The organism is Moraxella lacunata (genome assembly GCF_900453205.1).
In the GTDB taxonomy this organism is placed as follows: Bacteria; Pseudomonadota; Gammaproteobacteria; order Pseudomonadales; family Moraxellaceae; genus Moraxella; species Moraxella lacunata_B.
This window is the reverse complement of the sequence record NZ_UGQU01000002.1, coordinates 172,850-230,520: the sequence shown is the minus strand read 5'-3', so window position 1 is coordinate 230,520 and position 57,671 is coordinate 172,850. Positions and strand designations below refer to the sequence as shown.

Sequence of the window (57,671 nt, the reverse complement as noted above, 5' to 3'; positions counted from 1 at the left end):
GTATTGCTCTACAAGGCGTGGTCATCGTTGCCATTTTGGCGTACCTATTTTGGGGCGTGATGATTTTTTGGTAAATCACACTTTTATAAGACATTGATAGGAAAAATAGTATGGCATTAGCACCAGAAAAACCGATTGAAAATATCCCCACGCTAAACTTTGATGCGGTCATCGTTGGCGGTGGCGGTTCAGGTATGAGAGCGTCTTTACAGCTCGTTGAAGGCGGTATGAAAGTTGCCGTTTTGACCAAAGTATTCCCAACCCGTAGCCACACTGTTGCCGCCCAAGGGGGTATCGGTGCGTCTTTGGGCAACATGAGTCCTGACAACTGGCATTTTCACTTTTATGACACCGTTAAAGGCTCTGACTGGCTGGGCGACCAAGACGCCATTGAATATATGTGCCGTGAAGCCCCAAAAGTCGTGTACGAACTAGAACACATGGGTATGCCGTTTGACCGTAACGCAGACGGCACGATTTATCAGCGTCCGTTTGGTGGACACTCTGCCGAATACGGAGCAAAACCTGTTCCCCGTGCGTGTGCGGCAGCCGACCGTACAGGACACGCTCTTTTGCACACCCTTTACCAAAAGAACCTAGAAAAAGGCACGCAGTTTTTTGTGGAGTGGATTGCCCTTGACCTTATCAAGGATGCTGACGGCAACATCAATGGCGTGATTGCCCTTGACCAAGAAACAGGCAATATCTCAGTATTCCAAGCCCAAACAACCGTACTGGCAACAGGCGGTGCAGGGCGTATTTTCCGTGCGTCAACCAACGCCTACATCAACACAGGGGACGGCTTGGGCATGGCGGTGCGTGCAGGCATTCCTTTGCAAGACATGGAATTTTGGCAATTTCACCCCACAGGCGTGGCAGGAGCGGGTGTGCTTTTGACCGAAGGCTGTCGTGGTGAAGGTGCGATTTTGCGTAACAAGCATGGCGAGCCGTTCATGGAGCGTTATGCACCGACACTAAAAGACTTAGCCCCCCGTGATTTCGTCTCTCGTTCTATGGACCAAGAAATCAAAGAAGGTCGTGGCTGTGGCCCTAATGGCGACTACATTTTGATGGACATGACGCATTTGGGGTTAGACACCTTGATGAAGCGTTTGCCGTCTGTGTTTGAGATTAGCCATAACTTTGCTAACGTGGACATCGCCAAAGAAGCCGTGCCTGTCGTGCCTACCATTCACTACATGATGGGCGGTATCCCAACCAACATTCACGGTCAAGTAACCGTGCCTGTGCTAGACGGTCATGTGGACGAACAAGGTCTATATACCGAAGGTCGTGTGGTCAAAGGCTTGTACGCCATTGGCGAATGTGCGTGCGTGTCAGTACACGGTGCAAACCGTCTAGGCACGAACTCACTGCTTGACTTGGTGGTGTTTGGTCGTGCGGCAGGTCAGCATATCCTAGACGAATTTGCCAAATCAGACCGCAGTTATAAGCCACTTGACCCACGAGTGCTAGACTTTACTCAGTCTCGTCTTGATAAGCTACAAAACTCTACCGAAGGCTACAACGCCCAAGAAGTTGCCGATGAAATTCGTAACATCATGCAGTCTCACGCTGGCGTGTTCCGTACGCAAGCACTCATGGACGAAGGCGTAGAAAAAATCATGGCACTGGCTCCAAAAGTTGCCCAAATCCACCTAAAAGACAAATCAGCCGTCTTTAACACCGCTCGTATTGAGGCGTTGGAAGTTGCGAACCTTTACGAAGTGGCAAAAGCGACCATGCTATCAGCGTCTTTGCGTCATGAATGCCGTGGGGCTCACAGCGTGCTGGATTATGAAAAGCCAGAAGATGACAGCTATGCCCCACTAGGACGTAACGACCATGAGTGGATGAAGCACACGCTTTGGTACTCTGAGGGCAACCGTGTGGTGTATAAGCCTGTACGCAAAAAGCCTTTGACTGTGGACTACTGTGAGCCACGAGTGCGTACGTTCTAATTTTGACAAATTATCTAAGTTGGGTGTAAAAGCCCAACTTATACAGATGAATTGGCAAAATGTATCATTTCAAATTTAAATTAGGTCTTTTTTAACAAAAACAGTTAAAAATCCCAAATTCCCAATGGAGAAACCCATGAGTCGAGGCAAACGCATTGTAGAGATTTATCGCTACGACCCAGACAAAGACAAAGCCCCCTATATGCAAAGCTACGAGATTGAGCTGTTGGACTCAGACCGTATGCTACTAGACGTGCTACTACGCCTAAAAAAACAGGACGAAACCTTGACATTCCGCCGTTCATGCCGTGAGGGTATCTGTGGCTCGGACGGTATGAACATCAACGGCAAAAACGGCTTGGCGTGTCTTATCAACATGAACACCTTGCCTGAGAAAATCATCGTTCGCCCCCTACCAGGTTTGCCAGTCATCAAGGACTTGGTGGTGGACATGAACCAATTCTACGCCCAGTACGAAAAAGTTCACCCATTCCTAATCAACTCACAACCTGCTCCGCCAAAAGAGCGTTTGCAGTCGCCAGAAGACCGTGAGAAGATGAATGGCTTGTATGAGTGTATCTTGTGTGCGTGCTGTTCTACGTCTTGTCCGTCATTTTGGTGGAACCCAGACAAGTTCTTGGGGCCGTCAGCTCTACTCAACGGCTACCGCTTTATCATTGACAGCCGTGATACCGACACCCAAGCCCGTCTGGCTCGCCTAGATGACCCATTTAGCTTGTTCCGTTGCCGTGGTATCATGAACTGCGTATCTGTCTGCCCTAAGGGTCTAAACCCTACTAAGGCTATCGGTCATATCCGTAATATGCTACTTGATGCGGCAGGCTAACCGCTTGCCTTATCAAAGCCCTGCCGTTTGGTGGGGTTTTTTTTGTTTGTGTAAATAAATATAGTCAATATTTATTTATACTTAATCAACTTAAAAATAGATATATAAACTATCTGTAAGCCATAGGGGTAAATTGCAATTTACTCCCGTAAAGCGATTGAATTTTACAATTTTGATTGTGGATAGCTTTATGGTAAATGAAAATTTGGCTCAGTATATTTTTAGACCGCCGCCATTTATAATTTGGATTTTTATTATGATTAAAATTTTAAAATGGTTAATTAAAAATTTTAAAATGAAGTTGAATTGGTATAAATAGGCGGTTTTTGTTAAAAATTAAGGTCTGTTCACATTTTTAAAACCATTGCAACTTGTCATCTTGGGCTAAATGGCGTAAACTATACAAGATAAATTTATTTTTTGCAAAATCGGACATTTTGACTGGTTTTTTATGAAATAATTTAAAAAATCAATCAAAAATTATCATTTACCAAGAGTGGCAAATTATGACAAAAAGTAGCAAAGACACGGTGGCTTACCAAAGCACCGAATTGACAGCGGACGGTGCAGCGTACATTGAAGCCTTGTACGAAGAGTATTTGGCGGATAAGGCAAACGTGAGCGAAGATTGGCAAAAGTATTTTGCTGATTATGAGCAAGCAGGCGATGCTCCACACAACGCCATTAAAGAGCAGTTCTTGCTTCTAGCTCGCAACCAAACCAACGCTCGCCCCGTGGTGTCAGCACCCAGCACAGGCGGTCAGGGCAACCCAAAACACATGGCGGTGCAACAGCTTATCAGTGCCTATCGCCGTCGTGGACACCGTAAAGCCAAGATTGACCCATTGGGATTGCAAAAGCGTGATGGCATTGAGGATTTGACCTTGGCTTATCATGGCTTGTCTGAGGCTGACCTTGACACGGTATTTTCTACCAGTCTGATGAGCATTGGCAAGTCTGAAGCGACCTTGCGTGAGATTATTGAGACTTGTGAGCGTATCTATTGCGGTAGCATTGGCTACGAATACATGCACGTCTTTACCGCCACTGAGAAAAAGTGGATTGAAAATTATATTGAGTCTAACGAAGGTTATATTCAATTTAGCAAAGACAAAAAACTTGAAATCCTTGACCGTTTGACCGCCGCCGAAGGCTTAGAAAAATACCTAGCTCGTAAATATACAGGCGTTAAGCGTTTTGGTCTAGAAGGGGGCGAGAGCTTCATTCCTGCCGTGCATGAGATGATTCAGCGTGTGGGAACCTATGGCGCCAAAGAAGTGGTGATTGGTATGGCTCACCGTGGTCGCTTGAATCTACTTGTCAATATCATGGGTAAAAATCCGTCTGTGTTGTTTGATGAATTTGACGGTAAAGTTCAGCCAACAGTTGGTTCGGGCGATGTGAAATACCACAATGGATTTAGCTCAAACGTGGTTACCAAGGGCGGTGAGATGCACCTTGCCTTGGCATTTAACCCGTCTCACTTAGAAATCGTCTCTCCTGTTATGCTAGGCTCGGTGCGTGCTCGTCAAGCCCGCCGTAGTGAGGCTTATGGCTATGATATTGACAACAGCACGGTACTACCTATCGTGGTACACGGCGATGCGGCGTTTGCAGGTCAAGGCGTCAACCAAGAGACTTTTCAGATGTCGCAAACCCGTGCCTACAAAACAGGCGGTACGGTGCATATCGTCATCAACAACCAAGTAGGCTTTACCACGTCTCGCCCTGATGATGCTCGCTCAACTGAGTACTGCACGGACGTTGCCAAAATGGTACATGCCCCTGTCCTGCACGTCAATGGCGATGACCCAGAGGCGGTGGTGTTCGCAAGCCAGCTTGTGCTAGATTATCGCACCGAATTCGGTCGTGATGTCGTGCTTGACATTGTCTGCTATCGCCGTAACGGACACAACGAATCAGACGAGCCGTCAGCGACTCAGCCACTCATGTATCAAGTCATCAAAAAATTGCCAACCACTCGCACCCAATACGCCCAAAAATTGGTTAGCGAGGGCGTGCTAACTGCCGAGCAGGCAAATGAGATTGATGATGCCTATCGTATCGCCCTAGACAATGGCGAGGACGTGGCTCACGGACTTGCCAAAGAGCCTGATACCAGCTTGTTTGTGGATTGGTCGCCTTATGTGGGTCATGGCTTAACCGATGATGTCAAAACTGGCGTACCTGTTGAAAAACTAAAATCCTACGCACAAGCCATGGCAAAAGTGCCAGAAGGTTTTGAATTACAACGTCAAGTTGCCAAAGTGTTAGAACAACGCCTTGCCATGCAAACAGGGCAAGAACCCCTAAACTGGGGTGCTGCCGAAACATTGGCATACGCATCGCTTGTGGACGAAGGTTCGCTTGTGCGTATCACAGGCGAGGACGTGGGTCGTGGGACATTCTCACACCGTCATAGCGAGCTGTACAGCCAAAAAGATGCCAGTCTATATATCCCATTACAGCACATTCGTGAGGGGCAAGCTCGTTTTGCTACCTACAACTCACTGCTATCAGAAGAAGCAGTGCTTGCCTTTGAATATGGCTATTCTACCACCGTGCCAAATGCTCTGATTGTGTGGGAAGCTCAGTTTGGCGACTTTGCTAACGGAGCTCAGGTGGTGATTGACCAATTTATCTGCTCTGGCGAAACCAAATGGCAACGTCTATCAGGTTTGACCATGCTATTGCCACACGGCTTTGAGGGTCAAGGCCCTGAGCATTCATCAGCTCGTTTGGAGCGTTTCTTACAGCTATGTGCTGAGGACAATATGCAGGTCATCACCCCAACGACTCCTGCTCAGATTTTCCACGCTCTACGCCGTCAAGTGGTACAAAAAGCTCGTAAGCCACTCATCGTCATGTCGCCCAAGTCGCTACTTCGTCATCCGCTTGCCACGTCTCAGCTTGATGAATTGGCAACTGGTAAATTTGAAAGTGTGCTGCCTGAGATTGACAAGCTAGACAATGATAAAGTGGTGCGTTTGGTACTTTGTGGTGGTAAAGTTTATTACGACCTATTGGAAACCCGCCGTAAACTTGGTATCACGGATGTGGCAATTGTGCGTATTGAACAGCTTTATCCATTGCCAGAAGAGCGTATCTTGGCGGAGCTTGCTAAGTATCCAAACCTAGAACAAGTGATGTGGACGCAAGAAGAGCCACTTAACCAAGGTGCGTGGTACTACCTATTGCCAGAGCTACACCGCTTGACAGAAGGTAAAGCCAAACTGCTACCTGCGTCAGGTCGTCCTGCGGCGGCAGCCCCTGCGACAGGTTCGCCAAAAATCCACAACGCCCAACAAAAAGCCTTGATTGCACAGGCGTTGAACGTGAGCGTGGAACAGTTGTAATTTGACAGCACACAGGGCGACTTGTGTGCTTATTTCTATTTTTAATTTTTAAATTTAAGTAAACTTGGAGTTTATCATGGCTGAAATCAAAGCCCCAGTATTCCCAGAATCGGTACAAGACGGCACAATCGTAGAATGGCACGTTGCCGAAGGTGACCAAGTTGCCCGCGACCAACTGCTTGCCGAGATTGAAACTGACAAAGTTGTGTTAGAAGTTGTTGCCCCTGATGACGGCGTAATCACCAGCATCACCAAAGGCGTGGACAGCACCGTATTGTCTGCCGAAGTGATTGCTACTTTTGAAGCAGGTGCAACCGCCACACCAAAAGCAGAATTACCAAAAGAAGAAGCTGACAAAGGCACCACCATTGACCCAGCCAGCGTTGCCGCTCCTGTACAGCCAAAAGCCGAAGCCGAAGGCGACTTTAAAGACCAAAGCCCTGCCGTGCGTAAAGCCGCCAAAGAAACAGGCGTAAATCCAGCAGACGTACAAGGCTCAGGTCGTGGCGGTCGTGTTACCAAATCAGACATGATTAACCCAACATTGAAAGCTGACAACGGTCAAGTTATCGCTACTGCCATCGGTCAACGTATTGAAAAACGTGAGCCAATGACTCGTCTGCGTAAGCGTATCGCTGAGCGTCTACTATCTGCCACCCAAGAAACCGCCATGCTTACTACTTTCAATGAAGTAAACATGAAGCCACTCATGGACTTGCGTGCCAAATACAAAGACCAATTTGAAAAACGTCATGGCGTAAAATTGGGCTTTATGTCGCTATTTGTAAAAGCAGCTACCGAAGCGTTGAAGCGTTTCCCTGCGGTCAATGCCTCTATTGACGGCGATGACATTGTATATCATGGCTACTATGATGTGGGCGTGGCGGTGTCAAGCGACCGTGGTTTGGTTGTGCCTGTCCTTCGTGATACCGACAGCATGGGTCTTGCCGACATTGAAGGCGGTATTCGTGATTATGCCATTAAAGCCCGTGAAGGCAAATTGTCTATTGACGAGATGACGGGCGGTACGTTCACCATTACTAACGGTGGTGTGTTCGGTTCTCTTCTATCTACCCCAATCATCAATCCACCACAAACCGCTATTCTAGGTATGCACGCTATCAATGAGCGTCCTATGGCGGTCAATGGTCAAGTGGTTATCCTACCAATGATGTATCTGGCTCTGTCTTATGACCACCGTTTGATTGACGGTAAAGATGCGGTACAATTCTTGGTAACGATTAAAGAGCTTATCGAAGACCCAGCACGTCTATTGCTAGACTTGTAATTTGTCAAAAAATGCCTGCTCAAAGGGTGGGCATTTTATTTTTAAAATAAGAGAGAATAATGATGAAAAATTCATATGATTTAGTGGTTATCGGTGGCGGGCCTGGTGGCTATGAAGCTGCCATTCGTGCCGCCCAACTTGGGTTTAGCACCGCTTGTATTGAAAAACGCATTCACAAAGGCGAACCTGCTCTTGGCGGTACTTGCCTAAACGTGGGCTGTATCCCGTCAAAAGCCTTGCTTGACAGCTCACACCGCTACGAAGCAACTCGCCATGAACTTGCCGAACACGGCATTACCACAGGCGATGTGGCGATTGATGTATCAAAAATGCTAGAACGCAAAGACAGCATTGTCAAAGGCTTGACCGCAGGCGTGGCAGGTCTACTAAAAGGCAATGGCGTGGACTGGCTACAAGGCGTGGGTACTTTGCTTGACGGTAAATCAGCCGAAAAACAAGTCAAATTTACCGCTCATGACGGTGCCGAGACCACGATTACTGCCAAATATGTGATTTTGGCGGCAGGTTCTGTGCCAATTGAAATCCCTGTTGCCAAAACTGACGGCGAATTTATCGTGGATAGCACGGGTGCTTTAGAATTTAAAGAAGCCCCAAAACGTCTTGGCGTTATCGGTGCTGGCGTGATTGGCTTGGAGCTTGGCTCTGTATGGCGTCGCTTGGGTTCGGAAGTGGTTGTGTACGAAGCCATGCCAGAATTTTTGGCAGTTGCCGATAAAGACATTGCTAAAGAAGCGGGTAAACTGCTTAAAAAACAAGGTCTCGACATTCGTGTGGATACCAAAGTTACCAACGCTGAGGTGGTTAATGGTGAAGTGGTAGTTACTACCGATGTTAAAGGCGAAACCAAAACCGAAACCTTTGACAAACTTATCGTCTGCGTGGGTCGCCGTGCGTATAGCGAAGGCTTATTGGCTGACGGCTGTGGTATTGAGCTTACCGAGCGTGGGCTTGTGGCGGTAGATGACCAATGCAAAACCAACCTAGATGGCGTATATGCCATTGGCGACTTGGTGCGTGGCCCGATGCTTGCTCACAAAGCGATGGAAGAAGGCATGATGGCGGTAGAATGCATTCATGGCGAAAAAGCCCAAGTAAACTACGATACTATCATCAGCGTGATTTATACGCACCCTGAGATTGCGTGGGTAGGCTTGACCGAAGAGCAAGCAAAAGCCAAAGGGCATGAAGTTAAAACAGGCTCATTCAACCTATCCGCCAACGGTCGTGCCTTAGCACAGGGCGAAGGTGTGGGTGTGATTAAAGTCGTGGCTGATGCTAAGACTGACCGCTTGCTAGGCTTACACATGGTGGGCGTGGGTGCTGGCGACATCGTACATCAAGGCATGATTGCCCTTGAATTTGTGTCTAGCGTAGAAGACCTACAACTCATGACATTCGCTCACCCAACCGTATCAGAGGCGGTGCATGAGGCGGTACTGTCGGCAGATGGTCGAGCCATTCATGCGATTCAGCGTAAGAAGCGTTGATTAGTGTAAGAGATTAATAAACATCTGTTGAAAAACAGGTGTTTATTTGTTATTATAGAAATATTTTACTTGTTTAATTATTGGGTTTCTTATGAGCAAGGTTTTGATTGTTGGTCATCAGTATTCTAATTATCAAAAATTAGAAGAAATATTAAATTTTTGTGGAATGGCAAAGGCATTGCCTTCCAAAGCTTACAGTATGACACCACAAGACATTAATATCAAAATTGGTAGTGTTGCCATATCAGCGCCACAAGAAGCGTTATCAACTCGACAACAGAGATCAGCCGCTAGTAGACTCTCAAAAAACCAAAAAACCCTTGTAGTTCGTCATGCTCAATCAGAAAGTTCTTATGTTCAAAAAAAGCCTAAAAAAATATGGGATAGTCTAGCTTTTGACTTGATTATGGCAAATGATGAACAGTCATTATGGGGCTGGGCAGACTCTAATGCTATTAGCCTGTTAGAGTATTGGGCTAATTTCGACGAAGACATGGTTTTTGTCTTAACTTATGATAAGCCCGATGTTATTTTAAAGCACCTGCTTAATGACGTTGAAGTCCAGCAGTTGGAACAATCAGTTATCGATGAAAAAACAAAAGATTGGTTTGAGTATAATCAAGCTTTAATTAACTTTTATCAAAAAAATAAGAATCGCTGTCTGCTTGTTAATGGTGAACAGGTATTGGATTCGGCAAAAGATTATGTTCATTCTGTTGCTAAAATTACTCAAATTGAATTTTCTTCAGGTAGTGAAGAATTGCCCACGTTGCAAGATGATGTTTCACTAGCAGATTCTCTGACATTAGATTTCTTGATTCGTGAAGTGCTTGCTTCTAGTGATGATATACATCAAATGTTTAATAGACTTCAAAACTTGGCAGATATACCACTTGTTAGTCGGGCTCAGATTGGTAGTACGTTAGATTTACTCAAAGAGACAGCGAGCAAGCAAAAAAAATTACTACAAATGGATGCTGAGCAAGAAATTCAGAGCAAGTTAATGGTTAACCGGCAAGAAAACTCACTGATGATTGAGCAATTGCACCAAACACAAGCAGAGCTTGAAAAATATTATCTTGAGAATAAAAAGTCATCAGATTTGCTACGTCAAGAACAAGAGAAGGTTAAGAGTTTAGAAAAACAGTTGACTAATAAACAAGAGTTATTAAATGCGAATCAGTTTTCACTGCAAATCAAACAAGAGAATGATTTATTAATTAAACAGCTTCATCAGACCCAAGAAGAGCTTGAAAGATATTATCTTGAGAATCAGAGATTAAAATCTCAAAAGCAAGAACCTGCCAAACCTGTATATTATGGAGCGGCAGATAGGGTAAAAGAAGATTTGCCTTATCGTCTTGGGGCGACTATGGTCAGTCACTCAAAATCTGCCAAAGATTTGGCGGTATTGCCATTAGCGTTGGCAAAAGAGTATCGTGAGTTTCAAAAACACAAACCCTCTGATGAGCTGCCAGCGATAGAAGACTATCAAGATGCTCACGAGGCGGAGAAAGTAAAAAAACATCTATCCTATCGACTGGGTAAAACGCTGGTGGAGGGGTTGAAGTCTCCTAAAAGTGCCATTGATTTGCCTGTAAGGTTGGGCAAAGAGATTGTTGGGTTTAACAAAAAATAAAGGGGGTATGCAATGTCAAAAGTATTTTTGGTAACAGGCGGAGCAGGCTTTATTGGCTCTGCTGTTGTTCGTCATCTGATTGACGATACCGATTATCAAGTGGTGAATGTGGATAAATTGACCTATGCAGGCAATTTGATGTCTTTAAAATCGGTGGAAAGTAATAACCGCTACCATTTTGAGCAAGCAGATATTTGTGATAAAAATAAAATTACGGAAATTTTTACCAAATACCAGCCAGATGTGGTAATGCACTTGGCAGCAGAGAGTCACGTTGACCGCTCTATCAATGGTCCTAATGAATTTATACAAACCAACATTGTTGGCACTTATGCTTTACTGGAAGTGGCTCGTGCCTATTGGTCTGATTTAAGTGATGATAAAAAATCCGTTTTTCGTTTTCATCACATTTCAACTGATGAAGTGTATGGCGATTTGCACGGTACAGACGATTTGTTTACCGAAACCACGCCTTATGCACCCAGCTCGCCTTATTCAGCCAGTAAGGCAAGCTCTGACCACTTGGTAAGGGCGTGGCTTCGTACTTTTGGATTGCCAACAATTGTGACTAACTGCTCTAACAATTATGGTCCTTACCATTTTCCTGAAAAACTCATTCCTTTAATGATTTTGAATGCTTTGTCAGGAAAACCGTTGCCTGTGTATGGCGATGGCAAGCAAATTCGTGATTGGTTGTTTGTAGAAGATCATGCTCGTGCATTGGTGCAGGTGGCAACCAAGGGTAAGATTGGTGAAACTTACAATATTGGTGGGCATAATGAAAAACAGAACATTGAGGTGGTTAAAACTTTGTGCGTATTGTTGGAGGAGTTATCGCCCAACAAACCTGCTGGCATAGCAAATTATGCTGATTTGATTACTTATGTAACCGACCGACCTGGACACGATGTAAGGTACGCCATTGATGCTGGTAAGATTGAGCGAGAGCTTGGCTGGAAACCACAAGAAACCTTTGAGTCTGGGCTTAGAAAAACCGTTCAATGGTACTTGGACAATCAAGATTGGTGGCAAGCAATTCTGGACGGTAGTTACCGCACCTACCAAACGCAATAAGGTGGCACAAATGAAAAAGATTGTGGTGTTGGCTCCCACAGGTCAAGTCGGTTTTGAGCTGGTGCGAGCCTTGTCGCCAATTGGCGAGGTTGTAGCGATTGGTAGAAAAGAAGTAGATTTTTCAAATTTGGACGAATTGTCGGAACGACTTTTGGCAATCAAGCCAGATGTGATTGTCAATGCCGCTGCCTACACGGCTGTTGATAAAGCAGAGTCTGAGCCAGAACAGGCCTTTTTAATCAATGAAAAATTGCCATTAACATTGGCAACAATCGTCCATAAACAAAATGCTCTTTTGGTTCATTATTCTAGTGATTATGTCTATAAAGGCGATGGCGAGAAGTTTTGGCAAGAAGATGACCCTGTTGCCCCCTTGTCGGTATATGGTCAGTCCAAATTGGCGGGGGATAATGCCATTATAGAAAATTGTCAGAACTATCTGATTTTTCGCACCAGTTGGGTGTATGCGGCACGGGGACATAACTTTATGAAAACAATGATAAAGTTGGCTCAAAGTAAAGAAAGTCTTAGTGTTGTCAATGACCAGATTGGTTCGCCAACCCCAGCCAGATTGATTGCTGATGTCAGTGCGATTGCCATTGTTAAAATGTTGGCAAGTCAGAATAAAGCAAAATTGAGCGGCGTATATCATCTAGCACCACAAGGTACAACCAGTTGGTATGGGTATGCAGACGAGATTTTTAGGGTGGCAAGAAATGCAGGCGTGGATTTGGCATTAAAAGATGAAAACTTTCACGGCATTCCAACCGAGAGCTATCCAACACCTGCCAAACGCCCCAAAAACTCTCGTTTAAATGTGAGCAAGTTGGAACAAACTTTTGACTTGACAATGCCAACTTGGCAAAATCAGTTACAGCTAACTTTTGATGAGTGGTATTTTTATCAATTTTAATTTTGTGGAGCAATGATGAGAAAAGGTATTGTATTGGCAGGTGGTTCGGGTACCCGTCTTTACCCAATTACGATGGGTGTATCCAAGCAGCTATTACCCATTTATGATAAGCCGATGATTTATTATCCGATTTCGGTATTGATGTTGGCAGGCATTAAAGAAATTTTGATTATTTCTACCCCTGACGATTTGCCAAGTTACCAAAAATTGCTTGGTGCAGGCGAGCAGTTTGGTGTAAAATTTTCCTATGTGGTACAACCGTCCCCAGATGGTTTGGCACAGGCATTTATTTTGGGCGAAGAATTTATCGGTCAAGATTCGGTGTGTTTGGTGCTGGGCGATAATATTTTTCACGGCAACAGTTTCTCAGAGCTTTTAAAAAATGCCAGTCAGCAAGAATCTGGGGCAACCGTGTTTGGTTACTTGGTACAAGACCCAGAACGCTTTGGTGTGGTAGAATTTGACGAACAGGGCAAGGCAATTTCTCTAGAAGAAAAGCCAAGCAAGCCAAAATCCAATTATGCGGTAACGGGTCTGTATTTTTATGACAATCGTGTTGTAGAAATTGCCAAAAATGTTAAGCCGTCTGACAGAGGCGAGCTTGAAATTACTTCAGTTAATAATGCCTATCTTGATATGGGTGAACTTAGTGTGGAACGGCTGGGGCGTGGCTTTGCGTGGCTAGATACTGGTACGCACGATTCGCTGCTAGAAGCCAGCAGCTATGTGCAAACTGTTGAGCATCGTCAAGGATTAAAAGTGGCGTGTTTGGAAGAAATTGGTTGGCGAAACGGTTGGCTTAGTGATGATGAGCTTAGAAAACAAGGCGAACTTCTGAAAAAAACGCAATATGGTCAATACATTCTTAGTTTATTCAAGTAGGTCAAAATGGAATATCAAAAATTAGCCATTCCTGATGTGGTATTATTAACACCAAAAGTTTTTGGCGATGAGCGAGGGTTTTTTATGGAAACTTTTCGTCAGTCTGAATTTGAAAAACATTGTGGGAATTATCAATTTGTGCAAGATAACCATAGCAGCTCTACAAAGGGGATTTTGCGTGGATTGCACTATCAACACCAAAAACCACAGGGCAAATTGGTGCGAGTGGTAAAGGGCGAAGTCTTTGATGTGGCGGTGGATATGCGTCAAAGTTCTCCCACCTTTGGTAAATGGGTAGGTGAATATCTAAGTGCTGATAATAAAAGAATGTTGTGGGTGCCACCAGGGTTTGCACACGGTTTTTTGGTTACAAGTGAATCGGCGGAGTTTGTTTATAAATGCACCGATTATTACAATCCTGGCGATGAGTATTCTTTGTTGTGGAATGATGGGACAGTCGGGATTGAGTGGCCAAATATAGATGCACCCATAAGTTTATCAATCAAAGATAAAGAAGGGTTGATTTTTGAGCAAGCACCGAAGTTTATATAAGTATATTGTGAGATATGTATGTCTAAGTTTGTGTATGACAACACCAAAAATATAGTTAATATTGGCAATAATGTACAAATTGATGGTCGTATTTATGGTGTGGGCAATATTGTTGATATTGATGAAGCGGCAACTCCTTCTACTTTTAAGATTACCATACATGGAAACAATAATAAAATTCGTATAGGTAGAGGCATGTATAAAGGTTTGAATGTTGTTGTAGGCTCGAATGTATTGGCAGACAATACAGAACTTGTTATTGGCAACCATACATCTTGCGAACCAAATTGTGAAATATTTTTATATAATAGTGGAAATAAATGTTATATTGGAACATCTGTATTGATGTCAAGAAATATTATTATTCGCTGTGGTGAGCTACCTCATTTGATATTTGATAAAAAAACAGGTGAGTGGCTAGATAAGTCAGAAGGCGTATTTATTGGCGATAGAGTTTGGATTGGCGAGTTTGCATATATTGGTAAGAGAACAACTATCCCTAGTGGTTGTGTTGTTGGAGCTATGAGTGTAGTAACCAAGCGTTTTACTGAAGAAAATGTTGCGATTGCTGGCAATCCAGCAAAAATTGTTAAAAAAGATATTTATTGGGCTAGAAATGAAAAAGTGTTGGATAAGGATAGTGTTTATTATCAAAACTTAAAGTTCAATTATGAGATATGATGATATACAGTACTGATGATGATATAGCCATCATATGCTTTAATGAAAGAGCTGAAGAGAGTGTTTCTGAAAATAGAACCGTTAGATTAACACTTAGTAAAGGTCATAATTTGCTTAACTTTGATTTATCTTGTGTGAATCTGGATAGAAAAATTCGATTTGACCCCATGAGAACAAATGGTGTATTTTTAATTAAATCATTGGGGCTGTAGTAGATAAGCCTAAATCCCACACCATTTTCTAAGCACTTTAAGCTGATTAGATGGTGTACCATAATTAAACCTAAGCTCACATTCTTTGATAAAAAGATGAAAGTTTTTCTTGTCAATGCCATTGTACTTTCTAAGAACTCTCTTGGCTTGTGACCAGAAGTTTTCAATGCCATTGATGTGGTTGCGGTCTTTGGCAAACTCTGTTGAGTGATTGATACGAAAGTGTCTAAAATCACTCACATCGAGAGCATTGTAACTTCGATAGTTGTCAGTATAAACAATACTGTCAGGCTTGATTTTACTTGTGATAATTGGCATTAGTGTGTTGGTTTTGGTATCTTTGACAGCAACAGTATAAACCTTACCATTGCGTTTTAAAAGACCAAACACCGCTGTTTTACCACCTGCACCACGACCACGCTTACCTTTACGAACGCCACCAAAGTAACTTTCATCTAGTTCAACCTCGCCGTCAAAGAGTTCTTTGGCTTCTTGGGCTAAATGGTATTCTATCACAAGTTAAGATTTTGTGGTAAAATAAAGCTGATGAGTTATGCTGAATACCAAGCAAATCACTTGCTGTTCTAGCAGCAACTTGTGCTACAAAAAATTCAAGCAGTTTTAACTGTACTTTTTTACTTAGTTTACAACGGGTTATCTTCATATTTGTAGTATATCACATTGTGTAATCTACTACAGCCCCAAATCATTTTATTTTGAGGAGTTATTATAATGTCAAACTATTTAGAACTTTGGTATTGTTAAAAACAAATACATAAGTTAAAATAGCTCAATACTTTACCATATAGAGTAAAAACCAATGAACGAAACATTTGATAGTTGTCCTAAATGTAAGCACAAACACTTTGTCAAAGCAGGTTTTAACAATGGCAGACAACGCTATAAGTGCAAAGGTTGCAATCATTACTTTTCGGTACATAAACCAACGCATCATAAAAGCGAAGAAACCAAGCAAATGGCAATCAATATGTATCTAGAAGGTTTGGGCTTTCGCTCAATTGGTCGCATATTAGGTATTAGTTATGGCACAGTCTATCAATGGGTTAAAAAACTTGGTGAACAACATCAAATTAAACAAGATAGCAATCAAGCGATAGATATCGTTGAGCTTGATGAGATTCATAGCTACACCAAGCATAAAAAAACGCTTGCTGGACTTGGGTTGCCATTGACAGAACAACAAAACAAATCTTAGGTTTTGTTTGTGGCAGACGAGACACCAACACCTTTAAACAGCTTTACAATCAATTGAATATCCATAACATTCAACTGTTTTGTAGTGACTACTGGAAATCTTACCTTGAAGTCATTCCAAAATCAAAACATATGACAAGCAAAGCTCAAACTTTTACCATAGAGGGCTATAATAGTCTCATTAGGCATTTCACAGCAAGATTTAGAAGAAAATCAAAATGTTATTCTAAATCCGAGAAAATGATAGAAAACACTTTGAACTTACTGTTTGCTAAGTGGAATGGAACTTTGAATTATGTATTTTAGTTTAACAATGCCAGAACTTTTAAAAAAAGCGAATGAACTATATGCAAATCAACAATATACAGATGCATTAAATATTTATCGTCAGTTGATTTCTTATCCCAATGTGCAATTGGATAGCGTACATTTAAGTATTTATTTTTGTCTAAAAAATCTTGGGTTTTTTAAAAATGATTCTTTAAAAAAGATTGTTGTTTATACTTGCAATTTTGGTAATTACGAGTCTATTAAAGAACCGGTTTTTCAAGACCCCACAATTGAATACATCCTGTTTACTGATAATAAATATTTAAAATCAGAAAAATGGAAAATTTGCGTTCTGGATAATGTGGATGCTAAGTTAAGCTCAAGAAGAAAGTCTAGATTACCAAAGATTCTTGCTCATAAGTACTTACCCGAACATGATTTTTCTTTATATATTGATTCATCCTTACAACTAAAGACGGCAGATATTAGATTTTTGGTATCAGAAACACTCCAAGAAAATGATATAGCTTTATACCCACATTATAAACGTTCTTGCGTTTATGATGAGATTAATCATGTTAGGGCATCAAATAATAACGATCGTAAAGAAGATGATTCTGTTTGTGACAAAGCTATTAAAGCCTACCAAGATTTAAATTATCCCAAAAACAATGGGTTGTTTGAAAATGCCTTTATTGTACGTAAAAATAGTGAATCTATACGTAACCTAAATGAGGTTTGGTGGAATTATTACATATCCGATTCCGAAAGGGATCAGTTTACCTTTATGAGGGCTACATATACTACAAAAACACCAATAAATACAATTAAGTTTGGAACAGATTTTAGAAAGAGCCCGTTCATAAAATTTGTAAGACATGAAATGAATACTAATAGCAAAAAAATTGCTATTGTGGTACATTGTTTTTATTTAGATGTTTGGGAAAATATATATAAAAGACTGGAGCAATTCAATACACAACAGTTTGATTTATTTATTACAGGACAGTTAAGTATCCTTAATACCATAAAAGATCAAATAAAAGATAAGGATAATGTTTTCTATCTCGAATGTGAAAATTTAGGTATGGACTTACTACCCTTCTTAAAAGTGGTGAAACATTACAGGCTAGATGAGTATAATGCAGTTTTAAAACTACAGACAAAAAACATAAAAACCCTAGAACGAAAAGTACAGGGGGATATGATTTTTGATGCTTTAATTAATAAAGATGTTTTTAGATTTTTGGATAAGTACTCTGCAAGTAATCACTGGAGTGCTATCTATCCAGGTTTATATGCTCGCTCATTGCAAGCATTGATGTATTTAAATGCAAAAAAGGTTGAACAATTAACAAATATTTTGGGATTAAAATTTGATGAAAACACAACATTTAGTGCAGGTACAATGTTTTGGATTAAAGGAGAGCATTTGTGTCCTCTAATAAAATCCTTTTATACCATAGAAAAAATGTTTATTGATTCTCAAGAGCAGGTCACGACAGGTGGCGATGGTTCATTGGCTCACGCCTTAGAGCGAGTTTTTGGTTGTCTAGGTAACGAATCGGAGAAGTTGTTTTCGTTTAGGATTGGATTGAATAATCCGCATTATGATATTTTTAATAAATCTAATTTCATTACTTTATTTGGGGACGTTCAGTTTTCTGATTCTAGAAGGTTTATTGATGCATATCACCAATTGAATGTTGCAAAGGAAATTGTTTCGCTACAAGAATTTGATGAAAAATTCTATCTGAGTAATGTTCGAAATTACAACTCATTAATGTATGATTTTGCAAAAAAATCTCCCGCGTGTCATGCTATACTATATAATGATTTGTATAACTTTGACACAAGCAATGATTTTTCTTATTTATTCTATAAATTAAATAACTTAGATATATTAAGAAAAAATAAATCTGCTTTGGTGCATTATGTGCAAAATGGAAAAAAAGAGAGTAGATTGACTTTCCCAGATCATCAGTCCATTGCTGAAATACTTGATAGCTTTGGTCTGTTGAGCAATTGTGATCAATCTATTATTCATAAAAGAAATAAAAATAGCAAGGAAAAGCTATCTGTAGAAAAATATAGGTTGGTATATCCTTTATTGTGCAAAGCAATGGAGCTGTACTTAAATGATGAAAGACTATCTCGGGAAATTCATCTTGGAATTGCACATGGTGTTGCTATACCAACAAACTCAATAAATTTTGATTACCCAGTTAGAAATTGGGTGGAAAAAGTAGCTTTGTTTTATTTGTTGCAGGGCAATTATACAAAAGCATTTGAGTTTTATGATCGGTTTTGGACTGGATTGGAAAATAAGACTTTCCCCAAAAAATCAGTAGGTTTGAAACCTACATATGCCAAAATAAATAATAAAAATAGAGAGTTATTTCAGAATGTTGATGTTAACCTTAATAATTTATTTAAAAAAATAAATAAAAAAATATGTGTATATACATCTTTATACGGCAATAGGGATGAACTTCCTTCTATTAATTGTTGTTTTAAGGATGTAGATTTCATTTGTTTTTCTGATAGATTGCACGATAACAAGGATTGGAAGGTGGTTGTTGTGCCTTCGGAATATCAAGATGATAACTTGAATGCAAAAAGATTTAAGGTGCTTCCTCATAAATATTTAGGCGAATATGATGCATCTTTGTTTGTTGATGCTAATACATTTTTTTATGGAAATTTAGAGGAATTAATTAAATGCTATCTATTGTCTGAAAATTTTGTGATGTGGAAACATCCAGAGAGAGATGACGTTGCTTGGGAGGTTGCTACCATTATTGCACATAGAAGACATAGACCCCTAGAAGTTATCAATCAATTAAAAGCATATGTGGCACAAGGCATGCCTTCCAATACTGGGATTGCAGAAGGCTCTTTTATATGGAGAGTACACAATAATCTTATGCTTAATCTTTTTATGGAGGAATGGTGGGAACATATCCAAACTTACAGTAAAAGAGATCAATTGAGTTTATCTTTTTTAATGTGGAAAAATAATTTCAGACCAACAACCTTGCCAGATTATTTAGGTGATGGGCGAAAGAATATTTATTTTAGTAAATTTAGCCACAAGGACGTACTTAAAAATTATAGTTCCATCTCTGTTAATAATGTAATAAGTGCAGTAGTTTTTGTCTTTAATAGTAAATTCAAAAATTCTGGTTCTACAGTGATGAGAGGCTTTCAATTATGCGATATTATACAACAAAACTTACCAAAAAAATTGATTGGTAAACTTAATATTAGCATAACTGATAATTATAAAAATATTCAAAATAGCATTATATTTGCAACTAAAGGTTTTATGTCCACCGTCACCGCTAATGACTTGCTAAACCTTAAAAATAATGGCAATATTATTTGTGCTGACTATGTTGATGCTAAAGTAAATCAAGAACATATTGATTATATTGATGTTTTGGTGGCTGCATCAATTACTGCTTTTATTGACTACAACACTAGATTTCCACACAAAATGGTACATCTGTTAACTCACCATGTTGATCCTCGTATTGAACAACTTAGAGGAGCTGTTGAGAAACCAAAAAATAAAGTTGCGTATTTTGGTGAAAGAGTTAATGCCAAAATAACTGATGGGGCTTTGGAGTATATTGATGTGTATCAAGTTGATACAAGTGGCAAGGATATGATGCATACTTGGATTAAGCAAGTGCCAAATTATCAATATCATTATGCTGTCAGAAATCGTCGTGGAATCGATGGTCATAAACCATTCACAAAGGGTTTCACTGCCGCCTGTGTTGGAGCAAAGTTAATTCTTGAAAGAGATGTGGATGATGCAATGTATTATTTGGGTTACCATTATCCGTACTTTATTGATTACAATGAAAATAATATCAATGAAACACTTGAGCATATCTTAGATAAGCGAACAAGCAACGGCATTGTTGACTTGGAACTTGCTGATAGGTATATACAGTCTCTAAGGGAAAGATCTACGCCAACATTTATTGTTAATGAGTTTATTAAAATGGTTTCATATTTTATAAATATAGAGGGTTAGTTATGAGTATATTGGTAACAGGTTCAGCTGGCTTTATTGGCTCAGAGGTTGTGTTAAGCCTTTTGGGTCGAGGGGAGAAAGTTGTTGGGGTTGATAATCATAATGACTATTACGATCCAAAACTAAAAGAAGATAGATTGAATCGCTTTATCAATCATGAGAATTACATTCATTACAGAATTAATATTGCAAATCAAAAAGATTTAGAGAAATGTTTTGAAAAACATAAAATTACCTCAGTAGTTCATTTAGCAGCTCAAGCAGGGGTGCGTTATTCTATTGATAATCCATTATCTTATATAGAAAGTAATTTGGTTGGCTTTGCTCACATCTTAGAATGTTGTAGACATCATTCAATCGAACATTTAGTATACGCTAGCAGTTCTAGTGTTTATGGCGCAAATAAAACCATGCCATTTTCTATACATGATAATGTTGACCACCCCTTAAGTTTATATGCTGCCACAAAAAAATCAAATGAATTGATGGCACATACTTATAGCCATTTGTATGACTTACCTACAACAGGGTTAAGGTTCTTTACCGTTTATGGACCTTGGGGTAGACCAGATATGTCCCCTTTTAAATTTGCTGATGCAATAATTAAGGGTGTCCCATTGCAAGTTTATAATTATGGTAATCACCAGAGAGATTTTACATATATAGATGATATTGTTGAAGGTATCGTTCAGGTCTTATTTAAGCCAGCTCAACCCAATCTTAATTGGAGTGGACTATCTCCTGATAGTGGAAGTAGTTTTGCTCCTTGGAGAGTGTATAATATTGGCAATAGTCAGCCAGTTGAGTTGATGGATTATATACAGGCATTGGAAAAGTCATTTGGTATAGAGGCTAAAAAAGAATTTTTACCAATGCAAGCGGGGGATGTTTTGGCTACCTACGCAGATGTATCTGATTTAATAGAGGATATTAATTATCAACCCAAGACAAATATTTATGAGGGTATTGAGAAGTTTGTTGATTGGTATCGTTCCTACTATAATGTTTAATATTATTGAGATTTTAAATGAAGAACATCACAATTACAGGCACAGGCTATGTTGGTTTATCTAATGCGGTATTATTATCGCAAAAATATTCCGTCATTGCCTTGGATATTGATAAAAATAAAGTAGATAAAATCAATAATCGTCAGTCTCCAATTGAGGATAAAGAAATCGCTGAATTTTTATCAAGTAAGTCATTAAATTTAACAGCAACAACCGATAAAAATTTAGCCTATCAAAATGCGGATTTTATTATCATTGCCACGCCGACCAATTATGATCCAAAAACTAATTTTTTTGACACTTCTAGTGTTGAAGAAGTCATTGATGACATATTGTTGGTCAATAAAACTGCGACAATAATTATCAAATCCACCATACCAGTTGGATTTACCGAGAGTATTAAAAAAAGATTGGGTGTGAATAATATTATTTTTTCGCCAGAGTTTTTGCGAGAAGGTAAAGCGCTATATGATAATCTATATCCATCTCGCATTATTGTTGGAGAAAAAAGTGAACAAGCAGAAACATTTGCCAGTTTACTAGCTAGTTGTGCCATCAAGAAAGATATTGATGTATTGTTTACTAACAATACAGAAGCTGAAGCAATTAAATTATTTGCCAACACTTATTTAGCACTTAGGGTTGCTTATTTTAATGAACTTGACACTTATGCATCTGTACATAATTTGGATACACAAGCAATTATTAAGGGTGTATGCCTAGATCCAAGAATTGGCGATTATTATAACAACCCATCTTTTGGTTATGGTGGTTATTGTCTTCCAAAAGATACTCAGCAATTATTAGCCAATTATCAAAATATTCCACAAAATCTTATCCAAGCAGTTGTATCATCCAATCAAACCCGCAAGCGTTTTATTGCTGATGATATTTTGGCAAAAGAGCCAAAAGTAGTGGGTATTTACCGATTGATTATGAAATCTGGTTCAGATAATTTTAGGGATTCGGCGATTTTTGATGTGATTAAACATTTGCGAGCCGAAGGAGTGCAAATCATTATTTATGAACCAAATTTATCTGAAAACGAATATTTTGGTTGTCCTGTCATTAAAGAATTGGCTGATTTTAAATCAAAGTCCGATATTATCGTTGCCAATCGCAAAAGTGATGAGTTGGCAGAAATTGATAATAAGGTTTATACCAGAGATATTTTTGGTGGCGACAATTAATAAAAGGTTGATATGGTATTAATTAATAAGATGATGTCTATTTTGTTTCCTTTGAAGGAAGTTAAAAAGCATATTGAAGTAGATGATTTCAAAATGGCATATCAGCATTATTTGCATTATTTATATTTTGGTGGTGAATATAATTCTGGTGTAGAGCAATTATTATTGGGCAATATATCTGATAGTATGCCGTCAAAAATCGCTGTCTCATCTTGGGATTTTTCTCATAATGCTGTTGGTCGGGCAACGACTTTATTTAATTTGTATCAATATACACAGTATGATGTTGATTTGATTGGGTGCATGATTCAAAATAATAAGAAGAATCATAAAAAAGTTTGGCAACCATTAAATGATAGTCAGATTATTTATAATTTTTTTGAAGTCAATCAATCTAAGATTGATGATTTGTTGCCAAAAGCAGTTGATTTTGTTATTAAAAACCCATACAATGTTGTGCATTTGTCAAAACCTAGAATTACTAACATTATTTTAGGAATACTATACCGCCATATTTGGGGGGCAAAAATAATATTGGATATTGATGATGAGGAATTATCTTTTTTAAAAGAGAAAAAATCTAATTTTGAATATTCTAATAATGTTAAAGATGATTATTGGACAAATTATTCTGTTTCACTATATGATATTTTTGATGTGATTACAGTTTCAAATCCTGCTTTGCAAGATAAATATGGGGGAATTGTTATTCCACATATTAGAAATGAAAAAATATTTTATCCCAACCCATCACTAAAAGCCAAAAGCAGAGAAAAATATGGTATTAGTCAGACAGATAAGGTCATACTATTTTTTGGTACACCAAAACGCCATAAAGGACTTTTGGAGACAGCAAAAGTAATTTCTCAGATTGGTCATCAAGAATTGCTTTTTTTGATTGTTGGGGATTTTCCAGAGTTGGCATTAAAAGAAGAATTATTGGCGATTGATAATGTCAGATATATGTTCTTACCCAATCAACCGTATGACCAAGCAAAGAACATTGTAGCAATGGGAGATGTGTGTGTTTTGATGCAAGATGAGTCTAGTGAGATAGCAAAATACCAACTACCTGCAAAATTGATTGACGCTATGGCAATGGGTTTGACTATTTTTTTGCAAAAAACACCTGCAACAAAACATTTAATACCTACTCCTAATATTTATTTTGTCAATCAAGAAAATTTAGTTAAATATTTAAAAGATTATTTGCAGCAAGATAATACAACACAAAATTCAACAATACAATATCAATATTTTTTGGAGAATTTTAGTGCAAAAACATATAGTTTGGTAGTTGATAAAATTATTAATGATTTAAATATTTCATCTTATGATCCTAAAAAATCATTTGACTTTATAAGAGAGCTAAGCAATATTGGTAGTGTGAAAAAATTCTTGGAAAATTTTGGAAAAAAATGAAAAATAAAAATAATAATGAATATTTGGCTAAATTTCCAACATTAATCCGCTATCGTTTGCTCAACAATATATGGCAAGCGATGCAATCAGGACTTTATCAAACAGTTTTAAATAATACACCCATTATTCAAACAAAAAAATCATTCATTACCAAAAAAATTGCTCAATTAAAACGTTTTGTTATTTCTGATGAATATTTGCAAATAGAGATTTGGCAAATACTATCCAATGATGATTTAAAAAAATATCACAAAGAATTTATCAAGGAAGCTTTTTATTTATATCCTAAAATTTTTGTAGAATATTTTTTAAATCATAGAGAATGGCTTAGTGATCAATATTATTTGGGATTGGCATTATCGTATGCTAATGATAATAATATTTTAGAAGACTTTGAATCAGAATGTGGTGAATTTTTTAAACATTTTGATACGATTGATAAGCAATGCTTACATGCCAATATTTATTTAAATACCAATGATAAGAAAATCACTCAACTTAATCATATTTTATCAGAATATCAGTTATTATCATTATCTTTAAACAATGATTGTTTTTGTGTTAATTGCTTATCGTCCAATATTGATAAAACACAAGAGCATTCATCAAAAGTGAGTGTGATTATTACAGCTTATAATGCCCAAAACACCATTAAAACTTGTATTCAAAGCCTATTAAATCAAACTTACGCCAATTTAGAAATTATCATCATCAATGATCATAGTGATGATGATACATTAAGCATCATTCAAGCTTTGGCAAGACAAGATGGTCGCATTAGATGGATTGATTTGTCAAGAAATACTGGGACTTTTGTTGCCAAAAGTATTGGAGTAATGTATGCTACTGGCGAATTTTTAACTTGTCAAGATGCTGATGATTTTGCTCATCCCCAAAAAATCGCCATTCAAGTTGAACCATTATTAAAAAATGAACATTTAGTTGCTACAACTTCTTATTGGCTTAGAATAGATAATAATGGTAATTTTTATGCAAGGCAATATTATCCTTTTTTGAGGCAAAATCCTGCATCGCCCTTATTTCGCCGTCAAAAAATCCAAAATGAAATTGGGCTTTGGCATATTGCCAGAACAGGTGCAGATAGTGAATTTTGGGCGAGATTAAAGTTGTATTATGGCGATGATAAAATATTACCTATTAAACAGCCTTTAACTTTTGCCAGTCATCATAAGGATTCTTTGATGAATTCGAATAAATTTGGCGTACATAACCGACAATCGGCATTAACACGGCTGGACTATTGGGAAAATTGGCAATTATGGCACATTGATTGTTTGACAAAAAAACAACCTTTAAAAATGCCTGACATTCAAGAGCAAACAATCCAAAAAATATTTGAGATCCCCCATTCTTTGGTTGTGGATATAGATGATATTCGCTATAATTTAAAGTATCATAAAACTGATAAGGCTATTTAATGACCAGACACATCACCCACGCCATTATCCCCACCGCCGGCTTTGGCACTCGTATGTTGCCATTATCAAAAGCTGTACCAAAAGAGCTGCTACCACTTGGTAGTCGTCCGTCCATTGCCTATGTGGTGGAAGAAGCGGTCAAAGCAGGCATCAAAAATATCGTTCTTGTCAATCACGCCCAAAAGTCTGCCATTGAAAACTATTTTGACATTAACAGCGAGCTTGACACCCAGCTTCGCTCAAAAGGCAAAGACAAATTGGCGGACAGTCTTAACTTTTTGCCCGATGATGTGCGGATTATCAGTGTTCGTCAAGGCAAACCTTTGGGACTTGGACACGCTGTCTTACAGGGGCGAGCGGTGGTGGGCGACAATCCTTTTGCCGTGCTGCTCCCTGATGTGGTGCTAGACCCATTTAAGACCGATTATACTACACAAAATTTGGCGTTTATGCTAAGTGAATTTGGGAGGACTGGGCGTAGTCAAATCCTTGTAGACCCTGTGGCGGTATCAGACATTGACAAATACGGCATTGCCAAATTGAAAAACGCCCAAACCCTTGAAAAATCAAGCGAAAATAAAAGTTTTGCCGTAACAGGCTTTGTGGAAAAACCAAAACCCGAAAACGCTCCGTCAAACTTGGCGGTGGTGGGGCGGTATGTGTTTGACAATGCCATTTTTGATTATCTTGCCAAAACCGTCCTAAGCGTGGGCGGAGAGATTCAGCTGACCGATGCCATTGATGCGCTCATCGGCACAAAGGGCGTGGATGTGGCGACAATGGTGGGCGATAGCTTTGATGCAGGCGATATGGCAAGCTATATGCGTGCGTTTATGTATTTTGCCGAGCAACAACTATATGGACATTAAAAAAGTAAGAGCCAACATTGTTTCCAATGCTGGCTTTTGGTCTTTGTCTAAGGCGGGCTGTATCAAATAAATTTGATGCACAGGATAACCGACCTCTAGCTCACGGCAATATTATAGGATAAAATGATGTTAAATACAACAGGCTCACAGACTTGGCAAACTCTACAATCCCACACCGCCACGCTCCCCGATTTAAACACCTTATTTAAATCCGACCCTGCTCGTGGCGAAAAATTTACCGCCAATGCTTGTGATATATACATGGATTTTAGTAAGCAAGCGATTGACGATGAGATTTTATCAGCGTTATTGAGCTTGGCGGACGATTGTCAATTATCCAATAAAATCAATGACTTATTAACAGGGCAAAAAATCAACGACACCGAAAACCGCCCTGCCTTACACACCGCTTTACGTCTGCCAAAGGGCGAGACTCTCATCGTGGACGGCACGGACGTAAATACCCAAGTCCATGACAGCCTTGCCAAAGCCGAGACCATTGTCAGCCGTATCCGCACAGGCGTGTGGCGTGGCTATGCAGGGCACGCCATGACAGACGTGGTAAATATCGGTGTGGGCGGTTCGGATTTAGGACCTCTAATGGCGACCACCGCCTTGTCAGAGTGGGCGGATACGTCCATTCGGGTGCATTTTGTTTCCAACATGGATGGTACTCAGCTTGACAGTCTGTTAAAAGTGCTAAACCCCCAAACCACGCTATTTATCATTTCATCAAAATCATTTGGCACGATAGACACGCTCTCCAACGCCAAAACTGCCTTGGGCTGGCTGTTGTCTGCCCACGACAATAAGCCCACGATTTTACGCCGTCATTTTATCGGCATTTCTACACGCCCTGACAAGATGAGCGAGTGGGGTATTCATGAAAACAACCAACTGCTACTGTGGGACTGGGTTGGCGGTCGGTTTAGTATGTGGTCAGTCATCGGTCTTGCTATTGCCATAAAAATCGGCATGGACGGCTTTTATGAGTTACTGGCAGGGGCGAACAACATGGACAGGCATTTTGCCACAGCCGATTTTGCCCAAAATATGCCCGTTTTGCTTGGGCTGTTGGGTGTGTGGAACAGCACGTTTTTGGGGATTAACGCCCATACCGTGTTACCTTATGACGGCAGATTGTCGCATTTTCCCAACTATCTAACCCAGCTTGAAATGGAATCCAACGGCAAATCGGTCGCCAGAGACGGTCGGCAGGTCGGCTATGACACTTGTCCGATTTTGTGGGGCGACATTGGTTCTAATGCCCAGCACGCCTTTTATCAGCTCCTTCATCAAGGCACACAGCGGGTCTCTTGCGACTTTATCACGCCCATTCATCGCTATCATCAGCACCAAACTGCCAATGCCCATTTGTCCGAACAGCACGAGCTTTCCTTGTCAAATTGCCTTGCCCAGTCGCAGGTGTTGGCATTTGGCAATCACGCCTTGCCTGATGAATTACAAAAAAATGACGATGATTTTGCCAAATTTAAACAATATCGTGGTAATCAGCCGTCCACAACGCTTTTACTTGACAGCCTAACGCCAAAAACGCTTGGCTCGCTCATCGCCCTATATGAGCATAAAGTCTATGTGATGAGTGTGATTTGGGATATCAACCCGTTTGACCAATGGGGTGTGGAAGTGGGCAAAGTCATGGCAAATCAGGTCTATGATGTGTTGTGCGACAAAAAAAGCGTAGGGGCGTTTGATTCATCAACCAATACGCTATTAAATAAAATTAAGGGTAAATTTTAATAAAAAATTACGGTAAATGATAATGAAAACACACAATGCGGTCTATATCATTGGAGCAAATCATGAAGCGATTAATGCAGGGATTTTGCTTGCCAGTTTAAATAAAAAAGTGCATTTATTAAGTATTAAAAATGCCATTGATGAGACATTGTTTAATTATCATTTTGACCGTCAAATTAATGCCTTATGGTCGCTGTATGTCAATGAAAATAAAATCATTCATCATCATAAAAATAGCCGTGATGATACACTTGATTTTATTAAACAATCACAAGGCAGTTTAATCTGGCTATTTATTGATGACATGAGCGATGACGAATTGGCGTTATTTACCAAAACCCAAGACAATCCGCACAGTCAAATTATCCTAAGCGGTATAGATAATATTGGCAAAATGGAACAAATTGCCAATGAGATGATTAGCAAATGGGTGTATTATTTGCCGTTTATTTTTATGAAAGACGGGGCGAATTTTAGTAGTTTTTATCAATCGGATTTGGTATTGATTGGCGAAAAAACAGCAAATAGCGTGGCAAATTGTGAGATTGTTTCTTTTATCAAATCCCAAGCCAAAAAATGTCAAATTGACACCATTAAAACCATAGAATTTGCTCGCAGTGCGATTATGGCAATGCTTGCCACTCGCTTGTCGTTTATGAACGAAATGACACGCCTTGCCGATAAAGAAAATGTCAATATTAAGCACATTGAGCGGATTATGGGGTCGGACAGTCGTATTGGTTCGGCGTATTTGGGAGCAGGTTGGGGGTTTGGCGGAAAGACCTTGCCCAATGAACTGACTTTATTAAAAAATCAATTTGATAATCAAAACGTCAAATCGGATGTATTAAATGCCGTGATTGATGTCAATGCTGACCAAAAAGAGCTGATTTTTAGAAAGTTTTGGCGATATTTTAATGGCTTTATAGAAAATAAAACCGTGATGATATGGGGGGCAGGCTATCGCATTGGGGCAGGGCTTAGTACCAATAGTGCCATTCATCCATTATTAAAATTGTTGTGGTCGTATGATATAAAAACGGTGGTTTATACCAATAATACCACGATTGAATTACAAAAGATGTATGAAAATCAAGCCTTATTTTCAATCACTCATAATCCTTATGAATTAAATGAAAAAGACAGTTTATTTATCATTAATTGGTCAGGATTAACACCGCCTGATGTTTATGAATTAAATAAATACAATGTGCCGATATTTGATGCCAAAAATATTTTAAGTGATGATGAGATTAAAATGTTGACCAGTGATTATATTGGCATTGGTCGCAAAAATAAGTGAGAATCCTATGAAAAAAATCCTCGTAACAGGCGGAGCGGGCTATATCGGTTCGCATACGTTGATTGAGCTGATTAAGGCGGGTTTTGAGCCTGTGGTGTATGATAATTTGTCCAATTCTAGCCCTGTGGCGATTGAGCGTGTACAAAAGATTGTCGGTACAGAGATAGCATTTATCAAAGGCGATGTGCTAGATAAGGATCATTTGGAGCGAGTGTTTGATGAGCATGATTTTTTCGGCGTGATTCATTTTGCAGGGCTAAAAGCGGTGGGTGAGAGCGTGGCAAAACCGCTTAAATACTACCAAAACAACGTAACAGGCACGCTAAACCTACTAGAAGTTATGAAAGATAAAGGCGTAACCAACTTTATCTTCTCGTCATCAGCGACGGTTTATGGCGACCCTGAAGTGTTGCCCATTACTGAGACCGCCAAACGCTCATGCACCAATCCTTATGGGCAGTCCAAGCTTACGGTGGAATACATCCTAGAAGATTTGGCAAAATCCGTGCAGGACAGCCAAGTGTGGAACATTATCTCTCTGCGTTACTTTAACCCCATTGGGGCGGACGCATCAGGGACGATTGGCGAAGACCCAAGCGACATTCCTAACAACCTTATGCCTTATATCAGCCAAGTGGCGGTGGGTAAATTAGAAAAACTATCCGTATTTGGCGATGATTATGACACGGTGGACGGCACAGGCGTGCGTGATTATATTCATGTGGTGGATTTGGCAAAGGGTCATGTGTCGGCACTGGATTATATCGCAGGGTGTGAGACGGCTTTTGGCTTTGAGCCGATTAACCTAGGCACAGGCAACGGCACAAGCGTACTACAACTGGTCAATGCCTTTATCCGCACCACAGGGAAAGCGGTGCCTTATGTGATTGCCCCAAGACGAGCAGGAGACATTGCCACTTGCTATGCCAGTAGCGATAAAGCCAAAAATTTGCTTGGCTGGACGGCGGAGTACGACATCGAGCGTATGTGCGTGGATACATGGCGTTGGCAAAGTCAAAATCCCAAAGGGTATCATGCCTAAACAAAAACCGCCCAAAGGCGGTTTTTGCGACATTATGACAGTCATGTCCTATTCACTATGCTTCTTAACCTGCTCAATCCGCTTATCCGTCTTGGGGTGCGTGGACAGTACCGACCAATGTCCTTGACCATCGCCATGTTCTTTTTTCGGTATTGTTAAATAAAGATAGATTTTAAGGTTTTCCGTTCGGACTGAGCTTGTCGAAGTCTAGGAAAACCGTTATGGTTCGACAAGCTCACCACGAACGGCTTTCTAGAAAAGTATACTCAATTAACAATACCCTTTTTTCATTTTTTCAAAGAAGTTGGCAAGGTGCATGGGCGATATGCCAAGGCGTTTTAGCTCATCGATGGCAAATTTATCTGCTTCCATCTCCGCATCTTGGGAGTATTGGGCGGCGGCGAGCATGGTGGGTAGGGCGAGTATCAAATCAGACGCATCGCCTGTGATGACGATGACCAGCACCCCCACACCAATACTGCTAATCGCCTGCTCTAAGCTATGACGATGCACCAAATGCCCCTGCTCATGGGCAAGCACGGCTAGGATTTCGTTGTCATCCCCACTAAGCTTAATGAGCTCGTCCGTGATGACGATGGTGTTACTCGGTATGGCAAGAGCATTTGCCCCGATGACTCCGCCCCCACGCACCAGCACTTTGGCTTTGGGGTTGCCATCTAGCTTGTTATACAGAGCGACGATTTCATCTTGGCGAGCCTGTGGCAGCTTGCTTGGTTTGGTCAGCTCCATGACGTGCTCTTCTGCCTTTTGTCCGACTTCCATCAAGACATCAGGGGGTAGGGAGTGGGCGATGTGGTGCGATGCCAATGGCACGCCAAATTTGAGTACGCCTGCCATAAAAATAACAACAGCGACCAAGCTTACCAAAATCCACCCAAAACTGCTCTCCATGATGGAGATTTTTTGAAATAGGCGTTTGTTGTGCAGTTCAAGCCAATCAGGCACGCCGCCAATCAGCTCAATCCGCTCACCGCTACCAAAGGCAAGCACCCCTGCCGACCGTCCCACGCTCGGCACAAATTCACAATTGGCAGTCCGATACACTCCGCCAAAGCCGTCGCCTTCTAGTACAAAGCTATCAGGGCTTGTGCTTGGGCGGATATGGGCGGTATGGGCTTTGCTTGTTTTGCCATCAAAATAGCGTACGATGATTAGGCGTGTACTCATGACAATCTACCATGACACGTCAATATCAAACACATCGGCAATCTCTTCACCCAAAGCGGATTCTTCTACCATTTGGGGTGTGATAATCTCATCAAAATTCTCATAACTTACCAAAGACAGCGTCTCGGTCTTATAGCGATGAAGTCGCACTGCTGCCCACGGGGTAAATAGCCCAAGTGTCAAGCCAATCAGCAAAAAGTTGGTAAATTGAATAAAAGCAAATCTAAAAATGCTAAACTCATTTAGCACAAACTCACTCTCGCCAATGGTCAAATTGCCCCACACGACCTTGTGCAGACAGGCTTGGGTGAGCGGTACGATAAGTAGCATCATAAGGTACATACCAATCACGGCAAGCACTACAACTCCCACACCAAAATCCGACCCAATCACTGCCCCAAGACCTATCATGACCACACCACCAATAGAGGCAAGGATAGCAATCCCAATCGGTATCAACACCGCCTTGTACACATCAAGCATGCTGGCGTGCCACTCAAATGCCATCTCGCCAAATTGGGTGTTGTCAAACTGATAACTCTTAAACAGTCGCCATGCAAATGGAGCAAGCAGAGCAAAGCCAATCAAAAATATGCTTGCACCAGTGCCTACCATCTGTGCATTTACAGCAACATAACCCACCCCAGTGATGAGCAGATTGGCAAAAATAACCAAGCCAAACAACACATAAGCGGCAAGCAGACTGCCTACAAAGGCAAAGCGGACATTTTTATATTGGCTGTTTCTTGCCCGAAAGCGTAATGTAGAACGTACAAGCCACGGAAACAAAGCTATGATTAAAAGACCGCCCGCTGCTGCTACCATGGGCGAGAATTGCCCCAAGACACTAATGACAACATACACCCCAAGAGCGATGAGTCGCCCAAGCAAAATCCGCTTGGGGTTGGCAGTAAAGTCAAATGGCTCATCGTTTAGCTCGGTGTTGCCATAAAAATACCGCAGACGGCGAACCTTTGCCCACGGCGAATAAATCCCAAGCGTGATAATCGTGAGCAGTAAATTGACAATCCAAATCTTAAAATACTCCGTCCCTGTTCCATAAAAATAAAAGTCGTATTGATACGGCTCATCAGGTTGGGCAGGGGGTAGGGTAGGGGGTGTATCAAAAGGGGTGTGATAAATATCGTTGGCAAAAGACTCATTTGGGGGCAGTGACATGTTGTGTCCTTATATGGTGTTGAATAAAAGTCATGAGAATAAGACTTATTTTTTGTACACAAATTATACCAAAGTCAAACCAAAAATACAAAAGTTAAGATTTGATTAATTTTATTGATGTTATGATAAAATAAGACATCTAGACTCAGGCTTAATTTTATGAAAAAACTTATCCTAGCAAGCAACAACCAAGGCAAACTTGCCGAATTTCAATCCCTATTTGATAAGGCAAATTTGGGCGTTAGTATCGTTCCCCAAGGCGAGCTTGGTATCACAGACGCTGACGAAACAGGATTGTCCTTTATAGAAAACGCCATTATCAAGGCAAGGCACGCAAGTTCTGCAAGCGGTTTGCCTGCCCTAGCAGACGATAGTGGGCTGTGCGTGCCCGTGCTTGGCAATTTCCCGGGGATTTATTCGGCACGATATGCCAGTTTAAATGATATGGGCGAAAAAGGCGATGATGGGGCGAATAATCAAACACTACTTGCCAAATTACAGCCCTTTTTTGAAAAAGGCGAAATGGTGGATGCATTTTTTGTCTGTGTGTTGGCACTTGTTCGCCATGCCGATGACCCGTTGCCGATGATTGCCCAAGGATTGTGGCGTGGGCAGATTTTAAAAGAGCTGATGGGCGAGCATGGCTTTGGTTATGACCCCTTATTTTGGCTGCCAGAGCTTAATAAAACTTCGGCACAATTAGAAAAGAGCGAAAAAAATGCCATTAGCCATCGTGGGCAAGCCCTAGATAAGCTCATCGCCCATTTAAAACAGGGCGAATTTGATAGGTTGTAATTTTGCCAAAAAAAAGCTATACTACTCATCTTTTAGGATTTTTGTGGGCGTTTTTATAAAATGCTTACCCAGATTTTTGAGAATTTCACTAAATAAGTGATTGAATTTTAACAAATTTTAAGGTAGATTCCCCATGAGTAACTTAGACGTTGCTGTAAATGTCATCTCAGACAAAGAAACCCAACTGACCGTTAAAGTACCTGTTGGTACCATCCAGAGCAAAGTGGAAAGCCGTATTCGTAGCCTTGCTAAAACTGCCAAAATTGATGGCTTTCGTAAAGGTAAAGTGCCTGTGAGCCACATCCGTGCTCAGTATGGTGCCGGCATTCAGCAAGAAGTCATCAATGATGTCATTCGTGACACCGTTTTTGAAGTATTGGCTGACAAAAAAGTGCGTGCCGTGGGCGTGCCTAGCATTGATGATGTCAAGCTAGAAAACGACTTTTTGGTGTACCAAGCGTCTGTTGAGACCATGCCAGAAGTGGAAGTTAAAGGTCTTAGCGAGATTGAAGTGGAGCGTCAAGTTGCCACCGTGTCTGATGAAGACGTGGACACCATGATTGAAAACCTACAAAAACAACGCCAAACCTTTGAAACCAAAGATGGCGAGCTGGCAGACGGTGATGAAGCGACGTTTGATTTTGAAGGCTCAATCGATGGTGAGAAGTTTGAAGGTGGTAGTGCTGAGAATTTCCGTCTTATCATCGGTTCAGGTCAGATGATTCCAGGCTTTGAAGACGGCATGAAAGGCATGAAAGCGGGCGAAGAGAAAACCATCAAGGTAACTTTCCCAGAAGATTATCAAGCCGAGAACCTAAAAGGCAAAGAAGCAGACTTTAAAATCACCGTTAAAGAAGTTAAAGAAGCCAAATTGCCTGAGCTAAACGATGAATTCTTTGAGCTGTTTGGTGTGAGTGAAGGTGGTCTTGACAAGCTAAAAGCAGACGTTCGTAAAAACATGGAGCGTGAGATTAAGAGTGCCGCTCGCAACCAAGTCAAGCAAGCTACCTTTGATGCGTTGGTTGAGAAAAACGAATTTGACGTGCCAAATGCCATGCTGGCTGGGGAGATTGACCGTCAGCGTAACCTAATGCTACAACGTTTTGCCCAGCAGTTTGGTGCCAACCCAAATACTTTTGACAAAAACATGCTACCTGATGAGCTGTTTGAAGACCAAGCGTTGCGTGCGGTACGTCTGGGCGTGCTCGTGGGTCAAATCATCGACAAACAAAAGCTAGAAGTTGACCAAGAGCGTGTGACTGCCTTTATCAGCGAGGCTGCCGAAAACTACGAAGACCCTGCCGAGGTCATCGAATACTACACCAACGACAAACAAGAGCGTGCTGGTATCGAAGCGGTCGTGCTAGAAGACCAAGTGGTGGAATACATCCTATCACAAGGCAAAGTGACCGACAAAGAAGTCAAATACCAAGACCTATTGGCGGCAGCTCAGCAAGCCCAAATGTAATTTGCCAAAATGACACAAATACCCTAACAAAAAGTGTTGGGGTATTTTTATTTTGTGGTAAAATAGCTTGATTTCATTTGAATTTTTAAGGGCGTGCCTGCCTTTTGTATTTGCAATGAAAAATAGGGGAAATCGCCCGTTTTTCAAGGAAAAAGTGAGGTTTGATAGTCGTTCTATCAAACGAGCTTTTGGCGATGAAAAACCAGATTTAGCCATTTTTCATGCAAAAACAGATAGTTTATTTCTAAAATATTTCTAAATTTTAAATTGTGTTATAAAGGGCAGGCACGCCCAAGACTTAACAGGATATTGTATGAGTGATTTTCGCAAAAACCCTTTTTATGACCAACTCGCCGACACCTTTCACACTGCCCCACAGTCTGCCCTTGTGCCTATGGTGATTGAGCAGTCGGGTCGTGGCGAGCGTTCGTTTGACATTTTCTCACGCCTTTTGCGTGAGCGTGTGATTTTTTTGACTGGTCAAGTCGAAGACCACATGGCAAATTTGATTGTTGCCCAACTGCTATTTTTGGAAGCGGACAACCCTGAAAAAGACATTCATCTATACATCAACTCCCCCGGTGGCGTGGTAACGGCAGGCATGGCGATGTTTGATACCATGAACTTTATCAAGCCTGATGTCTCTACCATCTGCCTAGGGCAGGCGTGTAGTATGGGGTCGTTCCTACTGGCGGCAGGTGCCAAGGGTAAGCGTTATGCCCTTGCCAACAGCCGTGTGATGATTCATCAGCCATCAGGCGGAGCTCAAGGTCAGGCGACCGACATTGAGATTAGTGCCAAACAAATCCTAAAAATCCGTGAACGCCTAAATGCCATTCTTGCCGAGCGTACTGGTCAGTCACTTGAAAAAATCGAGCGAGACGTTGAGCGTGATTATTGGTTGGATGCCTTTGAAGCCAAAGAGTATGGTTTGGTGGATGCCGTGCTTGAAAAACGCCCCGTGTAGCAAATGACTGATAACGGCAGGCTTGTCCTGCCCAGCAAAGATGTGTAAAAGGAAAACTGATGACTAAGACCAAAGAGCCGTGCTGTGCCTTTTGTGGCAAGAAAAAAGATGAAGTCAAAAAGCTCATTGCCGGCATTGATGAGAATACCAACATCTGTAACGAGTGCGTGGAGCTGTGTGGCGACATGTTGGGCGGTATGGATTTGGACACCAAAAACGAGCAAGGCAAAAAGCCAAGCCACGCTAAAGCCAAAAAAGCCAAAGCTGATGATAAAGACTGGGCGAGTGCGGTGCTACCCAAGCCCAAAGAGATTCGTGAGCATTTGGACGAATACGTCATCGGTCAAGACACCGCCAAAAAAGCGTTGTCCGTGGCGGTCTATAACCACTACAAACGCCTAAAAGTGCGTGCCGATAACAAAATCTCGCCCGTGGAGCTTGCCAAAAGTAACATCCTGCTCATCGGCCCCACAGGTTCGGGCAAAACCCTGCTTGCTCAGACCCTTGCTAAGATGCTAGATGTGCCATTTGCCATGGCGGACGCGACCACACTCACCGAAGCAGGCTATGTGGGCGAAGACGTGGAGAACATCGTTCAAAAACTGCTCCAATCTGCCGACTATGACGTGGAACGCACCCAACGTGGGATTATCTACATTGATGAGATTGATAAAATCAGCAAAAAAGGCGAAAACGTCTCTATCACGCGTGATGTCTCGGGCGAAGGCGTACAGCAGGCTCTGTTAAAACTCATCGAAGGGACGGTTGCCAATATTCCGCCCCAAGGTGGTCGTAAGCACCCCAATCAAGAGATGATTCAGGTGGACACCAGCAACATCTTGATGATTGTCGGTGGGGCGTTTGCAGGGCTTGACCGTATCATTCAGCAACGTACCGAAAAAACAGGCATTGGTTTTAATGCCGATGTCAAAGCCCAAGAAGAGACCAAAATCAGCGAATTATTTAAAGAAGTCGAGCCTGAGGACTTGATTAAGTTTGGTCTCATTCCTGAGCTTATCGGACGTCTGCCTGTGATTGCCACATTAGATGAGTTAGATGAAGATGCTCTGATTCAGATTTTGACCAAACCCAAAAACGCCCTAACCAAACAGTACGAATACTTATTTGACATGGAAGGGGCGACGCTGACCTTTGAAGATGAAGCCCTAACGGCAGTCGCCAAGCAGGCGATGAAGCGTAAGACAGGGGCAAGGGGTCTGCGTTCTATCATCGAAAATGCCCTGCTTGACACCATGTACGAACTTCCGAGCATGGAGGGTGCCAAAGAAGTGGTGGTGACTCGTGCGGTGATAGAAGATGGCAAAGAGCCTGTGATTGAATAAGGTGTATAAAACAAAAAGCGGACGATTGTTCGCTTTTTTTATTTTAAAATGACTGATAAGTCAAACAAAAACACCTTTAAATTTAGCCAAAAATTCGGTATAGTGAAACGGTATTTTTGCAAAATCCCACAGGAGATTTTATGATTTATCAAGGAAAATCCATACAAGTCAGCCGACTAGACGGCGACATTGTCAAATTTCATTTTAATAATGAAACAGAATCGGTCAATAAATTTGACCAAGCCACCAATGCTGAGTTCAAAGAAGCCGTAACTGCCTTGGAGCAGGATACGAGCATTAAGGGCTTGATTGTAACCTCAGGCAAAAAGGTCTTTATCGCAGGGGCGGATATTACCGAGTTTGTCGGTTATTTTAAAAAGCCCCAAGAAGAATTGGAAAATTGGCTACTTGACATTAACAGCGTATTTAACCGTTTTGAAGATTTGCCATTTCCTAAGGTGTCGGCTATCAATGGTGTGGCGTTGGGCGGTGGGTGCGAGATGACCCTTGTCTGTGAGTACCGTGTCATGGGGCAGTCGGCTCAAATTGGTTTGCCTGAGACCAAGCTCGGTATTTTCCCGGGGTTTGGTGGGTCGGTGCGTACGCCACGCATTATCGGCATTGACAACGCCTTAGAACTCATCGCCACAGGCAACCCCCTAAAACCTAATGATGCCTTAAAAGTGGGCTTGGTGGACGCTGTCGTGGCGGACGAGAGCGTGGAGCAGTCGGCTTTGGATTTGGTGAAAAAGTGCATAAATGGCGAGCTTGACTGGCAAGCCAAACGTGCTGAGAAGTTAGAACCTGTCAAATTAAACAAAACCGAGCAGGCAATGGCGTTTAACTCTGCCAAAGGCGTGATTTTTGCCAAGGCAAACCCCAAGCATTATCCTGCCGTTGCCCTTGCCCTAGATGCGATAGAAAACCACGTCAACTTGGGGCGTGATGAAGCGATTAAGATTGAAGCGACCAATTTTGCCAAATCCGCCAAAACCCCACAGGCAACCGCCCTTGTCGGTGTGTTCCTAAATGACCAACTTGTCAAAAAACAAGCCAAAAAATTCTCCCAAAATGCTCAAGATATCAATCTTGCAAGCGTGATAGGGGCAGGGATTATGGGTGGTGGCATTGCCTATCAATCTGCTGTCAAAGGTACGCCGATTATCATGAAAGACATTGGCAATGCCCAATTGGATTTGGGTATGCGTGAAGCCAATAAATTATTGACCAAACAGGTGGAACGTCAAAAAATTACCCCTGCTAAAATGGGTGAAACATTGGCTCGTATCCGTCCAACCTTGAGTTATGATGAATTTGCTGATGTGAATATCGTCATTGAGGCTGTAACCGAAAATCCTGCGATTAAAGAAAAAGTGCTTGCCGATGTGGAAAGTCGTGTTTCTGAAAATACAATTATCGCATCAAATACGTCCACCATTTCTATCACACGGTTGGCAAAATCGCTAAAACGCCCTGAGAATTTTGTGGGTATGCACTTTTTTAACCCCGTTCATCGTATGCCCTTGGTGGAGATTATCCGTGGCGAGCGGACGAGCGATGAAGCGGTGGCGATCACGGTTGCCCTTGCTCAAAAAATGGGCAAAACGCCAATTGTGGTCAATGACTGTGCAGGATTTTTGGTAAACCGTGTGCTGTTCCCTTATTTTGGGGCGTTTGATTTACTCATCAAACACGGGGCGGATTTTGTCAAGATTGATAAAGTCATGGAAAGATTTGGCTGGCCTATGGGGCCTGCCTATTTGCTTGACGTGGTGGGCATTGATACAGGTGTACACGCAAGTAGCGTTATGGCGGACGCATTCCCAGAGCGTATGAACCCTGACTATAAGACTGCCACGACCGTCATGTTTGAAAATAACCGTCTGGGTCAAAAAAATGGCGTGGGCTTTTATAAATATGAGCTTGACAAAAAAGGCAAGCCCAAAAAGAGCGTGGATACAACCACTTATGAGCTACTAAAAGCAGTGCAAGACGGCAGTAGCGATTTTGACGAGCAAGAGATTATTGACCGCTTAATGGTGGCGTTTTGTACTGAGACGGTGCGTTGCCTAGAAGACAACATCGTGGCAAGTGCAGGCGAGGCAGACATGGCAATGCTGATGGGGCTTGGTTTCCCACCGTTTCGTGGTGGGGCGTGTCGCTACATTGACCAAGTGGGCGTAAAAGAATTTGTCGCCTTGTGCGATAAATACGCTCATCTGGGTAAGGCGTACGAAGCTCCGCAAATGCTACGAGACATGGCAGAGCGTGGCGAGACGTTTTATCAGTAGGTGGCATATGGGCAGTTTACCACAGACGTATATTTCAGAACAAATGTACCTTGAACAGTATGCCAATGACGACACGCACCGTTATGAATACATTGACGGACAAGTGTACGCCATGGCAGGGGCGAGCCGTAACCACAACATTTTGACGGTAAATCTTGTATCGCTGTTAAAGGCACACCTAAAAGGCACGTCTTGCACGCCTTTTGTGTCGGATATGAAAGTCAAAGCCGATGAGCGGTATTATTATCCTGACGTGGTGGTGGACTGCTCAGACACCAAAGATAATATCTTGACCGAGCCTGTGCTTATCATGGAAGTGTTGTCGTCATCAACCGCCAACATTGACCGTTATGTCAAATTGCAAGACTACCAAAAAATCCCAACCCTACAAGAATACGTCTTGTTGGAGCAGGATTTTATGGTGGTTACGGTCTATCGCAAGGCGGACGATTGGAAAGCGAGCATTTATCAAAAAGATGATGACGTACCCCTTGATAGCATTGGGCTGACCTTGACCATGAAAGAAGTGTATGAGCAGGTCGCCATTAAGCCAATTTTAACCATTTTATAAGTTTAAGGAAAAAACCATGACAACCCTATCCCCAACAGACGTAGTGATTATAGACGGCGTACGCACCGCCATGGGCAAATCCAAAAACGGTATGTTCCGCAACGTGCGAGCCGAAACTTTATCGGCAGAGCTGATGAAAGCCCTAATCAAGCGAAATGATTTTGACCCCAATGACATCGAAGACGTAATTTGGGGCTGTGTCAATCAAACCTTGGAGCAAGGCTGGAACATCGCTCGCCACGCAAGCCTATTGGCAGGCATTCCAAAGCACGTGGCAGGACAAACAGTAAACCGCCTGTGTGGTTCGTCCATGCAAGCCCTACACACCGCCGCCGCCCAAATCATGACCCACCAAGGCGACATCTTTATCATTGGGGGCGTGGAGCATATGGGACACGTTGCCATGATGCACGGCGTGGACATCAACCCCAGTAGCTCAAAGCACATCGCCAAAGCGTCCAACATGATGGGACTGACCGCCGAAATGCTTGGGCGTATGAATGACATCAGCCGAGCCGAGCAGGACGAATTTGCCCTAGGTTCACACATCAAGGCAACCAAAGCCACCCAAGAAGGACGGTTTGACAAAGAAATCGTGGGCGTGGAAGGGCATGACGAGCAGGGCAATTTGCAGTTATGCACGGTGGACGAAGTCATTCGTTTTGATGCTAATATTGAGAGCCTACAAAAACTGAGACCCGTATTTGACCCTGTAAACGGCACGGTAACGGCAGGCTCATCGTCCGCCCTATCAGACGGTGCGTCCGCCATGCTCATCATGTCGGCAGGCAAAGCCAAAGAGCTTGGGCTAACCCCACGAGCGGTTATCCGCTCCATGGCGGTGGCAGGGTGCGATGCGGCGATTATGGGCTATGGTCCTGTCCCTGCCACGCAAAAAGCACTAAAACGAGCAGGGCTGTCTATCAATGACATTCAAACGGTGGAGCTAAACGAAGCATTCGCCGCCCAAGGCTTGTCGGTGCTAAAAGGCTTGGGGCTGTATGACAAGCAAGACATCGTCAATCACAATGGCGGAGCGATTGCCCTAGGACACCCGTTAGGCTGTTCGGGTGCGAGAATTACCACCACGCTTTTGAACGTCATGGAGCAACAAGACACCCAAATCGGACTTGCCACCATGTGTATCGGACTGGGGCAGGGGATTGCGACTGTGATTGAAAGGGTGTGATTGACCGATAAAAAACATCATAAGGGCGTAGCGATACGCTCTTATTTTTTGTGCTTTTGTGGCTAAACTGTGCTAAAATAAAAGGTTAAAAAATTTTTGGAAAAAACGTCATGCCCCTTGACATTATCAAAACTGCCATTACAATAATTCGCAATTCGCAATTCGCAATTCGCAATTCGCAATTCGCAATTCGCAATTCGCAATTCGCAATTCGCAATTCGCAATTCGCAATTCGCAATTCGCAATTCGCAATTAAGCCATAACCACGCCCAAAATCCCCAATTCATCAAAGGGGATTTGTCATGATTATCCAAAAACTTTTTGACCAAAATAGTCCTGTCCAAAACGAAAAACTTACCCTTTTAAAAGAGCATTTCCCCAACTGTTTTGATAAAGACGGTCATTTTTTACCTGAAAAAATGGCAAGCGAATTGCAATCATCAGACATTGTTAGCAGTCGTGAATTTTATCAATTAAATTGGCTTGGTAAATCCTATGCCCGTTATTTGCGTGATTGTCCACCCATTACCTTATTTGGCGAAAATCAATCGCACAATCAAGCTCCCCAAAATATCAATAGCCAAAACCTGCTTATCAAAGGCGATAATTTAGAAGTATTAAAACACCTAAAAAACGCCTATCAAAGAGCGGTAAAAATGATATACATAGACCCGCCCTATAATACAGGGTCGGACGGTTTTGTTTATCAAGATGACCGCAAATTCACGCCCGAGCAACTGGCACAGCTTGCCGATATGTCATTGGACGAAGCTAAGCGAGTGCTTGATTTTACTGCCAAAAAATCCAATTCGCACAGTGCCTGGCTAACCTTTATGTATCCCCGTCTTTATATCGCCCGTGAATTATTAAAAGATGACGGCGTGATATTTATTAGCATTGATGATAATGAACAAGCCCAATTAAAATTATTATGTGATGAAATATTTGGGGAGGAGAATTTTATTGCTCAATTTATTATTAATTCTAACTCATCAAAAAACAATTCAAAACATGTTTCGGTTTCTCATGAATATATGTTTTGTTATGCAAGAGAAAAAAATAATTTAGATGATGAATGGAGAGTTGAAAAATTACAAGTAAAAGCCTACCAAGCCAAAGCAAAGCAATTATTAAAGATGAATTTATCTGAAGAAGAAATTCATCAAGAATTATTGCAATTGGTTAAATACCCACGATTTTATGATTTTGACCATTTTACTTTTGCAGATGATAAAGGTGTGTATGAATCAGATAATTCTGGTGGTGTAGAAAATGGAAATTTTGATACACAAATTTTGCACCCGATCACAGGTAAGCCATGTGCTATGCCTAGCGGTGGTTGGCGTTATAAAGATGATACCTTGAAAAAAATGATAACAGAAGGAGATATTATTTTTGGAGTGGACGAATCAATAATACCAAGAGTTAAAAGATACTTACATGATTATACAGAACAAATTCCTAAATCAAATGTTTATTTTGATTCGCAGTCCACAACCAAATGGTTGAAGTCAATAGGCATCCCTTTTTCTTTTCCAAAGGCAATTGAGCTTATCAAACATTTTATTCTCATCGGTACTGATGAGAATGATTTTGTAATGGATTTTTTTGCTGGAAGTGGCACAACGGCACATTCCACAATGCAATTAAATGTTGAAATGAAACATAATCGTAAATTTATTTGTGTCCAATTACCTGAAAATCTAGATGAAAACTTAAAAAATGCTAATTCTACCGAAGAAAAAAAATCTATCAAGAAAATGATTGATTGGACAGATAAACAAAATAAGCCACACAATCTCTTTGAAATTACCAAAGAACGTATTATCCGCTCCGCCCAAAAAATACAAAGTGAAAATCCCGATTATACAGGCGATTTGGGATTTAAAATTTTTGAGACGGTGGATAACTTTTTGGTGATTGATGATAATGAGATAAATCCACAAACTGCCTTGCCTGATTTATTTAGCCATACATTTAGCGATGATGAATACCACACACTTTTGACGACATGGCGAGTATATGACAGTCATGTTTTGACAGATAAAGTACAAAGTATTGATTTGGTAGATTATACTGCTTATTTATGCGATAAAACCTTATATATTCTTTATCCTGATTTTGGTAGCGGTCATATTAAAGCCTTACTGGATAAATTGGATAATGACAAATCATTTTTGATAGAGCGGATTGTATTATTTGGGCTTAGTGTGGACAGTGCCAAACAAAAAGAATTGGCACAGGCATTAACAACGTATAATAATAAAAAGAACCTAAACATTCATTTGGTGGTTAGAGTGCTATGAAAAAAGGCTTTCATTATGAAAAAAACTTGCCACACCAAATCGGGGCGGTAAATGCGGTATTAAGTGTTTTTGATAATGTTTATAAAAAAGACAATGACAGGGGAGAAAATCCCACATTGTCTTTTGTGGGCGAGCGTTATAAAAACAACATTCATCAAATCCAATCAGACAATCAAATTGACAAATCGCCTGATTATAGCAATGTCTTAGACATTTCTATGGAGACAGGCACGGGCAAAACTTATACCTACACCCAAACCATGTATGAATTGCACAAAAGATTGGGTATTTATAAATTTGTGATTGTCGTGCCGACTTTATCCATTAAAGCAGGGACACAGCAGTTTTTAAAATCGGACGCTTTAAAAAATCATTTTAGATTGGATTTTAATTTGGAATATGGACAAGCTGAAATTGAGCTGTATGTCGTAGAAAGCCAAAAAACCAAAAAGGGCAAACGCACAAATCCCATGCCAAGCGAGATTGTGCGATTTGTACAAGCCGATAATGCCCAAAAAATTCATGTGTTATTATTAAATATGGGTATGGTCAATAGCAAAACCATGAAAGGCGAAGACAATGGCAATGACGGCAGTATTTTATTAAAAGATAAATTTGATAAGCCTTTTGAAGCGATTGGTTCGGTCAATCCGATATTGATTATTGATGAACCACACCGATTTGATGATAATAACAAAACATGGCAGTCATTATTAAATCTAAATCCCCAATACATATTGCGGTATGGGGCGACATTTAATGATAGATTTAAAAATTTGATTTATCGGTTAAGTGCCATTGACGCTTTTAATCAAGATTTGGTCAAAGGCGTGATTGCCCATATCACCGACATTCAAGGCGATGACGGCACAAAAATAAAATTGGTGGAGAGTAATAATAATCAGGCGGTTTTTAAATTGATAGAAAACAAAAAACTAACTCAAAAATTTACTCTAAATAAAGGCGAGAATTTACAAAAAATTCATCATCATATTGATGAGTTGTACCTGCAAGACTTAAAATCAGGCAGGGTTATATTAAGTAATGGCACAGAATTAAAAACGGGTGATAAAATAAACCCTTTTTCTTATGCCAATACGGTATTTCATGCCATGATAAGACAAGCGGTAAAGGTGCATTTTGAAACCGAAGAAGCATTATTAAATCGTGTGGATAAAATTAAGCCCTTGACCTTATTTTTTATTGATGACATTAAAGGGTACCGAGACGGCGATGATGTTGTGGGGAGTTTAAAAAGCAATTTTGAAATGATAGTCAAAGACGAAGCCAAAAAAGCCCTAGAAAAGGCGATGATTGGCACCGATTTTTATCGTTCCTTGCAAATGGTGTTGGCGGACGTATCGGCAACGCATGGCGGTTATTTTTCAAAAGATAACAGCAGTGATGATGAAAAAATCGCCAAAGAAATTGGCGAGATTTTGCACGATAAAGAAAGTTTGTTGTCATTGGACAATCCACGCCGTTTTATTTTTTCAAAATGGACACTTCGTGAAGGGTGGGATAATCCCAATGTATTTGGGATTTGTAAATTGCGTTCTAGCGGTTCAGAAACGAGTAAATTGCAAGAAGTGGGGCGGGGGCTAAGATTGCCTGTCAATGAATTTATGAGCCGTGTTAAGGATACTGATTTTAAATTAAATTATTTTGTGGATAGCAGTGAACGTGATTTTGTCGCACAATTAAAAGCGGATATTAATAAAACTGCCGAGCGTGAAATAATACCTGTGGTATTTGATGATAATTTATTTGAAAAAATAAAATCAGCTTATCCAGATGTTAAAAGACGGATATTGATAAATGAATTATATGAACTTGGGCTAATTGATGACGATGATAACTTATTGGCAGGAGCGTATGAGACAATCAAACAAAAATTCCCCAATGCCTTTAATTATAATACCTTAAAACAAGGCAAAATAGCAAGTAGTGATGATAAACAAAAAACCAAAGTCGCCATGCGTACGGGCAAATACGATGAATTAAAATCCTTGTGGGAGGCGATAAATCAAAAGGCGATTTTGCAATATCAGATGAATGAGCAGGAAATTTTGGCTTTATTGGTGGATTTTTTGGGTCAAAATAAAGCAAAATTTACCATGACGGGCATTAGTACAAAAACCCAAGAGATGATAAAAACAACAGATAAACTCATTGATTTTAAAACCAATGAAAGCATAGAAAATACATTATTTGAGCCGATTGTTACTTTAAATTATCGTCAATTTTTACAAAAACTTTCTCAAAAATCCTATGTTAAGATGACGACATTGCACCAAGCATTTTTTGCATTAAAAAATGACATTACCATTGATAAATTTATGAATGATGAGACGGTAAGAATGATTGATAAAGGGTTTAATGATTATTTGTTGAAACATTCTTTAAATAAATTTGAAATCGGCTATCAAAAAATCAGCAATCAAATCCACCCAACCAAACTCACCGACAAAAACGGCTTGCCTTTGCCTGAGATTGATATTAATCAAGATTGGGGTGTACTGACCGATAACAAACCTTTTGAGAGTTTTTTGTTTGAGCGAGTGTTTTTTGACAGTAATATTGAAGGTCAAAACGTAACCGCAGAAGACGTGCAAGAAGTCGTTGTTTTTACCAAAATTCCCAAAAACGCCATAAAAATCCCTGTGGCAGGTGGGGAGACTTATTCGCCTGATTTTGCTTATATCGTCAAAACCGCTAAGGGCGATGTACTAAACTTGGTGCTAGAAAGCAAAGGCGTAAAAGATAAAGACGAGTTACGCCAAAGAGAAAATCATAAAATCAGACACGCCGAGCGGTGGTTTAATGCCATGAATGAGCAAGGGGCGATGAGCGTGCGATTTGTTACGCAGTTTGAGAGTGATAGAGTGGTGGATATTATTAAGGGGGTTTTAAACGGGTAGCGTATTTGAGGTGTCTTGCACCCCACCCCAAATTCTGATATGATAAGCGTTATTATTTCCATTACTTTTTGGAGCTTATTATGACGCTAAAACCTTTACTTTTGGCTTTGACAGCCACCCTTGCCCTAACCGCCTGCCAAAAGCCTGCCGAACCAAAAGCTGAACAGCCTGCCCAAACCGAACCCAAAGCCGAGCAATCTGCCGAACCTGCCAAAACCGAACAAACTGCCAAGTCCGCCCAAGTGGATTTATCTGCCGAAACGGCTGAATACAAACAATGGGTAGAAGGGCAAATTGACAATCTGCTTGCCGATACCGAAAAATTTGTCGCCTTTTTAAAAGAAGGCAAATTGGACGAAGCCAAAGCGATTTATCCACTTGCTCGTATGTATTTTGAACGCAGTGAGCCGATTGCCGAGAGTTTTGGCGACCTAGACCCACGCATTGACAACCGTGAAGCCGACCTTGAACAAGGCGAAAAATGGACGGGCTTTCACGCCATTGAAAAAATCCTATGGACGCAAAACACCACCAAAGGCACCGAGGAGCTTGCCGACCAGCTTATCGCTGATATTAAAGAGCTAAGAGCCAAAATCCCCACCGCCGAAGTTACGCCAGAGCTTATGATTCAAGGTTCGGTGGATTTGTTGAATGAAGTTTCTACCACCAAAATCACAGGCGAGGAGGAGATTTTTTCAAAAACCGACCTTTATGACTTTAAGGCAAATATTGAAGGGGCAGAAAAGATTTTTGAAATTTTAAAACCCAAACTTACCGCCAAAAATCCTGAACTGGTCAAGACCTTAGAGGAGCGATTTAAAGCGGTGAATGATTTGTTGGATAAATACAAAGTGGGCGACAAGGATTATAAGCCTTATACCGACCTAACCCCCGAGAACACCAAAGAGCTTGCCGAGGCGGTGAACAAACTTGGTGAACCACTTGGGCAAATGGGCATTGTCATGGAATAATCCACAAGCCACAAAAAGCACCGATAAGATATGGGTGCTTTTTGTATTTTGGTGATAAATTTCCAAAAGAATGTATAAGCCATTGTTATCTTAACTTAAAATGATAACTTATTGATTTTTAATAATTATTTTTGGTCGTAGGGGCGAATTGCAATTCGCCCTGACAAACTTTATTAAATGTTGGGTTTTTTGGCTACAAACGATGACAAAAGGAGCAATCATGACCAACCGCCGAGCTTTTTTGGGAAAAATGGGAGCGACCGCCTTGATTGGGGCAGGGGCATTGACCGCTTGCAACAACGCCCAAAACCAAACCACCGCCCCCACCGCCAAGGGCAATCCTGATAGCCAGACACCGCCCAACCCATTTGCTAAGATGACTTATGAGTTTTATGGCAAGCACCAAGCAGGCATTACCACGCCCGTTCAGCACCATGCGTATTTTTTGGTGGCGGAGTTACACAGCACCAATGTTGATGAGATTCGTCAAATGTTTAAGGATTGGACGGAGTATTCTGCTAAATTAACCCAAGGCAAAAACATCAAACCCTACGACAAAAATCCCCACCTACCGCCTGCCGACACAGGCGAGGCGGACAGTTTGGGGGCGTATGGACTGACCTTGACGTTTGGGATAAGTCCGTCATTTTTGGAGAAATTGGGTTTGTCGGACAAGGCACCGCCAGAGTTTAGCGACTTGCCCAAATTCCCCCGAGACCAAATCCGCCCTGAGTTGTCAGGGGGCGATATTTGCATACAGGCGTGTAGCGAGGACCCGCAGGTCGCCTTTCATGCTGTGCGTCAGCTTGTCCGCCAAGCCCGTTCGCTCATTACGATGAAATGGTCGCAGTCAGGCTACAACAGCTTTGATAATGGGGCGGATACCCCACGCAATCTGTTTGGCTTTAAGGACGGCACCGCCAACAAAACCACGCTGGACGATACCGACAAATGGCTGTGGGCAAAAGGCTCGGACAAGACTGCTTGGTTTGACGGTGGGACGTATCTTGTGGCACGGATTATCCAAATGCACTTGGAGACGTGGGACAGAACGAGCCTAGTCGGACAAGAAGACACCTTTGGCAGACACCGAGACACGGGGGCGAGCATTGGCAAAACGGGCGAGTTTGATGACTTTGATGTCAATGAAAAAGACGATAAGGGTAACCTTGTCATCGCCGAGCCGACTCACATGGGGCTTGCCAAACGCACGGGGCTACAAATGCTTAGACGGTCGTTTTCGTACAGTAGCGGTATTGATGTCAAGACAGGGCAGTTTAATGCAGGACTACTTTTTATCTCTTTTCAAAAATCGCCCATGCAGTTTAGTGTGATTCAAAACGCCTTTGGCAATACCGACAAAATGACCGAATACACCACGCATATTGGTAGCGGACTGTTTGCGTGTTTTGGTGGGGTAAGGCAAGGCGAGTATTTGGGGCAGAGGTTGTTTGAGGGTTAAATTTATTGAAAAATAGGCATTGTTCAATAAAGGTATATTTGGTATTGTTAATTGAGTATACTTTTCTAGAAAGCCGTTCGTGGTGAGCTTGTCGAACCATAACGGTTTTCCTAGACTTCGACAAGCTCAGTCCGAACGGAAAACCTTAAAATCTATCTTTATTTAACAATACCGTATATTTTAAAATCTGGACGTGTAGGGGCGAACACAACGCCCAAAAATCAGCACTTTAACAGGGCAAATGTAATTTTCCCCTACAAAACCGCCCAAAAGTATCGTCAATTAACAATGCCGAAAATATAAGGGTAATTTATTTACCCCAATCCTTAAAATCCGATAAATCATTTGTAGGTTATTTAAAAAGGCAAAACAATGAAACTTTATAAATCATTATCCATTTTTCTGCTTTTCTTTATTTGTCTTTTTGCCAATGTCTCTTATGCCGATGACAATGCCAAAGTAAACTTTACGCCATTATTTACCCCATTGTCGGATGCCATGGGAGCGGTAAAACAAAACAATGCCAAACAAGCCACAGATGATTTGGTTATCATAGAAAAAGAATTAAATAATATCGGCAAAGACACCAACCGCCAAAGCACTTTATATCAAGAAACACTCACCGCCTTAAATCAAGCCAAAGCCAATCCCAATAATGACACGCTAAAAGAGCTATCCATAAAACTCTATGCTTATGAAAAAGAGCAAAACCCCGTGGATTATAGCGTCAAACGCCGTCAATTTGCCAAAAATATCACGCCTGTATTAAATCAATTGGATACCGCCATTCAAGAAATGGGGAAAGGTGGTGATATTGAAAAAGTCAAATCAGTTTATCAAAATTTTAATAAAACATGGGTCGCCAATGAAAGGGTGGTAAGAAATACCAGCATGGCTCATTATGGCAAAATAGAAACCGCCATGGCAATGATACGAGTGGGAGCAGAAAATAATCCGCCCAATGTTGCCATGATGACGGATAATATGGCAATGTTAAAGGCAACAATTGACAGTTATAATCAAGGTGATGAATTAACCGAAGTTAAAAATGACAAAGTAGATTTGGCGTATGGGGTAGAATTATTAAAACAAGGTTTAACCGCTTTTAAAAATAATGATAAAGCAGTTGCCCAAGCCAAATTGGGCGAATTTATCCAAATTTGGGCGAGCATTGAGGGCGATGTGCGTACCCGAGATGCCAAGCTGTATGCCGAGATAGAAAGCGATGTGCCTGTGATTATGGCAAAGGGCGACAAGCCAAGTGTGGATAAATTGGCAAATTTAATAGAACGCTTGCAAGCGATTAACCCACACGCCCGCTATTCGTGGGTGGATTCTATGCTGATTTTGCTCCGTGAGGGGCTTGAAGCCTTGCTCATTGTCATGGCACTTTTGACCGCCTTGACGGTGGCAGGACAACCCAAAGACAAAAAATGGGTCATGGCAGGGGTCGGCACAGGACTGGTGGCGAGCCTTGTTGGTGCGTGGGCGTTGGTGCGACTGTTTCCTGCCCTAACGTCAGGTGCGAACCGTGAGGCGTTGGAGGGGGCGGTCGGTATCGTGGCGGTCGTCATGATGATGGGCGTGGGGGCGTGGCTACATTCTAAATCGTCCGTCAAGGCATGGAATGCCTATATTAATAAGCACATGGGCGTGGCGTTATCCACAGGGAGCATGGCAGGGCTGTTTGGCTTGGCGTTTTTGTCAGTGTTTCGGGAGGGGGCGGAGACGGTGCTGTTTTATGCAGGGATTTTGCCAAGCATTGCCATGAGTGAGTTTGTGCTGGGGATAGCGGTGGCGTTGGGTGTGCTGGCTGTGGTGGCAGTTGTCATGGCAAAAACGTCTGTTAAATTACCCATTCCGTTATTATTTAAGGTCTTAACGTGGCTGATTTATGCCTTAGGATTTAAGATTTTGGGCGTGAGCATTTCGGCATTGCAACTGACAGGGCATTTGCCCCGAGACGTGGTAGATGTGCCTAGCGTGGCGTTTTTGGGGATTTATCCGAGTGTACAAGGCTTGGCGGTGCAGGCGGTGTATGTGGCGGTGGTGGTGATTTTGGCGGTGTGGGCAAGGCAAAAAATGGTATAATCAAAAAGAGTTTCTTGGTTTGTCTGATGTCTTATTTTTACCGAGAAGTAACAATGTAATATTTGGCATGTGCTAAAATACACACCCCTTTTCTTATCTTTTATTCTATGTTATTAGCCATTATTGCGATGATTGTCGGCATTGCCTTGCTTGTGTATAGTGCCGAGTTTTTTATTGAAGGGTCATCTAGTATCGCCCTAAAATTTGGCATGCCCAAACTACTGGTGGGCATGCTTGTGATTGGTATCGGCACGTCCGCCCCTGAGATAGTCGTGTCGGTGCTATCCGCCCTAAACGGAGCCCCTGGTTTGGCACTGGGTAATGCGTACGGCTCAAACATCACCAACATCACGCTTGTACTGGGTGCGACAGCGTTGGTAAGTCCTTTGTTTATCCAAAAATCCTTGGTCAAATCCGACTTTTTGATACTCATCGGCATTACCGCTTTGGCGATTTTTCAGTTGCTTGACGGACAAGTGAGTCGTCTGGACGGGGCGATACTCCTTGGGGCGTTGGCGGTGTTTTTGGCGTTTCAGATTTATATGGCAAAACTGGGCAAGTCCGCCAGTGATGATGTGCCTGACACGGTGGATTTTCGCATGGGTATGGCACTCGCCAAACTCGTCGGGGGCTTGGTGGTGCTGGTGCTAAGTTCACGCCTTGTGGTGTGGGGGGCGGTGGAGATTGCCAAAATCGCAGGGCTGTCCGAGCTTATCATCGGTCTTACCATCGTGGCGGTGGGTACGAGCTTGCCTGAGCTGGTCTCATCCATCATCGCCGCACGCAAGGGCGAAGATGAAATGGCTTTGGGTAACGTCATTGGCTCAAACATCTTTAACACCCTAGCGGTCGTGGGCATTCCTGCACTCATCATGCCCATGACGGTGGCTCGTGAAGTGGTGAGCCGTGATATGATTGTCATGGGTGGGGTGACAGGACTGTTGTTTATTCTGTGTCTGTTTGCCGTGCGTGGCAGTCAAAAACTCGGGCGTGGCGTGGGTGCGGTGCTGTTGTCTATCTTTGTGGGTTATACGATATGGCTGTTTGTGGGTGGTTAAACCATGCTTGGTATAAAAAACGACCATACATGTGATGGTCGTTTTTATTGGGTGTCAGATGACCTTACTAAACCGTCCGCTGTGCTTTTGGGTTAGGTATTCATCAAAGACCATTGCCACGTTACGCCCCAGTATCCGCCCTTTGGGTAGGATTTGTACGCCCGCCTCATCGATAAAGACAAGCCCGTCTTCTGCCATTTGGTGTAGGTTTGCCAGCTCCAGCTCAAAATAACGGCGACTGTCAATGCCAAATCGCTCATCAATATCAGCAAAGTCCAAGCGGTCATGGCATAATAAGTTCATGATGACATAACGGCGAAGTTTGTCTTTGTCATCTGCTTTGATGTGCTTGATGGCAGGGAGCGTGCCGTCATTAATGCGTGCCTGATATTCTTTTAAATCAGTGGGGTTTTGTAGGATATGCTCGCCAATCTGACTGATACTGCTCACCCCAAATGAGAGCAGGTCGCACTCGCCTAAGATGGCATAGCCTTGAAAGTTGCGATGGAGCTTGCCTTGGCGTTGGGCGATTGCCATGTCATCATCAGGGCGAGCAAAATGGTCAATGCCAATATACTGATAACCTGCGTCCGTGAGTGCCTTGATGGTGTTGCCAAACATGGTGAGCTTGTTGGCAGGACTGGGCAGGTCGTCATCTTTGATACGGCGTTGGGCGGTGAATCGTTCGGGCAGATGGGCGTAGTTAAACACCGATAAGCGGTCAGGGGCTAGGGCGATGATTTTGGCGACCGTGTCCGCCATGCTCGCCACACTCTGATGGGGCAAGCCATAAATCAGGTCAATATTAATCGAGCCAAAGCCCAATTCTCTGGCTTCACGCATGACCGCCTGCACCATGCTGTGGGGCTGTACACGGTTCACGGCTATCTGTACGGTCTCGTCCAAATCCTGCACCCCAAATGATAAGCGATTGACCCCCAGCGAGCGTAAGACCGCCAAAGTCGTCTGTCTAAGCTCTCGTGGGTCAATCTCTACCGAATAATCTCCATCATCAGCAAAGTCAAATTCATCTTGTAAAAACCGCCACAATATGGTTAGCTCATCATCACTTAAAAAGGTTGGTGTACCGCCCCCCAAGTGGACTTGTTTGACTTTTGCATTGCCGTTTAGCAGGGATTTTTTATGGCGAATTTCTCTAAACAGATAATCCAAATAATCGCCCGAGTCGCTGTTTTTCTTGGTGATGATTTTGTTACAGCCACAGTAGTAGCACAGATGACGGCAAAAAGGGATATGAATGTAGAGCGATAGGGGGATGGCAGGGTCTTTTTGCTGTAAAATGCTCGTCTCCACACCGTCTAGAATGGGGGCGAACTCTAAGGCGGTCGGATAGGACGTGTAACGAGGGCCTTGACGGTTGTATTTTTGAATCAAGGCTTCATCAAAGCTGACTTGGCTAAAATGGTGCATGGCGGTTGTCAATAAATGGGTATTGGAATGTTATTATAACCGTTTGAGTGGTGCGAGACAATAATACTTTTGGGGATTGATGTCGCCAAAGGGCATGAAAAGCACGCCCAACAAAACCATTGTTTTAAAAATGCCAAATCGATGCGGATTTGGGCTGATTGGTAAATTTATTCAATAAGTAAAAACAAAACCCCAAAACAAAAGTTCTGGGGTTTTTAAGCAAGCTGTTAGCTTAGGCTAGGGCAGATTTTGCTTTTTCGCAGATTGCCGTGAACGCTACTGCGTCATGCATGGCGATGTCTGCTAGGATACGGCGGTCAATCTCAATGCTTGCCTTTTTAAGACCATTGATAAGACGGCTGTATGACAGACCATTTAGACGAGCACCTGCATTGATACGAGCAATCCACAGACGGCGGAAAGAGCGTTTTTTGTTACGGCGGTCTCTATATGCATATTGACCTGCCTTCATTACCGCTTGCACGGCAACACGATACACACGAGAGCGTGCACCATAGTAACCTTTTGCACGAGCCAAGACTTTTTTATGACGGCGGTTAGCCTGTACACCACGTTTTACACGAGCCATTATATTCTCCTAGATATTAAATGTATGGGCACATACGGCGGATTGATGGAACGTCAGCGACGTGAACCATGACGCAACCACGCAATTGGCGGATACGCTTAGGAGATTTTTTGGTCAAAATGTGGCGTTTGAACGCTTGTTTGCGTTTAAAGCCGTTGGCGGTTTTTTTGAAACGCTTTGCCGCACCACGTTTGGTTTTTAGTTTTACTTTCATAAGTAGCCTCTTTATTAAAGGTTGGTAGACCAACCGATGAACCTTTTTGCCAATTTATTTAAAAATAAATAGCGGAAGGTGGGACGTACATTATAAAGGGTTTTTGGGTGGATTGCAAGATTTTGTGTGCAATTATTCTTGAAGTTCTTTATAATACCCCCTTTTATCCGCCAAAATCATGACCGACCAACTTCCCAAAAACGCCCTTATCAAGGCTCTACCCCCTGCCGTTCAGCGGTTTATCGCCCGCTTTTTTGTTACCCGTGCTTTTGTTTGGCTCATATCCATTGCCTTTACGCTGTTTGTGGGGGCGAGCAGTTTTTGGCTACTGATGGCACTATGGGTGCATAAGCCCTTTGGCGATGTGGGTACGCAAGTTTTTATGGTGTTTTGGGTATGTTTGGCAATGAGTTTAACGGGCTTTTTTATCACTCGGGCGATTTTTAGACGGCGGACGGATTTGGCGGTGTATCTTGTCTGCTTTGGCGTGGGGCTTGGGTGGTATTTTGGCATGGACGCAAAAAATGACCGCATTTGGCATGATGAAGTCGCCAAAATCATTCAATACGAAAAACAAGGCGATATCGTTACCCTGCACAATGTGCGTAATTTTCGCTGGTACGATAAAGACAAATATGACGTAAACTGGGAAACTCGCCAGTATAACCTGCAAGAGCTAGAAACTTTTGAGCTTATCATCTCCGATTGGGGCTTGGATAAAATCGTACACACGATGGCAAGTTTTGGCTTTAAAAATGGCGAAAAATTGAGCTTCTCTATTGAAATTCGTAAAGAGTCGCATGAGAGCTTTTCGGCGATTGGGGGATTTTTTCGCCAATTTGAGCTTGGGCTTGTGGTGGGTGATGAGAAGGATTTGATATACTCTCGCACCAACGTGCGTGGCGAAGATGTGTACATTTATCCTGTTGATTTATCAAAAGAAAGCGTGCGTGAGCTGTTTTTGCTTTATTTACAAAAAGGCGAGAGCCTAAACCATGAAGCCCGTTGGTATAATACGCTGATTAGTAATTGTACGACTTTGATTTTTGATATGATGGGGGAGATTGAGCGGATACCTGTGGATTATCGGGCGTTACTGGCAGGACTGTTGCCAGAATATCTGCACGATGAGCGGGCGATTGACACAAGCTACACGGTGGACGAGTGGCGGAAGATGGCACAAGCCAATCCTTATGTGGAGCATTTGCAAAAAACAGACATGGAGAGTCGTGAGTTTTCAAAACTTATCAGGCAGGGTTTGCCAAAGTAATAATTTTATTTTAATCCATTTAATTTTTGTTTAAACATGATAACATGAAAAAATTAACCATTTATCCTACCATACCATTGGCATTTGTCATCAATGATAAACCAACCACGCCCCAAACATTGGGTTTATCAAATCAGCTTTGCCAAAAAATAGAAAATATTACCCATATTGATGATATTTTTTCTGATGATTTTTTAAATCTGCTTTTTGACATACAAGAGCAATTACCTGATTATTCTCTCGGCATGATGATTCATGGGGCGTGGATAGAGTTGGCAAAATATGCTTATGACATAGAAATCATCGAAGGCTTTGGTAGCGGTGGTACTTTTAATGTGGGTAGCCGTGATACAAATCCTGATGAGTATTTTGATGATAAATCCATGGTAGATTTTACCTTAGATGAAGATTTTGCTTTTCCTTTTGTGGTTAAATTTTTACAAAATCACTTTTGTTCACATGACCAGCCCAAAGATTATTATCATGATGAAAATGGCGAATTGGTACTTGAAGAAAGGACGGAGTTTGATTGGCATGATATTAATTATTATACTTATGAAATCATGGATAAGGTATTAAAAGACATCAAAGAAGGTGCGTATTTATTATGGCATGATTTTGACAATCCAACATTAGATGAATTAAAGGCGTATTTTAGGAAGATAGGTTTTGATTATTTATTTATCAAAGAGTTTTATCCAAATTTATCATGGAAAGCATTAAGCGAGCAAGAACAAAATGACTTTATCAAACATCATGTTTATTTTGTCATTCGTTTTTATCATCGCTTTATGGATAAAACAACCAATATCATGAATGAAAATCCAAACAATCGTTTTGTATTTTTTGCAGGTCCTTAGTCTTAGCTTAATGATGTTTTGTGTAAAAAACCCATAAATTTATGATAAAATACCCCAAAAGGAGACGATGATGAGCTATCTTGATACCCTAAATTTTAACGCAGATGGACTAATTCCTGCCATTGCCCAAGACCGTGATACAGGGCGGATACTGATGATGGCATGGCAAAACCGTGAAGCCTTAGCGATGACGGCACAGACGGGACAGGCGGTGTATTTTAGTCGCTCTCGTGGCAAGCTGTGGCATAAGGGCGAGACGAGCGGACACACCCAAATCGTCCATGAGATTCGCACCGATTGCGACAGGGACGTGATTGTGCTTATCATCACGCAGATTGGGGGGATTGCGTGCCACACGGGGCGGACGAGCTGTTTTTTTGAAAAATTGGATACAGACAGCCTTGACTGGGTGGCGGTGGATAAGGTTATCAAAGACCCGAGTGAGATTTATGGTGATACGGCAACCACGCACGCACCGCATACGCTGATTAAGCCAGATAATGGCAAAGTGATTGGCGAGCTTGACCGTATTTTAGATGAGCGAAAAACTGCCAACAAAGACAGCTCTTATGTGTCAAGCCTATACCACAAAGGACTCAACAAAATCCTAGAAAAAGTGGGTGAAGAGACGACCGAAGCGATTATCTCCGCCAAAGAATTACAGCTTGTGCGTGCCACAGGCGACAATGACGAACACGCCAAAGCGGACGTGGTCTATGAAGTGGCGGATATGTGGTTTCATAGCCTTGTGGCGTTACATCAGTTGGGACTGTCGGGCGATGATGTCTTGACCGAGCTGGCAAGACGATTTGGTTTGTCGGGCATTGATGAGAAAAATGCACGCACGACAAAAGGGTAAAATTTCATCATTTTGTCAAAATTTTATGTTAGACTAATTTTTTTAAATTTAAAAGGGTAATATCATGGGCGGATTTTCTATCACACATTGGCTGATTTTATTGGTGGTGGTGGTCATCGTGTTTGGCACGAGTAAACTTAAAAATGCAGGCAAGGACTTAGGCTCT

General features: G+C 41.8%; 45 protein-coding genes and 1 pseudogene (2 of these 46 running past the window's edge). 40 read left to right on the top strand and 6 right to left on the bottom strand.

What is annotated here, in order from left to right:
• The 12 genes from sdhD to DX073_RS06450 all read left to right on the top strand — a co-directional run.
• A protein-coding gene (sdhD, locus tag DX073_RS06510) for a succinate dehydrogenase, hydrophobic membrane anchor protein (RefSeq protein WP_029103419.1) crosses the window boundary here: on the top strand, nucleotides 1-74 show its 3' end. 283 nt of this gene lie to the left of the window's left edge; 74 of the gene's 357 nt are visible here — the last part of the coding sequence; the start codon falls outside the window, past its left edge; it ends in the stop codon at nucleotides 72-74.
• Between the two features lie 36 nt (nucleotides 75-110).
• Nucleotides 111-1,961, top strand: coding sequence for a succinate dehydrogenase flavoprotein subunit (sdhA, locus tag DX073_RS06505; RefSeq protein WP_115006760.1), 1,851 nt, complete (start codon nucleotides 111-113; stop codon nucleotides 1,959-1,961).
• A gap of 136 nt (nucleotides 1,962-2,097) precedes the next feature.
• Nucleotides 2,098-2,808 carry a succinate dehydrogenase iron-sulfur subunit gene (locus DX073_RS06500; protein WP_115006758.1) on the top strand — a complete coding sequence of 237 codons (711 nt, stop codon included), beginning with the start codon at nucleotides 2,098-2,100 and terminating at the stop codon, nucleotides 2,806-2,808.
• 506 nt (nucleotides 2,809-3,314) lie between these two features.
• On the top strand, nucleotides 3,315-6,164 hold the full coding sequence (locus DX073_RS06490; protein ID WP_115006754.1) for a 2-oxoglutarate dehydrogenase E1 component: 2,850 nt from the start codon (nucleotides 3,315-3,317) through the stop codon (nucleotides 6,162-6,164).
• A gap of 76 nt (nucleotides 6,165-6,240) precedes the next feature.
• The gene (gene odhB, locus DX073_RS06485) at nucleotides 6,241-7,452 is read left to right on the top strand and encodes a 2-oxoglutarate dehydrogenase complex dihydrolipoyllysine-residue succinyltransferase (protein ID WP_115006752.1); all 1,212 of its coding nucleotides are present in this window, start codon (nucleotides 6,241-6,243) and stop codon (nucleotides 7,450-7,452) included.
• 62 nt (nucleotides 7,453-7,514) lie between these two features.
• Entirely contained in the window at nucleotides 7,515-8,960 is a 1,446-nt protein-coding gene (gene lpdA / locus DX073_RS06480) for a dihydrolipoyl dehydrogenase (protein ID WP_115007534.1), read from the top strand.
• Between the two features lie 91 nt (nucleotides 8,961-9,051).
• Complete coding sequence (locus tag DX073_RS06475) at nucleotides 9,052-10,599, top strand: SH3 domain-containing protein (protein WP_115006750.1); 1,548 nt, start codon at nucleotides 9,052-9,054, stop codon at nucleotides 10,597-10,599.
• A gap of 12 nt (nucleotides 10,600-10,611) precedes the next feature.
• Complete coding sequence (gene rfbB, locus DX073_RS06470) at nucleotides 10,612-11,673, top strand: dTDP-glucose 4,6-dehydratase (RefSeq protein ID WP_115006748.1); 1,062 nt, start codon at nucleotides 10,612-10,614, stop codon at nucleotides 11,671-11,673.
• A 10-nt stretch (nucleotides 11,674-11,683) separates the two neighbouring features.
• A complete protein-coding gene (gene rfbD, locus DX073_RS06465) occupies nucleotides 11,684-12,586 on the top strand; it encodes a dTDP-4-dehydrorhamnose reductase (RefSeq protein ID WP_115006745.1) in 903 nt (300 codons plus the stop codon).
• Nucleotides 12,587-12,598: 12 nt separating this feature from the next.
• Nucleotides 12,599-13,468 carry a glucose-1-phosphate thymidylyltransferase RfbA gene (gene rfbA, locus DX073_RS06460; RefSeq protein WP_115006743.1) on the top strand — a complete coding sequence of 290 codons (870 nt, stop codon included), beginning with the start codon at nucleotides 12,599-12,601 and terminating at the stop codon, nucleotides 13,466-13,468.
• 6 nt (nucleotides 13,469-13,474) lie between these two features.
• Complete coding sequence (gene rfbC, locus DX073_RS06455) at nucleotides 13,475-14,020, top strand: dTDP-4-dehydrorhamnose 3,5-epimerase (protein ID WP_115006741.1); 546 nt, start codon at nucleotides 13,475-13,477, stop codon at nucleotides 14,018-14,020.
• A gap of 18 nt (nucleotides 14,021-14,038) precedes the next feature.
• Nucleotides 14,039-14,701: an acyltransferase gene (locus DX073_RS06450; RefSeq protein ID WP_115006739.1), complete on the top strand. Its 663-nt coding sequence runs from the start codon at nucleotides 14,039-14,041 to the stop codon at nucleotides 14,699-14,701.
• 221 nt (nucleotides 14,702-14,922) lie between these two features.
• On the opposite strand, the pseudogene DX073_RS06440 reads toward DX073_RS06450, so the two are convergent.
• Nucleotides 14,923-15,577, bottom strand: a pseudogene (locus DX073_RS06440) (IS1595 family transposase).
• 156 nt (nucleotides 15,578-15,733) lie between these two features.
• Between DX073_RS06440 and DX073_RS06435 the strand changes: the two are divergent.
• The 11 genes from DX073_RS06435 to DX073_RS14690 all read left to right on the top strand — a co-directional run bounded on the left by DX073_RS06435 (nucleotide 15,734) and on the right by DX073_RS14690 (nucleotide 30,609).
• Nucleotides 15,734-16,434 (top strand): IS1 family transposase gene (locus DX073_RS06435; RefSeq protein ID WP_228707437.1). Its coding sequence is split into 2 segments (ribosomal slippage): nucleotides 15,734-16,082 and nucleotides 16,082-16,434, totalling 702 coding nucleotides; the frame shifts between segments, so codons are not numbered across the junction.
• A 7-nt stretch (nucleotides 16,435-16,441) separates the two neighbouring features.
• The gene (locus DX073_RS06430; RefSeq protein WP_181814385.1) at nucleotides 16,442-20,446 is read left to right on the top strand and encodes a glycosyltransferase domain-containing protein; all 4,005 of its coding nucleotides are present in this window, start codon (nucleotides 16,442-16,444) and stop codon (nucleotides 20,444-20,446) included.
• Between the two features lie 2 nt (nucleotides 20,447-20,448).
• On the top strand, nucleotides 20,449-21,456 hold the full coding sequence (locus tag DX073_RS06425) for an NAD-dependent epimerase (protein ID WP_115006733.1): 1,008 nt from the start codon (nucleotides 20,449-20,451) through the stop codon (nucleotides 21,454-21,456).
• Between the two features lie 17 nt (nucleotides 21,457-21,473).
• A complete protein-coding gene (locus tag DX073_RS06420; RefSeq protein WP_115006731.1) occupies nucleotides 21,474-22,646 on the top strand; it encodes a nucleotide sugar dehydrogenase in 1,173 nt (390 codons plus the stop codon).
• Between the two features lie 12 nt (nucleotides 22,647-22,658).
• On the top strand, nucleotides 22,659-24,068 hold the full coding sequence (locus DX073_RS06415; protein WP_115006729.1) for a glycosyltransferase: 1,410 nt from the start codon (nucleotides 22,659-22,661) through the stop codon (nucleotides 24,066-24,068).
• Entirely contained in the window at nucleotides 24,065-25,507 is a 1,443-nt protein-coding gene (locus DX073_RS06410; RefSeq protein ID WP_115006727.1) for a glycosyltransferase family 2 protein, read from the top strand. The genes DX073_RS06415 and DX073_RS06410 overlap by 4 nt, the downstream gene beginning before the upstream one ends.
• Entirely contained in the window at nucleotides 25,507-26,376 is an 870-nt protein-coding gene (locus DX073_RS06405) for a UTP--glucose-1-phosphate uridylyltransferase (protein WP_115006725.1), read from the top strand. Before DX073_RS06410 ends, DX073_RS06405 begins: the two co-directional genes overlap by 1 nt.
• A gap of 126 nt (nucleotides 26,377-26,502) precedes the next feature.
• A complete protein-coding gene (gene pgi, locus DX073_RS06400; RefSeq protein ID WP_220186721.1) occupies nucleotides 26,503-28,137 on the top strand; it encodes a glucose-6-phosphate isomerase in 1,635 nt (544 codons plus the stop codon).
• 22 nt (nucleotides 28,138-28,159) lie between these two features.
• Nucleotides 28,160-29,440: a UDP-glucose 6-dehydrogenase gene (locus tag DX073_RS06395; RefSeq protein WP_115006723.1), complete on the top strand. Its 1,281-nt coding sequence runs from the start codon at nucleotides 28,160-28,162 to the stop codon at nucleotides 29,438-29,440.
• A gap of 7 nt (nucleotides 29,441-29,447) precedes the next feature.
• Nucleotides 29,448-30,482, top strand: coding sequence for a UDP-glucose 4-epimerase GalE (galE, locus tag DX073_RS06390; RefSeq protein WP_115006722.1), 1,035 nt, complete (start codon nucleotides 29,448-29,450; stop codon nucleotides 30,480-30,482).
• The gene (locus DX073_RS14690; RefSeq protein ID WP_258556893.1) at nucleotides 30,475-30,609 is read left to right on the top strand and encodes a hypothetical protein; all 135 of its coding nucleotides are present in this window, start codon (nucleotides 30,475-30,477) and stop codon (nucleotides 30,607-30,609) included. The genes galE and DX073_RS14690 overlap by 8 nt, the downstream gene beginning before the upstream one ends.
• 143 nt (nucleotides 30,610-30,752) lie before the next feature.
• Here the strand turns inward: DX073_RS14690 and DX073_RS06385 are convergent, their stop codons facing one another.
• Both DX073_RS06385 and DX073_RS06380 read right to left on the bottom strand, forming a co-directional pair.
• On the bottom strand, nucleotides 30,753-31,670 hold the full coding sequence (locus tag DX073_RS06385) for a M48 family metallopeptidase (RefSeq protein WP_115006721.1): 918 nt from the start codon (nucleotides 31,668-31,670) through the stop codon (nucleotides 30,753-30,755).
• 6 nt (nucleotides 31,671-31,676) lie between these two features.
• On the bottom strand, nucleotides 31,677-32,849 hold the full coding sequence (locus DX073_RS06380; RefSeq protein ID WP_115006720.1) for a YjgN family protein: 1,173 nt from the start codon (nucleotides 32,847-32,849) through the stop codon (nucleotides 31,677-31,679).
• 159 nt (nucleotides 32,850-33,008) lie between these two features.
• Between DX073_RS06380 and rdgB the strand changes: the two genes are divergently transcribed.
• From rdgB to DX073_RS06315, 13 genes are all read left to right on the top strand, one after another.
• Nucleotides 33,009-33,644 carry an RdgB/HAM1 family non-canonical purine NTP pyrophosphatase gene (gene rdgB / locus DX073_RS06375; RefSeq protein WP_115006719.1) on the top strand — a complete coding sequence of 212 codons (636 nt, stop codon included), beginning with the start codon at nucleotides 33,009-33,011 and terminating at the stop codon, nucleotides 33,642-33,644.
• A gap of 133 nt (nucleotides 33,645-33,777) precedes the next feature.
• On the top strand, nucleotides 33,778-35,112 hold the full coding sequence (gene tig / locus DX073_RS06370; RefSeq protein WP_115006718.1) for a trigger factor: 1,335 nt from the start codon (nucleotides 33,778-33,780) through the stop codon (nucleotides 35,110-35,112).
• 313 nt (nucleotides 35,113-35,425) lie between these two features.
• Nucleotides 35,426-36,079 (top strand): ATP-dependent Clp endopeptidase proteolytic subunit ClpP, encoded by a 654-nt coding sequence (gene clpP / locus DX073_RS06365; RefSeq protein WP_115006717.1) that lies wholly within the window; start codon nucleotides 35,426-35,428, stop codon nucleotides 36,077-36,079.
• 59 nt (nucleotides 36,080-36,138) lie between these two features.
• Nucleotides 36,139-37,422, top strand: a complete 1,284-nt coding sequence (gene clpX / locus DX073_RS06360; protein ID WP_115006716.1) for an ATP-dependent protease ATP-binding subunit ClpX — start codon at nucleotides 36,139-36,141, stop codon at nucleotides 37,420-37,422.
• A 140-nt stretch (nucleotides 37,423-37,562) separates the two neighbouring features.
• Entirely contained in the window at nucleotides 37,563-39,713 is a 2,151-nt protein-coding gene (gene fadB, locus DX073_RS06355; protein WP_115006715.1) for a fatty acid oxidation complex subunit alpha FadB, read from the top strand.
• Nucleotides 39,714-39,720: 7 nt separating this feature from the next.
• The gene (locus tag DX073_RS06350; RefSeq protein WP_115006714.1) at nucleotides 39,721-40,284 is read left to right on the top strand and encodes a Uma2 family endonuclease; all 564 of its coding nucleotides are present in this window, start codon (nucleotides 39,721-39,723) and stop codon (nucleotides 40,282-40,284) included.
• A 16-nt stretch (nucleotides 40,285-40,300) separates the two neighbouring features.
• Nucleotides 40,301-41,473, top strand: coding sequence for an acetyl-CoA C-acyltransferase FadA (gene fadA / locus DX073_RS06345; protein WP_115006713.1), 1,173 nt, complete (start codon nucleotides 40,301-40,303; stop codon nucleotides 41,471-41,473).
• 302 nt (nucleotides 41,474-41,775) lie between these two features.
• Nucleotides 41,776-43,779: a site-specific DNA-methyltransferase gene (locus DX073_RS06340; RefSeq protein WP_115006712.1), complete on the top strand. Its 2,004-nt coding sequence runs from the start codon at nucleotides 41,776-41,778 to the stop codon at nucleotides 43,777-43,779.
• Nucleotides 43,776-46,700, top strand: coding sequence for a type III restriction-modification system endonuclease (locus DX073_RS06335; protein ID WP_115006711.1), 2,925 nt, complete (start codon nucleotides 43,776-43,778; stop codon nucleotides 46,698-46,700). The genes DX073_RS06340 and DX073_RS06335 overlap by 4 nt, the downstream gene beginning before the upstream one ends.
• Before the next feature lie 80 nt (nucleotides 46,701-46,780).
• The gene (efeO, locus tag DX073_RS06330; RefSeq protein WP_115006710.1) at nucleotides 46,781-47,671 is read left to right on the top strand and encodes an iron uptake system protein EfeO; all 891 of its coding nucleotides are present in this window, start codon (nucleotides 46,781-46,783) and stop codon (nucleotides 47,669-47,671) included.
• A gap of 220 nt (nucleotides 47,672-47,891) precedes the next feature.
• Nucleotides 47,892-49,133, top strand: a complete 1,242-nt coding sequence (efeB, locus tag DX073_RS06325) for an iron uptake transporter deferrochelatase/peroxidase subunit (protein ID WP_115006709.1) — start codon at nucleotides 47,892-47,894, stop codon at nucleotides 49,131-49,133.
• 372 nt (nucleotides 49,134-49,505) lie between these two features.
• Complete coding sequence (locus DX073_RS06320) at nucleotides 49,506-51,224, top strand: FTR1 family iron permease (RefSeq protein ID WP_115006708.1); 1,719 nt, start codon at nucleotides 49,506-49,508, stop codon at nucleotides 51,222-51,224.
• Nucleotides 51,225-51,331: 107 nt separating this feature from the next.
• Nucleotides 51,332-52,282: a calcium/sodium antiporter gene (locus tag DX073_RS06315; RefSeq protein ID WP_115006707.1), complete on the top strand. Its 951-nt coding sequence runs from the start codon at nucleotides 51,332-51,334 to the stop codon at nucleotides 52,280-52,282.
• 54 nt (nucleotides 52,283-52,336) lie between these two features.
• On the opposite strand, the gene hemN is transcribed toward DX073_RS06315, so the two are convergent.
• The 3 genes from hemN to rpmI all read right to left on the bottom strand — a co-directional run bounded on the left by hemN (nucleotide 52,337) and on the right by rpmI (nucleotide 54,516).
• A complete protein-coding gene (gene hemN, locus DX073_RS06310; protein ID WP_115006706.1) occupies nucleotides 52,337-53,713 on the bottom strand; it encodes an oxygen-independent coproporphyrinogen III oxidase in 1,377 nt (458 codons plus the stop codon).
• A gap of 232 nt (nucleotides 53,714-53,945) precedes the next feature.
• Nucleotides 53,946-54,302, bottom strand: coding sequence for a 50S ribosomal protein L20 (gene rplT, locus DX073_RS06305; protein WP_079325634.1), 357 nt, complete (start codon nucleotides 54,300-54,302; stop codon nucleotides 53,946-53,948).
• 16 nt (nucleotides 54,303-54,318) lie between these two features.
• Complete coding sequence (gene rpmI / locus DX073_RS06300) at nucleotides 54,319-54,516, bottom strand: 50S ribosomal protein L35 (RefSeq protein ID WP_029102391.1); 198 nt, start codon at nucleotides 54,514-54,516, stop codon at nucleotides 54,319-54,321.
• Between the two features lie 178 nt (nucleotides 54,517-54,694).
• On the opposite strand from rpmI, the gene DX073_RS06295 reads away from it, so the two are divergent.
• The 4 genes from DX073_RS06295 to tatA form a co-directional block, all read left to right on the top strand.
• The gene (locus tag DX073_RS06295; protein ID WP_115006705.1) at nucleotides 54,695-55,786 is read left to right on the top strand and encodes an Lnb N-terminal periplasmic domain-containing protein; all 1,092 of its coding nucleotides are present in this window, start codon (nucleotides 54,695-54,697) and stop codon (nucleotides 55,784-55,786) included.
• A 44-nt stretch (nucleotides 55,787-55,830) separates the two neighbouring features.
• The gene (locus DX073_RS06290; RefSeq protein ID WP_115006704.1) at nucleotides 55,831-56,646 is read left to right on the top strand and encodes a hypothetical protein; all 816 of its coding nucleotides are present in this window, start codon (nucleotides 55,831-55,833) and stop codon (nucleotides 56,644-56,646) included.
• 70 nt (nucleotides 56,647-56,716) lie between these two features.
• Entirely contained in the window at nucleotides 56,717-57,505 is a 789-nt protein-coding gene (gene hisIE, locus DX073_RS06285; protein ID WP_115006703.1) for a bifunctional phosphoribosyl-AMP cyclohydrolase/phosphoribosyl-ATP diphosphatase HisIE, read from the top strand.
• Nucleotides 57,506-57,569: 64 nt separating this feature from the next.
• Nucleotides 57,570-57,671, top strand: partial view of a Sec-independent protein translocase subunit TatA gene (tatA, locus tag DX073_RS06280; protein WP_115006702.1) — the beginning only. Its footprint extends 120 nt past the window's final position; the window shows 102 of its 222 coding nt (coding positions 1-102); it begins with the start codon at nucleotides 57,570-57,572; the stop codon falls past the right edge of the window.

Coding starts and splice junctions, on each gene's coding strand:
- sdhA (WP_115006760.1), top strand. CDS start 111: ATGGCATTAGCACCAGAAAAACCGATTGAAAATATCCCCACGCTAAAC.
- DX073_RS06500 (WP_115006758.1), top strand. CDS start 2,098: ATGAGTCGAGGCAAACGCATTGTAGAGATTTATCGCTACGACCCAGAC.
- DX073_RS06490 (WP_115006754.1), top strand. CDS start 3,315: ATGACAAAAAGTAGCAAAGACACGGTGGCTTACCAAAGCACCGAATTG.
- odhB (WP_115006752.1), top strand. CDS start 6,241: ATGGCTGAAATCAAAGCCCCAGTATTCCCAGAATCGGTACAAGACGGC.
- lpdA (WP_115007534.1), top strand. CDS start 7,515: ATGAAAAATTCATATGATTTAGTGGTTATCGGTGGCGGGCCTGGTGGC.
- DX073_RS06475 (WP_115006750.1), top strand. CDS start 9,052: ATGAGCAAGGTTTTGATTGTTGGTCATCAGTATTCTAATTATCAAAAA.
- rfbB (WP_115006748.1), top strand. CDS start 10,612: ATGTCAAAAGTATTTTTGGTAACAGGCGGAGCAGGCTTTATTGGCTCT.
- rfbD (WP_115006745.1), top strand. CDS start 11,684: ATGAAAAAGATTGTGGTGTTGGCTCCCACAGGTCAAGTCGGTTTTGAG.
- rfbA (WP_115006743.1), top strand. CDS start 12,599: ATGATGAGAAAAGGTATTGTATTGGCAGGTGGTTCGGGTACCCGTCTT.
- rfbC (WP_115006741.1), top strand. CDS start 13,475: ATGGAATATCAAAAATTAGCCATTCCTGATGTGGTATTATTAACACCA.
- DX073_RS06450 (WP_115006739.1), top strand. CDS start 14,039: ATGTCTAAGTTTGTGTATGACAACACCAAAAATATAGTTAATATTGGC.
- DX073_RS06430 (WP_181814385.1), top strand. CDS start 16,442: ATGCCAGAACTTTTAAAAAAAGCGAATGAACTATATGCAAATCAACAA.
- DX073_RS06425 (WP_115006733.1), top strand. CDS start 20,449: ATGAGTATATTGGTAACAGGTTCAGCTGGCTTTATTGGCTCAGAGGTT.
- DX073_RS06420 (WP_115006731.1), top strand. CDS start 21,474: ATGAAGAACATCACAATTACAGGCACAGGCTATGTTGGTTTATCTAAT.
- DX073_RS06415 (WP_115006729.1), top strand. CDS start 22,659: ATGGTATTAATTAATAAGATGATGTCTATTTTGTTTCCTTTGAAGGAA.
- DX073_RS06410 (WP_115006727.1), top strand. CDS start 24,065: ATGAAAAATAAAAATAATAATGAATATTTGGCTAAATTTCCAACATTA.
- DX073_RS06405 (WP_115006725.1), top strand. CDS start 25,507: ATGACCAGACACATCACCCACGCCATTATCCCCACCGCCGGCTTTGGC.
- pgi (WP_220186721.1), top strand. CDS start 26,503: ATGTTAAATACAACAGGCTCACAGACTTGGCAAACTCTACAATCCCAC.
- DX073_RS06395 (WP_115006723.1), top strand. CDS start 28,160: ATGAAAACACACAATGCGGTCTATATCATTGGAGCAAATCATGAAGCG.
- galE (WP_115006722.1), top strand. CDS start 29,448: ATGAAAAAAATCCTCGTAACAGGCGGAGCGGGCTATATCGGTTCGCAT.
- DX073_RS14690 (WP_258556893.1), top strand. CDS start 30,475: ATGCCTAAACAAAAACCGCCCAAAGGCGGTTTTTGCGACATTATGACA.
- DX073_RS06385 (WP_115006721.1), bottom strand. CDS start 31,670: ATGAGTACACGCCTAATCATCGTACGCTATTTTGATGGCAAAACAAGC.
- DX073_RS06380 (WP_115006720.1), bottom strand. CDS start 32,849: ATGTCACTGCCCCCAAATGAGTCTTTTGCCAACGATATTTATCACACC.
- rdgB (WP_115006719.1), top strand. CDS start 33,009: ATGAAAAAACTTATCCTAGCAAGCAACAACCAAGGCAAACTTGCCGAA.
- tig (WP_115006718.1), top strand. CDS start 33,778: ATGAGTAACTTAGACGTTGCTGTAAATGTCATCTCAGACAAAGAAACC.
- clpP (WP_115006717.1), top strand. CDS start 35,426: ATGAGTGATTTTCGCAAAAACCCTTTTTATGACCAACTCGCCGACACC.
- clpX (WP_115006716.1), top strand. CDS start 36,139: ATGACTAAGACCAAAGAGCCGTGCTGTGCCTTTTGTGGCAAGAAAAAA.
- fadB (WP_115006715.1), top strand. CDS start 37,563: ATGATTTATCAAGGAAAATCCATACAAGTCAGCCGACTAGACGGCGAC.
- DX073_RS06350 (WP_115006714.1), top strand. CDS start 39,721: ATGGGCAGTTTACCACAGACGTATATTTCAGAACAAATGTACCTTGAA.
- fadA (WP_115006713.1), top strand. CDS start 40,301: ATGACAACCCTATCCCCAACAGACGTAGTGATTATAGACGGCGTACGC.
- DX073_RS06340 (WP_115006712.1), top strand. CDS start 41,776: ATGATTATCCAAAAACTTTTTGACCAAAATAGTCCTGTCCAAAACGAA.
- DX073_RS06335 (WP_115006711.1), top strand. CDS start 43,776: ATGAAAAAAGGCTTTCATTATGAAAAAAACTTGCCACACCAAATCGGG.
- efeO (WP_115006710.1), top strand. CDS start 46,781: ATGACGCTAAAACCTTTACTTTTGGCTTTGACAGCCACCCTTGCCCTA.
- efeB (WP_115006709.1), top strand. CDS start 47,892: ATGACCAACCGCCGAGCTTTTTTGGGAAAAATGGGAGCGACCGCCTTG.
- DX073_RS06320 (WP_115006708.1), top strand. CDS start 49,506: ATGAAACTTTATAAATCATTATCCATTTTTCTGCTTTTCTTTATTTGT.
- DX073_RS06315 (WP_115006707.1), top strand. CDS start 51,332: ATGTTATTAGCCATTATTGCGATGATTGTCGGCATTGCCTTGCTTGTG.
- hemN (WP_115006706.1), bottom strand. CDS start 53,713: ATGCACCATTTTAGCCAAGTCAGCTTTGATGAAGCCTTGATTCAAAAA.
- rplT (WP_079325634.1), bottom strand. CDS start 54,302: ATGGCTCGTGTAAAACGTGGTGTACAGGCTAACCGCCGTCATAAAAAA.
- rpmI (WP_029102391.1), bottom strand. CDS start 54,516: ATGAAAGTAAAACTAAAAACCAAACGTGGTGCGGCAAAGCGTTTCAAA.
- DX073_RS06295 (WP_115006705.1), top strand. CDS start 54,695: ATGACCGACCAACTTCCCAAAAACGCCCTTATCAAGGCTCTACCCCCT.
- DX073_RS06290 (WP_115006704.1), top strand. CDS start 55,831: ATGAAAAAATTAACCATTTATCCTACCATACCATTGGCATTTGTCATC.
- hisIE (WP_115006703.1), top strand. CDS start 56,717: ATGAGCTATCTTGATACCCTAAATTTTAACGCAGATGGACTAATTCCT.